Origin of the sequence: Microbacterium kyungheense (assembly GCF_006783905.1) — a bacterium.
GTDB classification, from domain to species: domain Bacteria; phylum Actinomycetota; class Actinomycetes; order Actinomycetales; family Microbacteriaceae; genus Microbacterium; species Microbacterium kyungheense.
This window is the reverse complement of sequence record NZ_VFPE01000005.1, coordinates 1-57,671: the sequence shown is the minus strand read 5'-3', so window position 1 is coordinate 57,671 and position 57,671 is coordinate 1. Positions and strand designations below refer to the sequence as shown.

Sequence of the window (57,671 nt, the reverse complement as noted above, 5' to 3'; positions counted from 1 at the left end):
CGCCCGCGTGACGGCAGCCGCGACGACATGGGGTGCGCTGCCCGCCGCCGACCGCTCCGGCATCCTGATAGCCGCCGCCCGTGCGCTGGAGGCCCGCCGCGGCGAACTCATCGAGGTCGCCGCGTCCGAGACCGGCAAGGTCTTCGCAGAGGCGGACGTCGAGGTCAGCGAGGCCGTCGACTTCGCGAACTACTACGCCGCGACCGCTCGGGAGCTCGACCGCGTGAGCGGTGCGGTCTTCGAGCCGGCGAAGCTCACCGTCGTGACGCCGCCGTGGAACTTCCCGATCGCGATCCCCGCGGGCGGCGTGCTGGCCGCGCTCGCCGCGGGCTCGGGCGTCGTCTTCAAGCCGGCCCCGCAGGCACGGCGCTGCGCGGCCGTCGTCGCCGAGGCGCTGTGGGAGGCCGGGGTTCCGCGCGACGTGCTCGCGCTGGTCGACATCGACGAGGGCGGGCTCGGCCAGACCCTCGTGTCGCATCCGGCGGTCGACCGGGTGATCCTCACGGGATCGTGGGAGACCGCGGCCCTGTTCCGCTCGTGGCGGCCCGACCTGCCGCTCCTCGCCGAGACCAGCGGCAAGAACGCCATGATCGTCATGCCGACCGCCGATCTCGACCTGGCGGCATCCGATCTCGTCAAGAGCGCCTTCGGCCATGCCGGGCAGAAGTGCTCGGCGGCGTCGCTGGCGATCCTCGTGGGTCCGGTCGGGCACTCCCGCCGGTTCGCCCGGCAGCTGGTGGATGCCGCCGGGTCCCTGCGGGTCGGCCCGCCGTCCGACCCGCTCAGCGAAGTCGGGCCGGTCGTCGAGGTGCCGCGCGGCAAGCTCGAGTGGGCGCTCACCACGCTGGAAGAGGGGGAGCAGTGGCTCGTCGAGCCGCGGCGCGTGGACGGCGCTCCGGAGTACCGCGGGCGCCTGTGGACGCCGGGCATCCGTGTGGGCGTGCAGCCGGGTTCGCGGTTCCACCACGAGGAGTTCTTCGGCCCGGTGCTCGGCGTCATGCACGCCTCGTCGCTGTCGCACGCGATCGAGCTGCAGAACGCCGTCGCGTACGGCCTCACGGCCGGGCTGTACACGCAGAACCCGCACGACCTCGCACAGTGGCTCGACCGCGTCGAGGCCGGCAACCTCTACGTCAACCGCGGCATCACCGGCGCCATCGTGCAGCGGCAGCCGTTCGGCGGGTGGAAGCGCTCGTCGGTCGGTGCCGGCGCCAAGGCCGGCGGGCCGAACTACCTCGTCGGTCTCGGCCGGTGGCGGGCGACGTCCGGCTCTCCGGCATCCGCCACCCTCCATCTGCGTGGCCTGGACACGCGCATCGCGGCACTCATCGAGGCCGCACAGCCCTCGCTGGACTACGCGGCGTTCGAATGGCTGCGCCGCGGCGCCCTGTCGGACGCGATCGCGTGGGACCGCGAGTTCGGCCAGGTGCGCGACGTGTCGGGGCTCGGCGTCGAGCGCAACCTCTTCCGGTACCGCCCGATCGGCTCGGTGGCGCTGCGCGCGACGGCCGACGCCTCGTGGCAGGCCGTGCTGCGCGTCGTCGTGGCCGGACTGCGCGCCGGATCGAGGCTGACGCTCAGCGCCCCGGTCGGGCTGCCCGCGGCGGTGCGCCGTGTGCTGGCCGACGAAGACGTCGCCGTCTACGTGGAGTCCGATGAGCAGTGGCTGCAGCGCATCACGGCGCCCGACGACCTGCTCGACGCCGTCGCCGACGAGGCGCCCGCTCCGCGCCCGGATCGCGTCCGTCTCATCGGCCAGGATGACGCGGTGGCCGCCCTCCACACGCTCGTCTCGCAGGCCGTCGGCGGCGACCCCGACCTCGCCGTGTACGACAACGAGGTCACGACGGCCGGCCGCCTCGAGCTGCTGCCCTTCCTCCACGAGCAGTCCGTGACCATCACCGCGCACCGCTTCGGCAACCCCGACCCGTGGAGCGAATCGGTGATCTGACCCCGAGCGAGGGGATCCGGGATGCCGCGGGCCGTGGCATCCCGGATCCGTCAGTCCAGCGGGTCGGACTGCAGATCACGCACGTGGTAGAACTCCTGGTCCCACAGGAGATACACGAGCCAGGCCGGCAGGTGGTAGGCCTCTTGGAGGTAGTTCTCCTGTGAGGCGTGGATCTTCCAGCCCTCCATCTTCTTGCCGGTCTCGGCCGACATCGCGTACTCGGGGTCGGGCTGGTTCGCGACCACGAATGCGCCCGCCTCGCCGCCGAACATCTCCAGCGCCGTGGTGGGGCTGATCGTGTAGACGATGTAGTCGGGCCCGGTGTACGAGCCGTCCTCGTCTTCGAGTTGCGCGATCGCCTTCTCGGCGACCACGCCCATGCGCATGTGGTCCTTGTGGCCGGTCGCGCCCGACTCGGGCCAGAAGGCGACCACGACGTCCGGCTTGACGCGCTTCATGGTGTCGGCCAGGCGGTCGACGAGCTCCTGCTCGTCCGCCTCCGGGACGCCGCCGTCTGGGTAGTCCCACACCTCGTGCTCGTCGACGCCGAGGTTGAAGCTGTTCTTGAGCGCCTCGGCCTTGCGGATGTCTCCGAGGTCGTCCTGCCGTGCGACGACCGGCACCTGGTGGCCGGCCTCGCCCTGCGTCGCGGTGATCATGGCCGTGTACGCGCCGTCCTGCGTCTTCGCCCGCCAGAACAGCCCGTTCACGGTCTGCTCGTCGTCGGGGTGGGCGAACACGCCCAGCACGCGCGTGCCCCCGAGTTCGCCGACGACCGAGTCGACGCCCCTCGCGGTCGGCATGTGGAAGATGCTGCGGCCTGCCCAGTACGCGCCGGCGAGGGCGACGACGAGGACGGCGAGGGCGACGATGAGCGCGATCCAGCGCTTGCGCATGAGAACTCCGGGGTGCTGTGTGCGCCCGTCCTCGATGACGGGCTGACGCATCATAAACCGAACGGCGCTCGGTGGAAGAATGCGCCGAACGGTTTCGGGTGGATGCCCCGGCGTCCGGCATCCACCGTTCACAGGCTTCGCAGAATCGCGCGTTCTTCGCAGACTTTCGCCCCGAGCCTGCGAAGCTCGTGCGCTTCTGCGAAGAACGGGGGCGTGGATCGCGTCGGTCACACTTCTACAACGTTGGAACTTTTTGCTCCGAACAGCTTGACAGCGCCTTCGCTCGCGTCGCACACTGTTTTCCACCCAACAATTCCAACGTTGTAAATCAACGGGTCACCACCACGGTCAGCGGCGATCGATCCTCGGATCGCGCGCACTGACCGCACAGCAACACGAGAGGAAACGTGATGACGAAGTCACGGAAGCCGGTCATCGCCGCGGCGGCGATGCTGGCGGTCGGCGGGCTGATGCTGTCGGGCTGCGCCGGCGGCTCGAGCGACAGCGGCACCGAGCAGCTGACCTTCATGTTCCGCGGCAGCGACGCCGAGAAGGCGGCCTACACCGCGGCCATCGAGCAGTTCGAGAAGGACAACGACGTCGACGTCAAGATCATCATGACGACGGCCGATGAGTACAGCACCAAGCTCAAGGCCGCCATCACCGGCAAGCAGATCCCCGATGTCTTCTACGTCGACCCGGGCAGCGTCCAGGCCTACGTGAAGACCGGCATCATCAAGGACATCACGGAGTATGTCGAGGGCGACGAGGACCTCGACCTCGACAACGTGTGGCAGTACGGCGTCGACAGCTACCGCTTCGACGGCAAGCTCATGGGCCAGGGCGCGATCTACGCGATGCCCAAGGACGTCGGCCCGTTCTCGTTCGGCTACAACAAGACGATGTTCGAGAAGGCCGGCATCCCCCTGCCCGACAAGGACAAGCCCTACACGTGGGACGAGTTCACGGCCGTCACGAAGCAGCTCACCCAGGACACCAACGGCGACGGCACCCTCGACCAGTGGGGCACCGGCCTGAACGTGGTGTGGAACCTGCAGGCGTTCGTGTGGTCCAACGGCGGCGACTGGCTGAACAAGGACCGCACCGAGGTCACCGTCGACACCCCCGAGTTCGCCGAGGCGCTGCAGTACTTCGCCGACCTCACCAACGTCGAGGGCGTGACCCCGTCGGCCACCGACGCGCAGACGCTCGACACGTACCAGCGCTGGATGCAGGGCCAGATCGGGTTCTTCCCGGTGGGACCGTGGGACGTGCCCACGTACGAGAAGCTCGACTTCGACTGGGACCTCATCCCTTGGCCGGTCGGCTCGACCGGTGAGACCGCGACCTGGACGGGCACCCTCGGCATCGCCGTGAGCGAGACCACCAAGGACCCCGACATGGCGGCGAAACTGTCGATCTACCTGTCGACCGACCCGACCGCCCAGCAGTCGCTGGTCGACGCCGGCGTGCAGATCCCCAACCTCATCGACATGGCCCAGGAATGGGTCACCTCCTCGACGCTCCCGCCCGAGAACAAGCAGGAGTTCCTGGACGTCGTGCAGGACTACGGCCGTGCGCTCCCCGCCAACACGACCTACAGCCCCGAGTGGTACGACGAGCTCTACAAGAACATCCAGACCGTCCTCGACGGCAAAGAGACGGCGGCGGACTACCTGAAGGAAGTCCAGCCCCGCATGCAGGAGATGCTCGACAAGGCGAACGCCGAAGCCGGCATCGGCTGAGCCTCGGCACCAGCCCTGACGAGTGGATGCCGCGGCCCGACCCGCCCGAAGCCGCGGGCCGCGGCATCCCCCTCCTGACTCCTTCGAAACGAGGTCCTCCATGTCGACGACGACCCCCGTCCGCCGCTCACGGCTGCACCGCCGCGAGCACCGGGCCGCGCTCGCGCTGGTCGCGATCCCCATCGTCGGGTTCCTGGTGTTCACCGGGTACCCGCTGGTGTTCTCGGTGTACGCGTCGTTCACGAAGTGGAACGGCCTGAGCGAGCCGGTGTTCAACGGCATCGCCAACTTCGTCGAGATGGCGAACGACCGCTACTTCTGGCAGGCCATGGGCAACACGATCTTCTACATGATCGGCATCCCGATCGGCCTGGTCCTGTCGCTGCTGCTGGCGCTCGCCCTCAACCGCAGGATGCGCGGCACGACGTTCTTCCGCACGGTCTACTACGTGCCGGTGATCTCGTCGCTCGCGGCGGTCGCGATCCTGTGGCAGTGGGCCTACAACGGCGACTTCGGCCTCGTGAACCAGGTGCTCGCGCTGTTCGGCATCGACGGCCCCAACTGGCTGCAGAACCCCGACACGGTCAAGCCCGCGATCATCATCATGGCGGTCTGGAAGGGCCTCGGCTACTCGATGCTGCTGTACCTCGCGGCGCTGCAGTCGGTGCCCCGCCACCTCTATGAAGCCGCCGCACTGGACGGCGCCGGAGCGTTCCAGCAGTTCCGTCACATCACCGTGCCGATGCTCAACCCGGTGACGTTCTTCCTCGTCGTCACGAGCATCATCGGCGGCGCCCAGATCTTCATCGAGATCAACATCATGACCCCGACCGGCGGTCCCGAGTTCAGCTCGGCCTCGATCGTCTGGTACATCTGGCAGAAGGCGTTCAACTACCTCCAGATGGGCTACGCGACGGCGATGTCGGTGGTCCTCGGACTGCTCGTCTTCGTCGTGACCGCGATCCAGTTCCGGCTCAACCGCCGCTTCCAGTTCTCGATCGACTGAGGCACCATCATGACGCTCACCACTCCCGGGGCCGTTGCAGCCCTGAACTCCGACCTCGACGGCGCCCCCGCGCGCAAGCTGCCGAAGCGGCGCATCGGCCGCCCCACCGGCAATTCGGCCGGACGCCGTCGCTGGTTCGGCGCCTACGGCGTCGTCAACATCGTCCTCACCGCCGTGCTGTCCATCGGCGGCATCGTGATGATCGCGCCGCTGCTGTGGACCTTCTCGACGTCGCTCAAGACCCGCGAGGCCGTCTTCGCCCTCCCGCCGCAGTGGATCCCCGACCCTGTCATGTGGGAGAACTACGTGCGGGTCTGGTCGGCGGGCCCGCTGCTGTCGGGCATCGTGAACTCGATCATCGTGTCGGCCACCGTCACGATCATCGGGACGGTGACCTCGATGCTCGCCGCCTTCGCGTTCGCGAAGCTGCGGCTGCCGGGCAAGAACGTGCTGTTCCTCGTGCTGCTGGCGGCCATCATGATCCCGTTCCCGACGATCATGATCCCGCAGTTCAAGCTGTTCGCCGACCTCGGCATGGTCGACACCCTCTGGCCGCTGATCCTCCCCGGCGTCTTCGGCAACATCGTGATGATCTTCTTCATTCGCCAGTACCTCGACTCGGTGCCGGACTCGATCATCGAGGCGGCCAAGATCGACGGCGCCGGCTACCTCCGCATCTTCTTCACGCTCATCTTCCCTGCGATCCGCCCCGCGATCGCGGCGCAGTTCATCCTGTGGTTCATGGCGGTGTGGAACGACTACCTCGCGCCGATCATCTACCTGAACTCGCCCGAGAAGCAGACGCTGCAGCTCGTCATCGCGAGCTTCAACGCGACCTACGCCAGCCAGACCGACTATCCGCTGATCATGGCGGCGTCGTTCATCGCGCTGATCCCCGTGCTCGCAGTCTTCGTCATCTTCCAGCGCCAGATCATCGAGTCGGTCGCCCTCACGGGAGCCAAGGGCTGATCATGACGCGCCTGACGACCGACCCCACGACCTGGGGAGCGCTGAACGCGCACGACCCCACCGTCGTCCGCGGCGACGACGGCAGCTGGTACATGTTCTCGACCGATGCCGCCGTCGGCATCGACGAGATCCCCGCCGGCGTCCATGTGCGCACCTCGCCCGACCTCGTCGAGTGGACGTTCGTCGGCACCGCTCTGGACGGCGTGCCCGGGCCGGCCGCCGCGCTCACCGGCGCCCGGGGGCTGTGGGCGCCCGAGGTGGTGCGCTGGCCCACGTCCGGCGGGGCGCGCTGGCACATGTACTACTCGGCCTCGACGTTCGGTTCGCGCACGTCGGTGATCGGGCTCGCGACGGCCGCCTCGCCGGCGGGGCCGTGGACGGATGCCGGACCCGTCGTGACCACGACGCACGCCGTCGACGGGCACAACGCCATCGACGCCGCCGTGGTCTTCGACCGGGCGGGGCGGCCGTGGCTCACGTACGGCTCGTTCTTCGGCGGCATCCACATCCTCCCGCTGGACGCGCGGACCGGGTTCGCCGAGAAGCCGGGCGAGGTCGGCACGCTCATCGCGCGCCGCCCGGCGAGCGTCGACGGCGCGGTCGAGGGGGCGTACATCGTGTACCGCCCCGAAGAGGACCGCTTCGTGCTGTTCGTGTCGTACGACTCGCTGTTCGACACCTACAGCGTGCGCGTCGCGGCGGCGGCCCAGGTCACCGGTCCCTACGTCGACGCGCAGGGGCGCGCGCTCACCGACGTGACGGATGAGGATCCGGATGCCGTCGGCACGAAGATCCTCGGCGGTCATCGCTTCGCGGGCGGCGCGGCGTGGATCGCGCCCGGTCACAACTCGGTGTTCCGCGACGCGGGCCGGCTGTTCGTCGTGCACCACGTGCGTCGCGCCGACGATCCGGCACGGCACGAGGCGCAGATCCGCCGCGTGCACGTCACGGCGTCGGGATGGCCCCTCGTCTCGCCGCACCCGTTCGCCGGTTACGACGCCGAGCGGCTGGACGCGTCCGAGCCGGTGTCGGGGGACTGGCACGTCATACGCTTCGACCCCGCCGAGCGCGGGGTGGTGGAATCCGTCCGGCTTCCGATCGTCGCCGCCGCCCACACCGACGGGCAGGCGCTCACCACGCCGCTCATCGTCGGCACGCCGGATGGCGATGTCGTCCTGGATGCCGTCGTCTTCGGCGCGTTCGATCCGGTGGCGCAGCGCGCGGTGCCGGCCTTCTCGGGCCTGGACGCCGAGGGCGTCGTGTGGACCGGCTCGAAGGCGGTGGCGGCATGATCGAGGAGTACGGCTGGGCCGGCCGCGTGATGTCGTGGCTGCGCGTCGTGGCATCGCTGATCGTCGTGAACCTGCTGTTCGTGGCGGGTGCCCTCGTCGGCCTCGTCGTGCTGGGACTCGCGCCCGCCGCCCTCGCGGCCACCGCATGCCTCACGCTGCTGCGCGACGGCGCGTTCGCCCCCGGCGGCGGTGCCGAGCAGGGCCTCGCGCGCACGTTCGTGCGGACCTACCGCGCCCGGTTCTGGCGCGCCAACCTGCTCGCCCTGCCGTTCGGCGTCGTCGCCGTGCTGCTCGTCCTCGACACCGCCGTGCTGCCGGCCCTGGACGGGCCGATCGCGGCCGCGCTCGCGGTCTTCACCTGGGTCGTGGGCGCCGCGGCGCTGCTCGCGTTCGTCGCCGCCCTGACCGTCGCGGTGCGCTACGACGAGGCGCCGGGCGCCGTGCTGCGGTACGCCGCCGTGCTGCCGTTCACCTCGCCCGTCACGAGCCTCGTGCTGCTGGCCACGCTCGCCGTCATCGGCGTCGCGCTGAGCCTGCTGCCCATGCTCATCCCGCTCGTCGGATTCGCCGTCGTGCTGTTCGTCGCGGGCTGGTTCGTCGACCACCGCCTGGCCGTGCTCGATCCCGACCACCCGCGCGCGGCGGATCGCCGGGCGGCCGCGATGCCCGCGCCGACGGCATCCACCCACTGAGACCACCCCGAACTCGCGGGATCGCCCCGCACCGTCCTGCCGTGCTGCCTGCAGCCGGCCCGTCCCTGGAGGAGAAACGTGACCACGTCACCCGCCACCGCCCGCATCTCGGTCGACCGCGAGGCGGTCGTCGCCCCGATCGACCGCCGCATCTTCGGCTCGTTCGTCGAGCACCTCGGCCGCTGCGTCTACGACGGCATCTACGAGCCCGGGCACCCCACCGCGAACGAGGACGGCTTCCGCCTCGACGTCGTGGACCTGGTGCGCGAGCTCGGCTCGACCACCATCCGCTATCCCGGCGGCAACTTCGTGTCGGGCTTCCGGTGGGAGGACTCGGTCGGCCCGCGCGACCAGCGTCCCGTGCGCCGCGACCTCGCGTGGCACTCGCTGGAGACCAACCAGGTCGGCGTCGACGAGTTCTCGCGGTGGCTGAAGCTCACCGGGTCGGAGCTCATGATGGCCGTCAACCTCGGCACCCGCGGGATCGAGGCCGCGCTCGATCTGCTGGAGTACTGCAACCACCCGTCGGGCACCGCGCTCAGCGACCAGCGCATCGCCAACGGCAGCCCCGAGCCGCACGACATCAGGATGTGGTGCCTGGGCAACGAGATGGACGGCCCGTGGCAGACGGGCTACATGACCGCGGAGGACTACGGCAAGCTCGCCGCCCGCACCGCGCAGGCGATGAAGGCCGCCGACCGCTCGCTCGAGCTCGTCGTGTGCGGCTCGTCGGGCTCGTCGATGCCGACCTTCGGCGACTGGGAGCGCACCGTGCTCGAGCACGCGTACGACCACGTCGACTTCATCTCATGCCATGCGTACTACCAGGAGCGCGGGGGCGACCTCGGCTCGTACCTCGCGTCGTCGATCGACATGCAGTACTTCATCGAGACGGTCGTCTCGACCGCCGACCACGTGGGCAACAAGCTCAAGTCGAAGAAGAAGATCAAGCTCTCGTTCGACGAGTGGAACATCTGGTACCTCGACGAGCACCGCGAGTCCGACGAGGTCAACGACGAGTGGCGGTACGCCCCGCGTCAGCTGGAGGACGTCTATTCGGTGGCGGATGCCGTCGTGCTGGGCAACCTCATGATCACGCTGCTGCGCAACCACGACCGCGTGGCCTCGGCCTCGCTCGCGCAGCTGGTGAACGTCATCGCGCCGATCATGACGGAGCCGGGCGGCGCCGCGTGGCGCCAGACCACGTTCTTTCCGTTCTCGGTGACCTCGCGCCTCGCGCGCGGCGAGGTGCTGAAGCCCCGCATCGACGCCGGCACCTACGCGACGGCCGTGTACGGCGACGCTCCGCTCGTCGACTCGGTGGTGACGGTCGACGACGGCGCCGCGGCGGTGTTCCTCGTGAACCGCAGCCTGACCGACCCGATCACGGTCACCGTCGACGTGTCGGAGCTCGGCGTCGACACGGTCGCCGAGGCCGTCACGATGTGGGACGACGACGTGTACGCGAAGAACACGCTCGCAGACCAGGAGCGCGTGGGTCTGAAGACCCTCGACGGCGCCGTGCTCGACGGCGGGATGCTCACCGTCACGCTGCCCCCGGTGTCGTGGTCGGCGATCTCGCTCGCGTGAGGTCACGGCTCGCGGCGGCGGCATCCCTGCTCGCCGTCGCCGCGGCGCTGACGGGCTGCGCGGTCGCGCCCCCCGCGCCCGAGCTGACGGGAGACACGTTCGTGCACGACCCGGCGTTCGTGGCGGGCGAGGACGGCGAGCCGTCGTTCGTGTACTCGACCGGGGACGGGCGCGTGGGCGACGGCAACATCCGCATCCGCCGCTCGGACGACGGCGCCGACTGGGAAGAGGTCGGCACGGTGTGGGACGAGAAGCCGCGGTGGCTCGCCGACGCCGTCCCCGGCGTCGACAACCTCTGGGCTCCGGAGCTGTACGAGCACGATGGCACCTGGTACCTGTACTACTCGGCCTCGACGTTCGGTCAGAACACGTCGCTCATCGCACTCGCGACCAACACCACGCTCGACCCCGGCGACCCCGACTACGAGTGGGTCGACCAGGGGGTCGTGATCGAGTCCGCCGGCACCGACTTCAACGCGATCGACCCGGGCGTCGTCGAAGACGCGTCCGGTGCGCCGTACCTGGCGCTCGGCTCCTTCTGGAGCGGCATCCGCATGGTGCCGCTCGAATGGCCGAGCGGCCTGAGGGCGGCCGGCACCGAGGATGACGAGCCGCTGCGCCTGGCCGACAGGCAGTCACCGCCCAACGCGATCGAGGCGCCGTACATCGTGCCCCACGACGGGTACTACTACCTGTTCGTGTCGAAGGACTTCTGCTGCAAGGGCGTCGACAGCACGTACCGCATCGCCGTCGGGCGGTCTTCGTCGGTCACCGGCCCGTACGTCGACGCCGACGGCGTGCCGCTGCTCGAAGACGGGGGCACGCCGGTGCTCGAGACCTCGGGCACGCGCATCGGACCCGGCGGGCAGTCGGCCTCGGGCGGTCTGCTGGCCTTCCACTGGTACGACGCCGACCTCGACGGTCAGTTCCGCCTGGGTCTGCTGCCGCTGCAGTGGCGCGACGGCTGGCCGCACGTGGAGTGGCCCGCCGCGGACTGAGAGTGTGGATGCCGTCGTCCCGGGCGCTGCGGACGCCCGGGACGGCATCCCTCGCAGACCCGGAGGTGGGAGGGTCAGCGGGCGACGGCGGGGGCCGACTCGCGCTGGACGATGTCGAAGTCGGCCAGCAGCAGCCGCGGGGGAGCGTCGAGGCCCTCGATGCGCTCGATGACGGTCGCGACCGCGGTGCGGGCGATCCAGGCGCGGCCGGGGTCGACGGTCGTGAGCGACGGGATGGAGTACTGCGCCTCGTCGATGTCGTCGAAGCCCATGACGGCCACGTCGTCGGGGACGCGCAGCCCCGCCTCCTGCAGCGCGCGCATGGCGCCGAAGGCCAGGGTGTCGTTCAGTGCGAACACCGCATCGAACTCCGCGCCGCGCTCGATGATCTCGCGCATCGACCGGGCGCCGTTCGCGCGGTGCCACTCGATCGACGGGCCGATGAGGCGTCCGTCGAACGGGATGCCGCGCGCCTCGAGCGCCTCGCGGTAGCCCTGCAGACGCAGCGCGGCCGAGCCGATCAGCTCGCCCTCGTGCGCGCCGACGATCGCGATGCGGCTCCGCCCCGAGTCGATGAGGTACTCGGTCGCGGCGCGCGCGGCTTCGACGTTGCGCATCGTGAGGTGATCCGTGGGCCCCTCGAAGATGCGCTCGCCCAGGAGCACGAGCGGGTAGTCGACGTTCAGATGCGCGACGTCGTCCTGGCTCATCTCGAGGGGGCTGAAGATGAGGCCGTCGCTCATCTTGCGGCGGGGGCTGGTGAGCAGGTCGAGCTCGCGCTGGCGTCCGCCGCTGCCGGTCTGCTCGATCGTGACGACGAGGCCCGAGGCCTCGGCTGCGGCGATGACGGATGCCGCCAGCTCGGCGAAGTAGGCGAGCGCGAGGTCGGGGACGGCCAGGGCGATGGAGCCGGTGCGACCGGACCGCAGGCTGCGGGCCGTGAGATTGGGCGTGTAGCCGAGCTCGGCGATCGCGGCCTCGACCCGCTCCTTCGTGGTGGGGCGGATGTGCGGGTAGTCGTTGATGACGTTCGAGACCGTCTTGATCGAGACGCCCGCCAGGCGCGCGACATCATGCAGCGTCGCCGCCATGGCCCACCCCCGATCGCCCGGATGCCGTCGGCTCCCCGATCGACGTGCTCCGAGCCTACAACGTTGTAAGAGCCTGTCGGCCCCTCGTGGACCATTGTGGCCGAGGCGCGGCATCCACGGCAATGTAAAGAATCCTTGACATCCGGCTGAGCGTCGGCGTAACGTGCAGCTGTCAAAGATTCTTTACACGGGGAGGTGGGGTCATGGTCTACGAGGAGCGCAACGCCTGGGCTGGTCTCGTCGTCAGCATCATCGCGATCACGGTGTACGTCGTGGTCGTGCTGCAGCAGGCGGCTGGTGGACCGCTCGCGGAGGTCGACTGGGTGCCGATCATGCTGTGGATCATCGGCGGCGGCATCGTGGTCACCATCCTGGTCAGCATCCTGTGGGGGATCGTCGCCGGGGCGAGCGACCCCGACGGCGTCGGCAAGAGCGACCAGCGCGACCGCGACATCGCCCACATGTCGACGCGGGTCGGGCAGGCGTTCCTCGTCATCGCGGGACTCGGCGTGATCGTGCTGTGCGCGTTCGAGGCCGACTGGTTCTGGATCGCCAACACGATGTTCTTCGGCTTCGCGCTCTCGTCGATCGTCGGCGGTGTCGCGAGCGTCATCGCCTATCGCCGTGGGCTCGCCTGATGGTCAAGCCCACCAAGGTCACCAACTCGATCCGCGCGACGCGCGAAGCTGCCGGCATGACCCAGGCCGATCTCGCCCGCACCGTGGGCGTGACGCGGCAGACCCTCATCGCGATCGAGCAGGGGCGCTACTCGCCCAGCCTCGAACTCGCCTTCCAGCTCGCCCGCGCGTTCGGCGTCGGGCTCGACGACCTCTTCGACTACCCGGGCCTTGACGACCAACCAGGAGAGTGACATGCCCGTCCAGACGTCCACGCAGACCATGCCGGCGTGGCGCCAGCACCGCTACGGCGAAGCCGACGCGCTCGTCCTCGAGGATGCCGCGGTGCCGGCGCCGGCCCGCGGCCAGGTGCTGGTGCGGCTGCGCGCCACCGGCCTCAACAACGGCGACATCCGCGTCATGCGCGGCGAACCGCAGCTCGTGCGCCTCGCCTTCGGCCTCCGACGCCCTCGGCAGCCGGTGCGGGGGATGGATGCCGCCGCCACCGTGGTCGCCGTCGGGGAAGGCGTGACCGGGGTGGCGGTGGGCGACGAGGTCGTGGGGGCGCTGCCGGGCGGCGGGCTGGCGCGGTACGCGCTCGCGCTGGCGGAGCGCCTTGTGCCGCGTCCCGCCGAGCTCGACCCGGTCCTCGCGGCGGCCCTGCCCGTCGCCGGCGGGACGGCCTGGCAGGCGCTCGACAAGGCCGGGATCGGGGTCGCGGCCGGCGGGGGTGCCGTGGGCGGGGGTCCCGCGGGCGGATCCGCCCGCGCGTGCTCGTGATCGGCGCGTCAGGCGGCGTCGGCACCTTCGCGGTCCAGCTCGCCGTGCTGCGCGGCGCCGAGGTGTGGGCGCTGTGCGGCGAGCGCAACCGCGCCCGCGTCGAGGGGCTCGGCGCCACGAAGGTCTTCGACTACCGCACGGTGCCGCCCGGCTCCGGCGAGCTCGGCGCCGGCGGGTTCGACGCCGTGCTCGACATCGCGGGCACGTCACCCCTGTGCGTGCTGCGAGGCCTCGTGCGCGACGGCGGCCGGGTCGTCCTGGTGTCGGGCGAGGGCGGTCGCGTGCTCGGGCCGATCGGGCGCCTGCTGCGCGCCGTCCTGCTGTCGATCGGCTCGAGGCGCCCGCTGGTGCCGCTCGCCGCCACGCCGAAGGCCGACGTGCTCGCCGGCCTCGTGGCGCTCGCGGCGACGGAGCGGCTGCGTCCGGCCATCCAGCGCACGTTCCCGTTCTCGGGAGCGGGCGGCGCGCTGGCCGAGGTAGCGGACGGCCATGTCACCGGCAAGATCGTGGTGCTCGCGGACTGAGGGGAGCGGCATCCGCTCCGGTTCCCAGGCCGCGTCCAGGGGGCATGCGACAATGGATGCGGCGTGCCCGGGACTGCTCTTCGTCAAGCTCTGGACCGAGTGAGGCGGAGCCGCCGGGCCTGTGGACAGCGTCCGCCGTACTTCGCAAGGAGACACATGTCCCACGACATCGCGCCCGCACCCGCCTCGACCGCCTCAGGGACTGAGGGCCGGATCCAACAGCACCGCAGCTACCTGATGTGCCGACCCGAGCACTTCACGGTGAGCTACACGATCAACCCGTGGATGGAGCCGGCGAACCCGACCGACACCGCCCTCGCGGTGCGGCAGTGGCAGGCGCTGTACGATACGTATCTCGCGCTCGGGCACGACGTGCAGCTGATCGACCCGATCCCGGGGCTGCCCGACATGGTCTACACCGCAAACGGCGGGTTCGTCATCGGCGGCATCGCGTACGGCGCCAAGTTCCGCTACCAGGAGCGGGTGCCCGAGGGGCCGGCGTTCATGGACTGGTTCCGCGACAACGGCTTCGAGGTCGCCGAGCCGGTCGAGGTCAACGAGGGCGAGGGCGACTTCCTGCTCGTCGGCGACACGATCCTCGCCGGCACCGGATTCCGCTCCACCGGCGACAGTCACCGCGAGCTCGCCGACGTGTTCGGCAAAGAGGTGGTGAGCCTCACGCTCGTCGACCCGCGCTTCTACCACCTCGACACCGCCATCTCGGTCCTGGACCCCGTGCAGGGCCCCGGCGGCGTCGACAAGGCCAACATCGCGTACCTCGAGCACGCGTTCGACGCGCGCAGCCAGGCGGTCCTCGCCGAGCGCTACCCCGACGCCATCAAGGTCGCCGACGCCGACGGCGCGGTGTTCGGGCTCAACTCGGCCAGCGACGGCCGCAACGTCATCATCTCGCCGCGCGCGACCGGCTTCGAGGCGCAGCTGCGCGAGCGCGGCTACAACCCGGTGCTCGTCGACCTGTCGGAGCTGCTGCTCGGCGGCGGCGGCATCAAGTGCTGCACGCTCGAGCTGCGGCGCTGAGCGGAGAAGGAGACATGACTCCCGAGACCTTCACCGACACCGCGATGATCCGGATCATCGCGGGCGAAGAGGAGCACCTCGCCCAGAACTACCACCCGCTGCCCGTCGTCGTCTCGCGAGGCGAGGGTGCGTGGGTGACGGACGTCGAGGGCAAGCGCTACCTCGACCTGCTGTCGGCATACTCGGCGCTGAACTTCGGCCACGGGCATCCCGCGATCCTCGCCGCCGCGCAGGAGCAGCTGGGCCGGCTCACGCTCACCAGCCGGGCGTACCACAACGACCGACTCGGTCCCTTCGCGGAGGCACTGGCCGCACTGTGCGGCAAAGACCTCGTGCTGCCCATGAACACGGGCGCCGAAGCTGTCGAGACCGGCATCAAGGTCGCCCGCGCCTGGGGGTACCGTGTCAAGGGCGTGCCGGCGGATGCGGCGCAGATCGTCGTCGCGCACGGCAACTTCCACGGCCGCACGACGACGATCGTCGGGTTCAGCGACGACGCGTCCGCCCGTGACGGGTTCGGGCCGTTCACCCCCGGCTTCGTCGGCGTCCCGTTCGGCGACGCCGCCGCGATCGCCGCGGCGATCACGCCCGAGACCGTCGCCGTGCTCATCGAGCCGATCCAGGGCGAGGCCGGCGTCGTCATCCCGCCCGAGGGCTACCTGCGCGCCGTCCGCGACCTCTGCACCGAGCGCGGCGTGCTGTTCATCGCCGACGAGATCCAGTCGGGCCTCGGCCGCGTCGGCGAGACGTTCGCGTGCGATCGCGAGGGCGTGGTGCCCGACGTGTATCTGCTCGGCAAGGCGCTGGGCGGCGGCATCCTTCCCGTCTCGGCCGTCGTCGCGAATCGCGACGTTCTCGGGGTCATCCGCCCCGGCGAGCACGGCTCGACGTTCGGCGGCAATCCGCTGGCGTCGGCCGTGGGGCTCCGCGTGGTGGAGCTGCTGCAGACCGGCGAGTTCCAGAACCGCGCGAAGCTGCTCGGCGAGCACCTCGATGCCAAGCTGCAGGAGCTCGTCGGCCACGGCGTCACGGCCGTGCGCGTCGCGGGCCTGTGGGCGGGCGTCGACATCGACCCCGCGGTCGGCACGGGCCGCGAGATCGCCGAGCGGCTCATCGCCCGCGGTGTGCTCGCGAAGGACACCCACGGCCAGACGATCCGCGTCGCGCCGCCGCTCGTCATCCGCGCGACCGAGCTGGACTGGGCGGTCGAGCAGCTGCGGACGGTGCTCGCCGCCTGACCGCCGCGGACTGACCCTGCTCGCCGCCTGACCCTCCTCGCGTTCCGGGGCGGGTCAGGCGGAGCGGGTGCCCGGCGCGAGGCCGCCGAAGTGACGGCGCATCGCCGAGCGTGCGCCGGCCGGGTCGCCGGCTGCGATCGCGTCGACGATGTCGTAGTGGACGCTGTCGGTGCGGGCACTCTCGCGTGCCTCGGCAACGGCGAGACGGCGTGCCGCGATGTCGTCGCGCAGCACGTGGCTGAGCCCCTCGTGGAGGAATTGCAGCACGGAGTTGTCGACGACGGTCTGCAGCCGGCGGTGGAAGGCGACGTCGGCCTCGTGCGCGTCGTCGGGGTCCCCCGCGGCCTGCGAGGCGACCATGCGGTCGACCTCGGCGCGCAGCTGCGCCACCTCGGCGGGCGTCGCGCGCCGCGCCGCGGCTTCTGCGAGCGCCTCTTCCAACAGCAGGCGAGATTCCGAGAACTCGTCGTCGGTGAGGTGCCCCAGCTCGCGGGCGATCGCGAAGAAGGTGCGGACGAAGTCGAAGGACGGGGTGCCGAGGTAGGTGCCGCGACCCTGCGTGCGGGTCACGAACCCGAGCCGCTCGAGGACGGCGAGCTGCTCGCGCAGCGTGCCGCGGCTCATCCCGAGCGCGTCGCACAGCTCGCGTTCGGGAGGCAGTCGGCGCGTGCCCGTGGCCTCATCGACGGTCGCAAGCTCGATGAGGCGCGCGACAAGCAGCTCCAAAGGATCAGGCACCACTACCTCCCCGGTGCCGGCGCTCCCCAGCAGCCGGCCCTCAGGGCATGCTAGCGGGCGATCCGGTCATGTGCGTCCGGTCGCCCGAAACCTGTGGACACCTGGACATCTCTCCTCCGACCGGTCGGGCCGCCGCTCGCGTCAGAACACCGAGACCGTGCGCCAGTGCCAGCCCGTCGCGCCGTCCGGAGCCGGCGGAGCGGTGACCTCGGTCTGGGTCTCGCCGGTCTTGCTCGTCGCGCGGCACTGGATGACGTGGTCGCCCTTCTCTGCCTGCCACGGAAGGCTCCACTGCACCCAGGTGTCGTCCGAGATGGCGGTCGCGAGTGTCGCGTCCTGCCACTCGCCCTCGTCGATGCGCACCTGAACGCTGCGGATGCCCACGTGCTGCTGCCACGCGACGCCCGCGATCATCACCTCGCCCGCTTTGAGGCCCTGGGCGCGGCGCGGCACGTCGATGCGCGACTCGAGCTTGATGGGCCCGCGCTCAGACCAGCCGCGGTCGGTCCAGTAGGCCCGCGCCCGGTCGAAGCGCGTCACTTCGAGGTCGGTGACCCACTTCGTGGCCGACACGTATCCGTACAGTCCCGGAACGACCATGCGCACCGGGAAGCCGTGCTCCAGCGGCAGCGGCTGCCCGTTCATCCCGACGGCGAGGATCGCGTCGCGCCCATCGGTGAGCGCTTCGAGAGGAGTGGATGCCGTGAACCCGTCGATCGACCGTGACAGCACCATGTCGGCGTCGGCGCTCGGCTGCGCGCGGGCGAGCAGCTCCCGCACCGGATACCCGAGCCAGAGTGCGTTGCCGATCAGCGAGCCGCCCACCTCGTTCGATACGCAGGCGAGGGTGGTCCACGACTCCTGCAGCGGCAGGGCCGTGAGCTCGTCCCACGTCAGCTCGACCTCGTGCGCGACCATGCCGTGGATCCGCAGGCGCCATACGGCCGGGTCGATCTCCGGCACGATCAGGGCGGTGTCGATGCGGTAGAACCCGTCGTTCGGGGTGACCACGTCGGCGAGACCGGGCAGGTCGAGTTCGGCTCCTGCGGGGACCGGGGATGCCGTCGTCGCGGGCGGGGGCAGGCGCAGTGCGCGCCGCGCCGCCGCCACCCCCGTTGACGCCGTCGTGCGCAGCGTCCCGACGGCGACCGCGATGACGCCCACGGCCGTCGCGGCCCCGGCCCAGGCGAAGAAGGTGCGCCGGCTCGGGGCATCCATCCGCTCACGCGGATCCGCATCCATCCCCTCACGCGGATCCGCATCGGCGGAGACGTCAGGCGACACGCCGGGCTCGGAGGCGACAGGGCGGCGTGTCGCGTCGTCGGTCCGCTCACGCGGATCCGATTCTGCGGCCACGGGCGCCGGGGCTCCAAGGTGCGCGGGAGCCGTGCGGCGCAGCAGCCGCGCGAGCAGGTGCAGCGTGAGCGCCCCCGCGGCGCCCGCCACCACCGCGGGCAGCCACGCCAGGGCGCCGGCGCCGGGCCGGGTCGCGGCGACGATCGCGCCGCCCGCCCCGAACGCGGCGACCAGGACGACGCCCCAGGGCGGGAACCGCACCTGGAGCCATCCCGCGAGCGCGGCGAGCACCAGCAGCAGGATCGCGATGCCGGTCAGGAGCGCGATCTTGTCGCCCGTGCCGAAGAGGGCGATCGCGGTGTCCTTCGCCCACGGCGGCGCCACGTCGATGAGCGCCGAACCCACCGCGGCGACCGGGCTCGAGGGCGGTGCCACGATCGCGGCCGCGAGCTCGCCGAGCCCGATTCCGAGGACGACCGCGGCGATGCCCGCCACCCACGCCGGCGGCGCCGGGATGCGGTCCTGCCGGCGCGCACGAGCCATGTCAGAAGGGTACGTCCAGGGCGAGGCATCCGTCCCACCGGCTACGGAACAGCCGGCGAAACATGTCAGCAATCCGGGCCGCATTAGGCTCGTGGCATGGGTGATCTCTTCGACGGCTACGGCTCGACGCTCGCGCCGCGCAAGACGCCCTCGGGGGTCCCCGCGTTCGACGAGATGTTCGGGAGCCCGGCGCACCCCGGCGAACCCGCCGAGTCGCGCGAGGCCTATCGAGAGCTGTATCAGGCGCTGGCGCAGATGACGCAGGAGGAGCTGCGCGGACGCACCGACTCGCTCGCGAGCTCGTACCTCGCGCAGGGCGTCACGTTCGACTTCGCGGGCGAGGAGCGGCCGTTCCCGCTCGACGCCGTGCCGCGCATCATCGCGTTCGACGAGTGGTCGCGCATCGAGGCGGGCGTCAAGCAGCGCGTGCGCGCGCTCGAGGCGTTCCTCGCCGACGCGTACGGCCATCAGCACTGCGTGCGCGACGAGGTGCTCCCCGCCCGGCTGATCTCCAGTTCGCAGTACTTCTACCGCCAGGCCGCCGGCATCCATCCCGCCAACGGCGTGCGCATCCAGGTGTCGGGCATCGATCTCATCCGCGACGAGCACGGCGAGATGCGCGTGCTCGAAGACAACGTGCGCGTGCCGTCCGGTGTGAGCTACGTCATATCGAACCGCCGCGTGATGGCCCAGACCCTGCCCGAGCTGTTCGTGTCGATGCGCGTGCGGCCCGTCGGCGACTACCCCAACAAGCTGCTCGCCGCCCTGCGCGCGTCGGCCCCCGCCGGCATCGAGGACCCCAACGTCGTGGTGCTGACGCCCGGCGTCTACAACTCCGCGTACTTCGAGCACACGCTGCTGGCACGCCTCATGGGCGTCGAGCTCGTCGAGGGGCGCGACCTGCTGTGCGTCGGAGGCAAGGTCTTCATGCGCACGACGCGCGGACCCCAGCGCGTCGACGTCATCTACCGCCGCGTCGACGACGACTTCCTCGACCCGCTGCAGTTCCGCGCCGACTCGATGCTCGGAGCCCCGGGCCTGATGCTCGCGGCGCGGCTGGGCAACGTCACCATCGCCAACGCCGTCGGCAACGGCGTCGCCGACGACAAGCTCCTCTACACGTACGTGCCCGACCTCATCCGGTACTACCTGGCCGAGGAGCCGATCCTCAAGAACGTCGACACCTGGCGCCTGGAAGACCCGGGCGCGCTCGAGGAGGTGCTCGACCGGCTCGACGAGCTCGTCGTCAAGCCCGTCGACGGCTCGGGCGGCAAGGGGCTCGTCGTGGGTCCGGACGCATCGCCCGCGGAGCTCGAGAAGCTCCGCAAGAACCTGCTCGCCGACCCCCGCGGGTGGATCGCGCAGCCGGTCGTGATGCTCTCGACCATCCCCACGCTCGTCGAAGACGGGATGCGGCCGCGCCACGCCGACCTGCGGCCGTTCGCCGTCAACGACGGCGAGGACGTCTGGGTGCTGCCCGGTGGCCTCACCCGGGTGGCACTGCCCGAGGGGCAGCTCGTGGTGAACTCCAGCCAGGGCGGCGGGTCGAAGGACACCTGGATCGTCGGCGGGTCCGCGCCCGGCACGGTCGAGTACGGCCAAGGACGCGGCGTCCCAGAGCTCGTCGCCGACCAGGCGGCCAACGTGACCGCCGCGATCCCGATCATCTACGACGCGCAGACCGAGCCCACGCACTCGCCGCAGGACCCGGGGCGGGGCACCCACAAGCAGCACGAGCAGCAGCAGCAGACCCAGGACGGGGGCATCCGGTCCGCGAGAGGTCGCCTGGCGGACGAGGGTGCGCCTCTCACCCGCCCCCTGGGCGACCAGGTGACCCCTCGCCGATCCGCCCGGCGCGACACAGAGAGCGCAGAAGCGCGGGAAGCAGGCGACGCATGCTGAGTCGCATCGCCGAGAGCCTCTTCTGGATCGGCCGCTACATCGAGCGCAGCGACGGCACCGCGCGCATCCTCGACGTCCATCTGCAGCTCCTGCTCGAAGACCCGTGGATCGACGAGGACACCGCGTGCCGGTCGCTGCTGAGCGTGATGGGCTCGCTCCCGCCCGAGGGCGTCGAGCACGTCCGCCGCGAGGATGTGCTGTCGCGCCTGGCGGTCGACCGCATGAACCCGTCGAGCATCGCGTACGCGCTCACGGCCGCGCGCGAGAACGCTCGCCGAGCCCGCGAGATCGTCTCGACCGAGCTGTGGGAGATCCTCAACACGACGAACGCGCGCATGCCGCGGCGCCTGCAGAACGACCGCGTGCACGAGTTCTTCCAGTGGGTGCGGGAACGGGCGGCGCTGGCCGTCGGCATCCACGACTCCTCCACCAGCCGCGACGAGGCCTGGCAGTTCTTCACCCTCGGCCGCAGCATCGAGCGCACCGACATGACGGCGCGGCTGCTGGCCACGAGATCGCTCACCGAGGCGTCGGGGCCGTCGTGGACCACGATCCTGCGCTCGTGCGGCGCGTACGAGGCGTATCTGCGCACGTACCGGGGCATGCCGAGCGCACGCAACGCGGCGGAGTTCCTGCTGCTGGACCGTCTCTTCCCGCGCTCGATCATCTACTCGATCCAGCGCGCCGAGGAGTGCATGAGCGCGATCGATCCGCGCGCCGACCGCGTCGGGCACTCCAACACCGTGCTGCGGGCCCTCGGGCAGATCCGCAACGACCTGGAGTACCGGCCGATCTCCGAGATCCTCGGCGAGCTGCCCACCCATATGGACCGCGTGCAGCAGGTCACGCGCGAGGCGTCGGAGGCGATCCGCGGCAGGTTCTTCCCGACGCAGGCCGAGCCGAGCTGGATCGGAGAGATCACATGAAGCGGCTGAGGATCGAGCACCAGACGGGGTTCAGCTACGGCGGCGACGTCACGGCGTCGTACAACGAGGCGCGCATGCTGCCCGGATCGACCGACAGCCAGTTCGTGCTGAACTCGTCGCTCGACATCGAGCCGTCGACGTCGGTCAACCAGTACGTCGACTACTTCGGCACGCGCGTGGCCGCGTTCGACGTGCTCTCGCCGCACTCGGCGCTGTCGATCACGGCGCGCTCGCTCGTCGAGGTGCGCCCGCGCCCGCTGGAGCACATCGACGTCACGTGGGACGGTCTCGCGCGTGAGGCGAACCGCTCCATCGAGACCGTCGAGCAGCTGTCGCTCACGAACCGCACACGGCCGCATGACGAGGTCGCCGAGCTCGCCCGCTCGATCGCCGCGCAGCACGACCACCCGGGTCGCGCGGCGCACGCCATCTCGGTGGCGGTGGGGGATGCCGTCGAGTACATGCACGGCGTGACCGGCGTGCACTCGACCGCGGCCGAAGCGTGGGTGGCCCGCAAGGGGGTGTGCCAGGACATCGCGCACATCACCCTCGGCGCCCTGCGCGTCGTCGGGATCCCGGCGCGTTACGTCTCGGGCTACCTGCACCCGCGGCCGTCGGCCGAGGTCGGCGTCGCCGTCACCGGCGAGTCCCACGCGTGGATCGAGTGGTTCGCAGGGGAGTGGCAGGGCTTCGACCCCACCAACAACATCGAGATCGGCGACCGCCACGTGCTCGTGGGCCGCGGCCGCGACTACAACGACGTGCCGCCGCTGCGCGGCGTCTACGCCGGTCCGTTCAAGAGCAGCCTCCACGTCAAGGTGACGATCACCCGCGAGGCCTAGAGCTCCCTCCCGCCGGAGCGCCACGCGAATCGTCGGCGATCCCCTTGACGCGCTCCGCTGAATCGTGTCAATGTGTACCGGTCTACATGGCGTAGAGCGATCTACGGATCGCGCCTCGACGGAGAGGAACGACAATGACGTTGTCCGCACAGGATCGACACCCGCACACGCGACGCCGGCGGCGCCTGACAGCGCTGCTCCTGGGTGGCGCACTGGCCGCATCGGGGGCGGTGGTGGCCGTCGGTGCGCCGGCCGCAGCGGTGGACTGCTCCACCGTGCCGTGGATGGATGCCTCGAAATCGGCCGACGAGCGCGCTCAGGCACTCCTCGACGCCAGCTCGCAGCACCAGAAGTACCGCTGGCTCGTCGAGCAGCCCGCGACCCAGCCGACGCAGACCACGTGGCAGCCGGGCATCGCCGGCGAGGCCCCCGTCGTCTACCCGGCGCAGGTGGACTGCACGCCGACGATCGTGTACACGGACGGGCCGGAAGGCGTGCGCACCTCGGGCGTCACCGACTTCCCGTCACAGATCGCCCTGGCATCGACGTGGAACCTCGACCTCGCGTACGAGAAGGGCGTGGCCGAGGCCGACGAGGCGTTCGCGAAGCGCCGCAACGTCGTCCTCGGACCCGGTATCGGCAACGGCCGCACCCCGCTCGCGGGACGCACGCCCGAGTACTTCGGCGAGGACCCGCTCGTCAACGGGCTGTTCGCGGCGTCACAGGCCGAGGGTCTCGAGGCCGACGGCCGGGTGGTGTCCGACCTCAAGCACTTCCTCGCGAACGAGCAGGAGCTCGACCGGCAGACCAGCTCGTCCAACGTCGGCGAGCGGGCGCTTCACGAGCTCTACGGCCTGCCGTACGAGATCGCGCTCGACCACAGCGATCCCGAGAGCGTCATGTGCGCGTTCAACCAGGTGAACAGCGTGTACATCTGCGAGAGCCCGCTCATGAAGGACCTGCTCAAGGGCGATGCCGGGTTCGACGGCTTCATCATGTCGGACTTCGGCTCTGTGCACTCCACAGCCGCCTCGCTCATGAACGGCCTCGACCAGGAGCTCAACCGGCCGATCTGGTTCACGCCCACCAAGCTCGACGCCGCGCTCGCGGCCGGCCAGATCACGCAGGCGCGCATCGACGAGGCGGCCTTCCGGGTCGTGCGGTCGTACATCCGCGGCGGGCTGTTCGACAATCCGCTGCCGGCGACGGCGGCGGTGGAGGCATCCACGCCGCAGCACGAGGCCGTCGCGCGCGAGATCTCGGAGGCCGGCAGCGTGCTGCTGAAGAACGATGGTGTGCTGCCGCTCGCGCCCGCGGCGGGGCAGACGATCGCGCTGTTCGGTCCGACGGCGTCGAGCACGGTCACGACCGTGGGCGGCGTCGCGACGAGCGCGGTCTCGGTGTGCAGCCTCACGCTGCAGTTCCGGCCGACCTTCCCGCCGTCCAACACGCTCCCGTGCGAGGACGTCGTCTCGGCCGAGACGGCACTCACCGCACGCGCCGCCCAGGCCGGTGCGACCGTGACGTGGAACAACGGACAGGATGTCGCGGCGGCGGCCGCCCAGGCGGCAGCCGCGGATGTGGCCGTCGTCTTCGGCTACCAGCGCATGGGCGAGTTCAACGACCTGACGAACCTGCATCTGCAGGGGAACGGCGACGCGCTGATCTCGGCCGTCGAGCAGGTGAACCCGAACACCGTCGTGGTGCTGCAGACCGGCAGCGCCGTCGAGATGCCGTGGGTCGACGGCGTGCAGGCGGTGCTCGAGAACTGGTACGGCGGCGAGCAGCAGGGCCCCGCGATCGCCTCGCTGCTGTTCGGCGACGTGGCGCCGTCGGGCAAGCTGCCGATGACCTTCCCGGTCTCGCTCGCCGACACCCCGACCAGCACCGCCGCGCAGTACCCCGGGGTGTTCTCGGACGGCTCGACGACGCGTCCGGCCGGTTCGAGCGAGATCCGCCAGGTGGACTACAGCGAGGACCTCGCGGTCGGCTACAAGTGGTACCAGTCGCAGGGCATCGCACCGCTGTTCGCGTTCGGCCACGGGCTGACCTACACGACCTTCTCGTACGACAAGGTCAAGGTGACCCCGCAGTCGACGAACGGCGCGAAGGAGGTCCGCATCTCGTTCCGGCTCACCAACACGGGGGATCGGACGGCGACCGAGACCGCGCAGGCGTACGTCATGCTGCCCGCGTCGACGGGGACGCCGGGCTCCCGGCTCGTGGGGTGGAAGGCGGTGACGCTCGCTCCGGGCGAGCACGCCAACGTGACGATCGCGCTGTCGGCGGACGACCTCGCCGGGATGCACCTGCTGCAGCACTGGGATGCGACCGGCGACGCGTGGGTGACCACACGCGGGACGTACGGCGTCGCGGTGGGCGGATCGTCCGAGGCACCCGTCACGGCGCAGTTCACCGTCAAGTGACCGGCGACGGGGGTCGCGGAGGCGCCGGACAGCGCCGCCGCGGCCCCCGTGTCGTCGGCGGCCGGAAGCGCTCCGGTACGGTGGGGATGCGGGCCCGCAGCCCTGTCGTCCAGCGATCTCGGGGAGGAGAAGCATGACGGATGCCACCCCCCGGCGTCGCGCGACGATCGAGGACGTCGCGGCCAGGGCCGGCGTCTCTCGAGCGGCCGTCTCGAAGGTGCTGCGCGATGCCTACGGCGTGAGCGACGCGATGCGCGAACGCGTCACCGCGGCGATGGCGGAGCTCAACTACCGGCCGAGCATCGCCGCCCGCGGGATGCGGGGCCGCACCTACACGATCGGGATCGAGCTGCCCGATCTCGCGAACCACTTCTTCGACCGCATCGTGCGCGGGGCCATGGGCGCGCTGGCGGGCACGCCGTATCAGTTGATCATCGCGCCGGCCGAGACGGGCACGCGCCGCGGCTTCCGCGCGCTGGAGGCGCTGGTCGACCGGCAGGTGGACGGGCTGATCGCTGTGTCGCCGCGCGTCGACGAGGACGCGCTGGACCGGATCGCGGCATCCGTCCCGCTGGTCATGTTCGGCCGGCTCGACACGTCCAACCAGTACGACGTCGTCGCCGGCGACGATCTCGGCGGCGCGCGCCTCGCGCTGGAGCACCTCTTCGGCCTCGGACACACCCGGATCGCGCATCTGACGCTGCCTGACGAGGATCCGAACGCCCCCTTCCCCCACAGTGGCCGCCTGCGGGAGTACCTGGCGGGGATGGCGGCGGCCGGACTGGAGCCCGAGGTCTGGCACTCGGATGACGGCACCGACTTCGCCTACCGCGCGACGCGCGAGGCGATCGCTGCGGGCACGCAGGCGACGGCGCTGTTCGCCGCGCACGACGAGCTCGCGATCGGCGCCATGCGGGCGATCGCCGAGGCCGACGTCGAGATGGCCGTCGTGGGATACGACGACGTGCCGCTCGCCTCGCATCCCGCGTTCGGGCTCACCAGCATCGACCAGCCGGGAGAGCGGATGGGGGCCCGCGCGGTCGAGCTGCTGCTGGAGCGGTTCGCCGGCCGGACGACCGCCGTGCGCGAGGTCTTCGACGTCGAACTCAAGGCGCGCGCGTCGACGCGCCCGTCGGCGGGCTGACGCGCACGAGCGGACGTCAGGCCGGCGGGTTGTCGGGGTCGAGGGTCTCGAGCGTGTCCTCTTCGACGGGGTTGTCGGCCTCGAGCTGTTCCTCGGTGGTCTCGTCGCCGCCGGTGGGGCTGTCGTCGTCCACGGGGCTCTCGTCGCTGCGTCGCTGATCCATGACACCAGCGTGGCCGTGAGGGATGCCGCAGCCCAGGGTCTTGACGATGATCCCGAGGCGTGCGCGGCCGGCCGGTGCTCCGGTCGTGACACCGGGGAGCGTCAGACGGCTTCGGCCTCCACCGGATGCTCCTCCGCTTCGCGCCGTGCCCCGCTGCCGAGGGACAGCGTCGCGAGCAGGCCGACGGCCAGGAAACCCGCGGCGGTGAAGCTCGCATACTTGGTGCCGTCCGAGAACGCGGCCTTCGCGTCGTCGGCGATCGCGGCGGTCTGTGGCGACTCGGCGAGCCCTGCGATCGCGCCGCCCGCGCTGTCGACGACTGCCGAGACGACCTGATCCCGCTGCTCGGCCGGCACGCCGCCGTCGTCGAGCTTCGCCGTCAGCACCGCCGAGGTCGTCGAGAAGAGGACGGTGCCGAGGATGGCGATGCCGAGGGCGGCACCCAGCTGGCGGGCGGTGGACTGCGTGCCGGATGCCTGTCCGCTCTCGGTCGCCGGCACGTCGGCGAGCACGACGCCGGTCAGCTGCGCGGTCGCCAGCCCCACGCCGAAGCCGTACACGAAGAGCGCCGGCACGAGCGGCACCCAGGAGGCATCCGGAGCGATGACGAAGCCGACCGCGGCGACGCCGATGATCTCGGCGAGGATGCCGGCCCGCACGATCCACACCGGCGCGATCCGGCCGCTGAGCGCGCCGGCCAGGCCGCTGGCCGCGAAGGATCCGATCGCGAGGGCGAGGAGGATCAGGCCGGTCTCGACGGCCTCGAAGCCCAGCACGAACTGGAGCCAGAGCGGGAGCGCCAGGATGAGTCCGAACTCGCCGAGGGACACGACCATCGCGGCGACGTTGCCGTTGCGGAACGACGGGATGCGGAACAGGCCGAGCGCGATGACGGTGGACTTGCTCGTGCGGCGGCGGTGCAGGCCCCAGGCGACGAAGGCGACCAGCCCCAGCGCGGCGACGACGAAGGCCACGGCGACGGGCGAGATGTCCCACGGCCACGTCCAATCGCCGACGGTGAGGTCCTTCTCGGTCGTGAGCCAGCCGTAGGTCCGACCCTCGATGAGGCCGAAGACGAGGGCCCCCACCGTGAGCACCGACAGCACCGCTCCGAGCACGTCGATCGCGACGGCGTCACCGCGCGACTCGTCCACGGTCAGCAGGACGCCGACCACGATCGCGATGCCGAGCGGCACGTTGATGAGGAACGCCCAGTGCCACGAGAACTCGGTCGTGAGCCATCCGCCGAGGAGGGGGCCGACCGCGGCCATGCCGCCGATCGTCGAACCCCACACCGCGAAGGCGATCGCGCGCTCGCGGCCGCGGAAGGTCGCGTTCAGGAGCGAGAGCGTGGTCGGCAGCATCATCGCGCCGCCGATGCCCTGCACGAGCCGGGCCGCGATCAGCAGCTCGCCCGACGTGGCGAGGGCGGCCCCGACCGAGGCGAGCGTGAAGATGACGACGCCGATGATGAGGAGCCGCCGTCGGCCCCATCGGTCGGCGAGGCTGCCGAAGACCAGCAGCAGCGACGCGAAGACCAGGGTGTACGCCTCCTGCACCCACTGGACCTCACTGGAGGTGATGCCGAGGTCGTCCACGATCGCCGGGATCGCCACGTTCACGATCGTCGAATCGACGATGATCAGGGCGACGGCGACGCTGATGAAGACGAGACCCGCCCAGCGGCGGCGAGAGACCTGAGCCATGTCGCTAGCTTATCTAGCGAAATACCGATCTGTGCACTCAGACAGACGAGACCACGGCGTTGTCGAGCTGGTCTGCGTCCACTCCCGGACGCTCGGCCTGATTGGTCAGCAGCACCCACGCGACGCCCGCAGACGGATGCACCCAGAACTCCGTGCCCGCCCAGCCCGCGTGGCCGTAGACGTCGCGGTCGATGAGCCCGGGGGCTCGACGGCGCAGGTTGAAGGTGAAGCCCCAGTCCTGACCGGCCCCTGCGGGGTACGGGTCGAGGCGCGGGATGTCGCCGGTGAGCGGCCGCCGCATCATGGCGAGGGTCGCTGGGTGCACGATCGACCCGGTCTCTCCGCCCCCGATGCGCAGGAGCGCCGAGCCGAGTGCGAGCAGGTCCGACGCGGTGCCGATCATGCCGGCGCCGGGATTGCGGTGGCTCGCGAAGCCCCGCATGTCGAGGCCCAGTCGTTCGGCGTCGACGACGGTGTGCGGATCGGCGTCGGGGTCGAGCGTGAAGCCGCCGGCGCCGATGGATGCCGACCACGCCGCGATGTCGGCATCCCATTCCCAGCCCGCCCCGTGGCGGACGAGCTCGACGATGCCGTCGAAGGCCACCGTCGAATACCGCGACGCCGAGCCGGCGGCGAAGTCCCGGCCGGGTGCGAGCAGCGCCGCCCGCAGCCCCTCAGCGGGGTCGAGCGTCGGCTCGCGGATGCCGGAGGTGTGGCTGACCAGGTGCCGCAGGCGCACGACGTCGTCGGGGTCGCGACCCGTCCCGAAGGCGGGGAGGGCGTCGGTCAGCGGCGTCTCGGTCGTGAGCAGCCCGCGCTCGACCGCCCGTGCCGCGGTCAGGCCGGTCAGCACCTTCGTGATCGAGAACAGCCAGTACGGGTCGTCGACGCGGGCGGGGCGGCCGGACGTCGCACCGAACGCGTCGAGTGCGACGACCCCCTCGGCGGTGGCGATGCCCAGCACCGCGGTGGGCAGCCGGCCCGCACCGACGTGCCGGGCCACCCAGTCGAACGCGGCGCCGTACCCGGTCACGATCGCGGTTCGTAGCGCTCGGGAGAAGTGGATGCCGCCACCGCGCGCCGCAGATCCTCCAGGGTGGCGTCCGGCCCGAACCAGCCGTGCGCGCGCGCCTGGACGAGCACGTTGCCGAGGGCGGTCGCCTCGACCGGGCCGGCGAGCACCGGGAGCCCCGAACGGTCCGCCGTCGCCTGGCACAGCAGGCGGTTCAGGGCACCGCCGCCCACGATGTGGATCACGTCGACGTCGCGCCCGGTGAGCTGCGCCGCCGTGGCCACGGCATCGGCGAAGGCCTGCGCGATGCTCTCGACGATGGTGCGGGCGAACGCGGGACGCGTCGCGGGGACGGCCGAACCCGACTCGGCGATCACCGAGGCGATGCGCGCCGGCATGTCGCCGGGCGCCGACAGACGTGCGTCGTTCGCGTCGAACAGCGGGACGCCGCCCGTCACCGCGGCGGCCTCGGCCAGCAGCGCCGGCAGGTCGATCGCGGCGCCGTCCTCGGCCTCCCACGTGCGCACGGCCTCGCTCAGCAGCCACAGTCCGGTGACATTGTGGAGGAAGCGCACACGCCCGTCGACGCCGCCCTCGTTGGTGAAGTTCGCGGCGCGGGCTTCGTCGCTGACGACGGGCTCGTCGAGCTCCACGCCCACGAGTCCCCACGTGCCGCACGAGATGTAGGCGGCGTCGGGGGTGCTCAGGGGCACCGCGACCACCGCCGAGGCCGTGTCGTGCGACCCGACGGCGACGACCTCGATCGCGGCGCCGATGCGCTCGCGCGCCTCGCCGGCGAGGGAGCCCACCGCGTCACCCGGGTCGATCAGAGGCGGCAGCGCCGACGCCGGGATCCCCAGGCGCGCCGCCAAGTCGAGGTCCCACCCGCCGGTCCGGACGTCGACGAGGCCCGTGGTCGACGCGTTCGTGCGCTCGGCCGCTCGAGCGCCCGTCAGCAGGAACGCCACGAGATCGGGGATGAGCAGCGACACCTCTGCGTCGGTCAGCCGGTCGTCCGCGACGTACTGGTACAGCGTGTTGAACGGCAGGAACTGCAGGCCGTTGCGGCGGTACAGCTCGGCGAACGGGACGCTCCGGTGGACGGCATCCACTCCCCGCGCCGTGCGCTCGTCACGGTAGTGGAACGGCTCGGCGAGCAGCTCGTCGCCGTGGACCAGGCCGTAGTCGACCGCCCAGGAGTCGATGCCGATGCTGGCGATGCCCGGTTCGCGGCGGACCGCCTCGGCGAGGCCGTCGACGATGTGCCGGTACAGGGCTGTGAAGTCCCAGTGCAGCCCGTCCGGCCGCTCGACCGGGCCGTTCGGGAAGCGTGCGACCTGCTCCAGGCGCAGCGTGCCGTCGTCGACGTAGCCGAGCATGACGCGCCCGCTGGTGGCGCCGAGGTCCACCGCCGCGACGACGCCCCCCGTCATCGTGCGCTCCCGTCGCCCACCGAACCCGTCGCGATCATGTGCTCTCGCCGAGACCACACGCTGCGCGCGCAAACAACATGTGCGTTCGGCGAGAGCACATGATGCGGGAGGGATGTGGGCCCCGGGCGGAAGCGCCGCGTCATCGCAGGAAGGCGGCGGCGACGCCGGAGTCGACGGGGATGTGCAGGCCGGTGGTGCGGGAGAGCTCGGGGCCGGTCAGCACGTAGACCGCGTCGGCGACGTTCTCGGGGACGACCTCGCGCTTGAGGATCGTGCGGTTGGCGTAGAACTGTCCGAGGTCCTCTTCCTTGACGCCGTAGGTGGCGGCGCGGTTGGCGCCCCAGCCCGAGGCGAAGATGCCCGAGCCGCGCACGACGCCGTCGGGGTTGATGCCGTTGACGCGCACGCCGTGCTCGCCGAGCTCGACCGCGAGCAGGCGCACCTGGTGGGCCTGATCGGCCTTGGTGGCCGAGTACGCGATGTTGTTCGGGCCGGCGAAGACGGAGTTCTTCGACGAGATGTAGATCACGTCGCCGCCGAGCTTCTGCTCGATGAGGATCTTCGCTGCGGCCTTGGAGACGAGGAACGAGCCCTTGGCCATGACGTCGTGCTGCAGGTCCCAGTCCTTCTCGGTGGTCTCCAGCAGCGGCTTGGACAGCGACAGGCCGGCGTTGTTGACGACGAGGTCGACGCCGCCGAACGCCAGGACGGCGGCATCCATCGCGGCCTGGATCGCGTCGGCGTCCGCGACGTTCGCCGCCACGCCGATCGCGACGTCGGTGCCGCCGAGCTCGGCTGCGGCGGCCTGCGCCTTCTCGAGGTCGAGGTCGGCGACGACGACGCAGGCGCCCTCGGCGGCCAGGCGCGTGGCGATGGCCTTGCCGATGCCCGACGCGGCGCCGGTGACGAACGCGACGCGGCCCTGGTGGGACTTGGGCTTGGGCATCCGCTGCAGCTTGGCCTCTTCGAGCGCCCAGTACTCGATGCGGAACTTCTCGGCGTCCGAGATCGGCGTGTAGGTCGACAGCGCCTCGGCGCCGCGCATGACGTTGATCGCGTTGACGTAGAACTCGCCCGCCACGCGCGCGGTCTGCTTGTTCGCGCCGTACGAGAACATGCCCACGCCCGGGATCAGCACGATGAGCGGGTCCGCGCCGCGGATCGCGGGCGACTCGGCGGTCGCGTGCGCGTCGTAGTACGCCTGGTAGTCGGCCCGGTACGCCTCGTGCAGCTGCTTCAGACGGTCGATGGATGCCTCGACCGACGCCGACGCGGGCAGGTCGAGGATCAGCGGCTTGACCTTGGTGCGCAGGAAGTGGTCGGGGCAGCTGGTGCCGAGCGCCGCCAGCGCCGGCGCCTTCTCGGACGCGAGGAAGTCGGTGACCACGGCCGCGTCGGTGAAGTGGCCGACCATCGGCTTGTCGGTGGACGCGAGGCCGCGGATCGTCGGTGCGAGGGCGGCGGCCTTCGCTCGGCGCTCGGCCTCGGGCAGGGCCTCGAACCCGCCGCGCACGCCGCCGAACGGGTCGGCCTTGCCGTTCGCGTCGATGTACGCCTGCGCGGTCTCGATGATCCACAGCGAGTTCGCCTCGGCCTCGTCGGACGTGTCGCCCCACGCGGTGATGCCGTGTCCGCCGAGGATCGTGCCGATCGCCTGCGGGTTCTGTGTCTTGATGGCCGCGATGTCCAGGCCCAGCTGGAAGCCGGGGCGCCGCCAGGGGACCCACACGACCTTGTCGCCGAAGATCTTGGCGGTGAGCTCTTCGCCGTCGGCGGCGGTCGCGATCGCGATGCCGGCGTCGGGGTGCAGGTGGTCCACGTGCGCGGCATCCACCAGTCCGTGCATGGCGGTGTCGATCGACGGGGTGGCTCCGCCCTTGCCGTGCAGGCAGTAGTCGAACGCGGCGACCATCTCGTCCTCGCGCTCCACGCCCGGGTAGACGTCGACGAGCGCGCGCATGCGGTCCAGGCGCAGCACCGCGAGGCCCTCGGGCTTGAGCGTGCCGAGGTCGCCGCCCGAGCCCTTGACCCACAGCAGCTCGACCGGCTCACCGGTGACCGGGTCGGTCTCGGTGCCCTTGGCGGAGGTGTTGCCGCCGGCGTAGTTCGTGTTCTTCGGGTCGGCGCCGAGACGGTTCGACCGGGTGATCAGGTCGGTGACGGCCGGGTTGGTCATGGTGTGTCCTTCGTTCTGGGTGTTCCCCTGTCACGGTCTGCGGCTGCGGGGCGTCGTTCGTGACAGGGGAGCGGAAGTGTTCGGGGTCGCCTGTCAGGATCTGCCGCCGGTGGCGACAGACGGCGACAGGGGAGTGGTGGTGGCCGCGGACAGCGCGGCGAGGCGGGTCGCGAAACGGTGGAGGGTGAGGGATGCCGCCGGCTCTTCGGGGCGGTTCAGATGGCCGTGCTCGGTGCCCGGCTCGGCGATGACCTCCACCGGGCGTCCGGCGGCGCGCAGCGCCGCGGCGAAGGCCTCGCCCGACACCCGCAGCTCGTCGACCTCGCCGTTGACCATGAGCGTCGGCGGGAACTGCACCAGGTCGACGGGCCGCGCGCGGCCAGGGACGGCACCGAGCGGGGCGCGGTCGACGGGGCCGCCGAGATAGTTCTCGTACATCGCGAGCACCATCTCGGGCCCGAACCGGTCGGCCTCGGGCTGGGCGTCCAGCGCCGCGCGCAGCGCCGCACCGGGGTCGGGCTGCACGGCGAGCAGGGTCGGGTAGGCGAGCAGCGCGAGGGCGGGGCGCACGTCGGCGCGACGTTCGATGAGCCGCAGCGCGGCACCGGCGGCGAGGTTTCCGCCCGCGCTCGTGCCGCCGATCGCGAGGCGGTTGCGGTCCACGCGCAGGCGGTCCGCGTTGTCGACGGCCCACGACCACGCCGTCAGCATGTCGTCGGATGCCGCGGGGTAGTGGTGCCCGCCGGGGCCGCGGCCGGCGGCATCCCACCCGTCGGGAACAGGCGCGAGGCGGTAGTCCACCGACACGACCGTCGTGCCGCGGGCCGCCAGCTGCGAGGCGACCCAGTCGGACTCGGGCATGTCGAGGTCGCCGAAGGCGAACGCGCCGCCGTGCGCCCAGACCAGGCCGGTGCCGTTCGGCTCGCGTGCGGGATAGACGCGCACGAGGCCGTCGGCGGCGGAGTAGGGCTCGCTCATGGTGTCCTTCGGATTCGGTGGTGCACCCGGGGCGCGGGGATCGGCAGCCCGCGCCCCGGGTGTGTCTGAGAGGGGCTTACGCGCCCCAGCCGGCCTGGGTGCCGCCGACGCGGTCGGCTGCGATCTTCGACTGGTAGCCGGATGCCGCGTACGCGGCCATCGGGTCGGCAGCGAGTCCGCGCTCCTCGCGCCACGATGCCAGCGCCGGACGCACGTCGGTGTAGAACGCGTCCATGAAGACGGCGTTGGCCGCCAGCACGTCGTTCGCCTGCTGGGCTGCCGCGAGCGCGTCGCGGTCCACGAGCAGGGCGCGGGCCGTCATCTCCTGGACGTTGAGCACCGAGCGGATCTGGCCGGGGATCTTGTCTTCGATGTTGTGGCACTGGTCGAGCATGAACGCGACATCGGGGTTGTTGAGCCCGCCGCCGCGGACGACCTCGAAGATGATGCGGAACAGCTGGAACGGGTCGGCGGCGCCCACGATGAGGTCGTCGTCGGCGTAGAAGCGCGAGTTGAAGTCGAACGAGCCGAGCTTTCCGAGGCGCAGCAGCTGCATGACGATGAACTCGATGTTCGTGCCCGGCGCGTGGTGGCCGGTGTCGAGGCACACCATCGCCTTGTCGCCGAGCGCGGCGACCTGCGCGTACGAGGTGCCCCAGTCGGGAACGTCGGTGTGATAGAACGCCGGCTCGAAGAACTTGTACTCGAGCACGAGGCGCTGCTCGTCGCCGAGGCGCGCGTAGATCTGCTGCAGCGAGTCCTGCAGGCGGTCCTGGCGGGCCCGCATGTCGCCCTGGCCCGGGTAGTTCGAGCCCTCGGCGAGCCAGATCTTCAGGTCGCGCGAGCCGGTCGCGTGCATGATGTCGATGCACTCGAAGTGGTGGTCGATGGCCTTCTGACGGATGCGGTCGTCGTGGTGCGTGAGCGCCCCGAACTTGTAGTCCTCGTCCTGGAAGGTGTTCGAGTTGATGGTGCCGAGGGTGACGCCCAGGTCCTCGGCGTGACGGCGCAGGTCGGAGTAGTCGTCGACCTTGTCCCACGGGATGTGCAGCGCGACGCTCGGTGCGAGCTTCGTGAAGGCGTTGACCTGCGCCGCGTCGGCGATCTTCTCGTACGGGTCGCGGGGCGTGCCGGGCGTGGTGAACACGCGGAAGCGGGTGCCGGAGTTGCCGAACGCCCAGCTGGGCAGCTCGATGCCCTGGCCTTCGAGCGTGGACAGGATGTCGGGTGACAGCGTCGTCATGATGCGGTGCTCTCGTTCTCGGATGCGGTGACCGGAGCCTGCGCGGCGGTCAATTGGTCGTGGAGGTTGAAGATCTCGGTGAGGGGAGTGGCCGCCTGGTCGGGCCGGCCGTCGAGGCCGACGAAGAAGCGGCCCATCTCGGCCTCCCAGCGGGCGGCGACCTCGGAGTTCGCGAGGTAGGCCTGCGCGGCCTCGTCGTCGTCGGTCTCGTAGTAGCCGATGAGCCGGCCGCCGTCGCCCAGGAAGAGCGAGTAGTTGCGGCGTCCGGCCGCGGCGATCTCGGCCAGCATCTCGGGCCACACCGGGGTGTGCCGGGCGATGTACTCGTCGAGCAGCTCGGGGCGGACCACGAGCTGGAAGCACACACGCTTCGTCGCGGTGGGGCTCGTCATCGGGACTCCTGTGGATCGTGGATGCCTCGTGGCGGGGCATCCGTTCATGAATCGTTTCAACGATAGATGTTCGCTCGCCGCTCCGCAAGTGGGAAAGCGCTCACCAGAACTCGGCGGGGACACCGCCTCGCAGCCAGTGCAGCTCGTTGTCGCGGATGAACACCGACAGCGTGTCGTCGGCCGGGAGATCCGCGCCCAGCCAGGCGTCGAGGGCGCGCAGCAGATCGGCGCCCGACGCCGTGTCGGGATCGTCGACCACGCGCTCCCACGCGCTGAGAAAGCCTTCGGGAGTGGATGCCGCATGCACGAGCTTCGAGACGTACTTCGGGCCGGGCAGCATGACCCGGTTCGCCGCAAGTGCCGCGCGCGCGGCCGCGAGCGCGAGGTGCAGTCCCGCGTGGCGCCGCAGGAACTCGTCACCGCGCTCGACCGCCTGCCGCAGGAAGTACCCGCCGTACAGCCGCGCCTGCGCGACGTGTGAGCGGATGCGCTCGTCCCAGACGCCGTCGGGGAGCGTGGCGATGCGGGCCACGGTGTCGTCGAGCCCCGGCAGAGCGCTCCACGCGACGCGGGCCCCGAGGAACGAGGCCCGCGTGGGGTCGTCGGCCCGCTCGACCGCGGCCGCCAGATACGTCGGGCTCGCGAGCTTGACGTCGAGGTACGAGCCCGGGTAGTCGGCATCCTGACGCTCGACCCACGCGAAGCGGCCCCGCGCCGTCTCGGCGGCGAAGCGGTCGTCGTCCACCACGAAGTAGACGTCGACGTCCGAGTCCGCGCGCTCGTGGCCCTGCGCGACCGAGCCGACGAGCACGACCCCGAGGGCGCCGGGCTCGCCGCGCACCGAATCCACGTACGCGGCGAGCGCCCGCTCGTGCTGCTCCATCAGCCCTTGATCGCTCCGCTTGTCATGCCGGCGACGATCTGGCGGTTGAAGAAGATGTACATGATCAGCGGCGGGATCGTCGTGAGCAGGATGTACATGAAGAGCAGGTTGAACTGGCTCACGGTCTGGCTCTGGAAGTTGTACAGGCCGAGCTGGACCGTCGGGTAGTCGTTGCCGGGGAGGAAGTACAGCGGGTTCTGGAAGTCGCCGTAGACGAACACCGCCTGCACGACGATGACGGTGACGATGACGGGCTTCAGCAGCGGCAGGACGACCGCGAAGAACAGGCGCATGGGCCCGGCTCCGTCGATGATCGCCGCCTCGTCCAGCTCTCGGGGGATCGTGGCGACGAAGGCCCGGAACAGCAGGATGCAGAACGCGAGCCCGAACGTGGCCTCGATCAGCACCATCCCCGGGATGGTCTTGAACAGCCCGACGGTCTGCAGCACCCAGATGGTGGGAACGACCGCCGGTGGGACGATGAGCGCCGCCAGCACGAAGAAGTTGATGATCGGGTTGAGGCGCGACCGCTTGCGCTGGAGCACGTAGCCCACCATGGCGGCGAAGACCACCATGATCGCGCAGCTGAAGACGGTGATGATCGTCGTCCACAGGAACGCCCAGAGCACCTGGTAGTCGTTCTTCTGGACGGTGTCGAGGAAGTTCGGCCAGAACTGCCACTCCGTGGGAAGGCTGAACTGGACCAGGCCCGCCTCTCTGGAGTCCTTCGAGGCCTGCAGGAACACGAAGATGAACGGCACGAGGAAGACCACGACCGACACGATGATCGCGATGATGCCGACGAGGTACGTGCGCAGCCAGCGGCGCAGCGTCATCGGGCGGCGGTCCTCCTTGGGGCGACGGCCGCGCAGCCTGCGGGCATCGGCGGTGGTGAGGGTCCGGGTCTCGGTGACGGTCACAGCTCCGCCTCCCTTCTGTTGAGGAACCACGACACCGGCACCATGATCGCCGTGACGACGATGAACAGGATGACGTTGCCCGCGGTGGACAGACCGAAGAAACCGGCCTGGTACTGCTTGTAGATGACGGACGCGATGACGTCGCTGCTGAAGCCGGGGCCGCCCTTGGTCATCGCCCAGATCATGGCGAACTCCCGAAGGCCGCCGATCAGCGACAGGATGATCACCGTCGCCGTGGCGGGGCGCACCAGCGGCAGCGTGATGTTGCGGAACACCGACCACGCCCCGGCGCCGTCCATGCGGGCGGCTTCGAAGTACTCGGCGGGGATCGCGACGATGCCCGCCATGAAGATCAGCGTCGCGATGCCGACGCCCTTCCAGATGTCGACTCCGGCGACGGTCAGCAGAGCGAGGTTCGGATCGGTGTACCAGCCGGGCTCGGGCAGATTGAAGAACCCGAGCACGCCGTTCACGACACCGTGGAACGGGTCCAGCAAGGCCTTGAAGGTGAGACCGACGCCGATCGTCGAGACGAGCACCGGGAAGAACACCACGGCGCGGAGGTAGCCGCGCCCGAGGGTCGGGCCGGTCAGCAGCAGCGCGAGCGCCAGGCCGAGGACGACCTTCGCCGCCGACGTGACGAACCCGTAGATGAAGGTGTTCACGAAGCCCTGCACGAGCTGGGGCTCCTGGAAGAACTGCACGAAGTTGTCGAAGCCGATGAACTGGACGTCGAAGAGCGTCCACCGGGTCAACGAGAAGTAGAAGGACGCGAAGGTCGGCACCGCGAAGAACACGATGAACAGCACGGCGGCCGGGATGTAGAACCAGCTCGGGTACGGGCTGCGGATGCCTTTGCGCTTCTTCGGCGCCGGGCCGGGCGTCGGGGCGGGCGGTGCCGCGGCGGTGGGCGCGACTGCGGTCGTCATGTTCACTCCTTCGTGAAACGGGGCCGGCGGCGTGGCCGCCGGCCCCGGGTCTTACCTGATCTCAGCGGATCGAGTACCTGATCACCAGCCCTCGAGGCCCAGCTGCTGTGCCTGCTTCTTCACATCGTCGTCGTACTGCGCCGCGCCCTCTTCGGCGGGCGTGATGCCCGAGCCGACCGCGACGGTGATGTTCTCGAGGTTCGGTCCCTTGATGGGCGAGAGGAACTCGAGCGCAGACCCCGTGGCGCCGGAGTCGAAGTACGCCTGGATGTCGTTGACCAGACCGGGCACGTCGTCGGGCAGGGTGCACGCGCTGGTCACGTACGGGCCGGCGATGGAGCCGCCCTCGTTCTGCACCTGGCAGCCTTCTTCGGAGTTGGCGAAGGCCACGAACTTCTTGGCCGCCTCGAGCTTGTCGCCCTCGGTGCTCTTGGCGATGTAGATCGCGTTCGGCTGCCACATCGTGATCGCGGTGTCGGCGGCGTCGGCGGCCGGGAGGGCGAACACGCCGATGTCGTCGACGAGGTCCGGGTTGTCCTGCTGGACCTGCGAGATCGTCGCCGACAGCATCGGGTACTGCGCGCCGGTGCCCTCGGCGAGGGCGTTCATGGCCTGCGCGTTGGTCATCGACGCGAAGTCCTCGTTGAGCAGGCCCTTCTCGAACACCTCCGCGCCGTGCGCGAAGCCTGCGAACGCGGGCTCCTCGACGTACTTGGCCTTCGGGTCGTTGGCCGTGTACTCCTCAGCCCAGTCGGGGTTGACCTTCGAGACGTTGGCGAAGTCGCCGAGCACGAACAGCTGGCTGGTCCACGTGTCGCCGAACGACTGCAGGATCGGCGCGACGCCGCCCCCTTCGGCCTTGATCTTCTCGCTGTTGGCGATGAACTCGTCCCAGGTGGTCGGCACCTCGAGGCCGAGCTTCTCGTAGACCTTCTTGTTGTAGAGCACGGCGCCGGCGAACGACGTCCCCCACGGGGCCCCGTACAGGCCGTTGTCGGTCGAGACGACGGCCTTGAAGTCGTCGGTCAGATCCTTGACCCAGTCCTCATCGCTCAGGTCGACCATCGTCTGGTCGGGGTTGAGCGCCTGCATGAGCGAGCCCGAGTTGTAGTGGAAGACGTCGTTCATCGAGTCGGTCGACAGCTTGGTCTTCATCAGGTTGTCGCCCTCGGTGCCACCGGGCTGCGTCTCGAGCTTGACCGAGATGTCGGGATTGGCCTTCTCGAACGCGGCGATCAGCGCCTTCGCCTGATTGGTGTTCGGGTCGTCGCTCTGGGTGAGATAGCTGATCTCGACCTTTCCGTCGCTGGATCCGCCGCCACCGCTGCATGCGGCCAGTGGCAGGGCCAGTGCCACGATGCCCGCACCCGCGAGGAGCACTCTCCTGGTCGGGGAGCTCTTCATCTTTACCTCCTTGTAAAGCTGGACGGATGGTCCGTCCACGCTGCCGGATTCCTTGGTGCCTGAGTCGAGCGGCGACCGATGCCTCAGGGCATTTGAAACCATTCAACTCCTGGTACGGTACGACGCTTCCGACGGTGGGGTCAACAGTCGATGTAGATCGGTCCATTACGATCGTGTAACGGTCTACACTTCAGTTGACATCGCACCCTGAATCGTTTCACGATGGTGACGCGGGCGGCGAAGCGGCCGTTCCGCCGAAAGGACTCGGCCATGACGGCATCCCTCCCCGCCCCCACGTCCTCCGACACGGCGACGCGCGTCGTCGGGCTGCGCACCCAGCACGGTCCCGGCCTTCTCGGCGTGCCCCGCACCGGACTGCGCCTGAGCTGGCACGCCGAGAGCGACGACGCCGACGCCCGCCTGCTCGGGTATCAGCTCGCCTCGGGCGACGAGCGCGGCGAGCTGACCGCATCCGACCCGGTTGCAGCCGTCCGCACCACGGGTATCGAGGTCGCCGCCGACCTCGCTCCGCGCGAGCGTCGCGCGTTCGCCGTGCGCGTGGCCACCACCGCCGGCTGGAGCGCATGGAGCGACCCGCTCGTCGTCGAGGCCGGCGTCGACGGTCCGGACCTGGTCGCAGCCGTGATCGGCCTCGATACGCCGGCCGACGGCCCGGTGCCGCTCCTGCGCACCGAGTTCACACTGGACCGCGTGCCGCAGAGCGCCCGGCTGCGCCTGAGCGCACTCGGGCTCGTGGATGCCTGGATCAACGGCGCGCGCGCCACCGACGCGCTGCTCACGCCGGGCTGGACGTCGTACCAGCAGCGCATCCTCGTCGACACCCTCGACGTGACGGCACTGCTCCACGAGGGCGTCAACGTGATCGTCCTCGCCGTCGCCGACGGCTGGTACCGCGGCAGCTTCGGCTTCGCGCGCCGACAGGCGATCTACGGCGGACGCAGCGGTGCGCTCGCGCAGGTCGAGGCGGACGGCGAGGTCCTCGCGAAGACCGATGCCTCGTGGCAGGCCGGACTCGGCGCGATCCGCAGCGCCAGCATCTACGACGGGACGGTGATCGATCTGCGCCTCGACGATCCCGCCGTGCATCGGCCGGGGTTCACGGGCGCGGACTGGGGTGCGGCCTCCGTCGTCGAGGTCGACCGTGCGCGCTTCGCGCCGCGCTCGGCCCCGCCGGTGCGGATCGTCGCCGAACGGCCGATGACGACCACGCCGCACGCCGGGCGCACGCGCCTGGACAGCGGGCAGAACCTGTCGGGATGGGTGCGCCTGGTGGTGCGCGGCCGCGCCGGCGACGTCGTCACGGTGCGGCACGCCGAGGTGCTCGAGCCCTCCGGCGATCTGCACGTGAAGGCGCTGCGCTCGGCGAAGGCGACGGACGTGTACACGCTCGACCGCGACGGCGAGCACACGCTCGAGCCCGCGTTCACCTTCCACGGCTTCCGGTACGCCGATGTCGAGGGGGCCGAGGTCGTCTCGGCGACCGCCGTCGCGATCTCGAGCGATCTTGCGCCGCGCAGCACGTTCGACTCGTCGCACGAGGCGCTGAACCGCTTCCACTCGAACGTGTTCTGGTCGCAGCGCGACAACTTCGTCTCGGTGCCGACGGACTGCCCGCAGCGCGACGAGCGGCTCGGCTGGACCGGTGACGCGCAGGCGTTCGCGGCGACGGCCAACACGCTCATGGACACCGAGGCGTTCTGGATGTCGTGGCTGCGCGACCTCGAGATCGACCAGACCGACGAGGGCGGCGTGCCGGCCGTCGTGCCCGACATCATCCGGCCGCAGGACATGCTGATGGGCGGCGTGCCCACCGAGAACATGGGCCGTGCCGGATGGGCGGATGCCGCCACGATCGTGCCCCTGGCCGTGTACGAGTCGTACGGCTCGGACGAGGTGCTGGCGCGCCAGCGCAGCAGCATGCGGCGCTGGGTCGAGCACCTGCGGCGCCGTGCCGGCGACAGCGTCGTGTTGCCGGGCGGCGACTTCCAGTTCAGCGACTGGCTCGACCCCGACGCCCCCGGCGAGCGGCCGTGGGAGGCGAAGGTGTCGGCCGACTTCGTGGCCAACGCGTTCTACGCGCAGTCGGCGCGGCTGCTCGCCCGCGCCGAGCGCGCCCTCGGCGACGACACGACGGCGGACGAGTACGAGGCCCTCGCCGATCGTGTGGGGGCGGCGACCTTCGAGCGCTGGGGCGAGGAGGCGGTCCTCACCCAGTCCGGCGCCGCCATCGCGCTGGAGTTCGGCCTGGCCCCGGCCGCACGCCGCGAAGAGATCGCGGCCGGACTGGCCGCGAACGTGCGGCGCGAGAACGGCCGCATCGCGACCGGGTTCCTCGGAACGCCCCTCGTCCTGTTCGCCCTGTCGCACGCGGGGCACCTCGACGAGGCGTACCTCATGCTGCTGCGCCGCGAGGCGCCGTCGTGGCTCTACCAGGTCGACCGCGGGGCGACGACCGTGTGGGAGCGCTGGGACGCGATCCTCCCCGACGGCAGCATCCACTCCGGCGCGATGGACGCGCTGCCGACCGAGGACGCCTCCGAGGACGAGACGGGCATGCTCTCGTTCAACCACTACGCCTACGGCGCGATGATCGACTGGGTGTACCGCACGGTGGCGGGTCTGGCTCCGGATGCCGCCGACCCGGGGTACCGGACCGTCCATGTCGCGCCGCGCCCGGCCGCCGGGCTGGACCGCGCGTCGGCGTCGATCCAGACTCCGCAGGGCCGGCTCGCGATCGACTGGCGGCTCGTCGACGGCGTCTTCGAGGCGACGCTGGAGGTGCCGTTCGGCTCGCGGGCGCTGCTGGAGCTGCCGGTCACCTCCGGATCCGCCGCGACGGTGGACGGCGCCGCCGCGCCCGCCGAGCTCCGCCACGGCACCCACCGCATCGTCGTCACCGCACCCGCGATCGCCGCAGCTGAGGCGGTCGTCCCGGCCTGATCGCGGCATCCTCCCACCACACGCACGCAGATCGCACGAAGGAGTGCCCATGACCACCGTTCCGCACATCACCACGGACGCCCCGCACGGCAGCGACGTCGTCGCGTCGCCGGCGCCCGAGATCGGCTGGCGCACGGCGACGGATGCCGCCGACTGGCTGCAGGCGTCGGCCGAGGTGGAGCTCACCCGCGCCGGCGAGATCTGGACCCATCGCGTCGAAGGCCGTGCCTCGACGCGCATCGCCTGGCCGTTCCCGCCGCTGGCGCCGCGAGAGGAGGTGTCGCTGCGCGTGCGGGTGACCGGCCAGGACGGCGCCACCGGCGAGTGGAGCGCGCCCCGCCGTGTCGTCGCCGGCTTCCTCGGTGACGGGGAGTGGCGCGCCGCGGCCATCGGGCTCCCGTCGCCCGTCGGGACCGCGCAGCCGGCGTACCTGCGCAGCGAGTTCGACGTCACCGGGGCGGTGGCCCGGGCGACGCTGTACGCGACGGCGGTGGGCGTGTACCAGGCCGCGCTCGGCGGTGTGGACGTCGACGACCAGGTGATGAAGCCGGGCTGGACCCCGTACCCGCGGCGTCTCATCCACGAGACGACCGATGTCACCGCGCTCCTGGCGCCGGGGCGCAACGCCATCGGCGTCCGGCTGGCGGGGGCGTGGGCGACTGAGAGCTACGGCTTCCGCGACAACGCCCGCCCGCTCTACGCCGCCCAGCCGCGGTTCGCCGCCCAGCTGCTGATCGAGTACGACGACGGCACGAGCGAGTGGGTCCTGACGGATGCGTCGTGGCAGGCGTCCACCGGTCCGATCACCGCCAGCGGGCTGTATGCCGGCGAGGACCACGACGCACGCCTCGCACTCGTCGACGCGGACGGCCGTGGCTTCTCGGAGGCCGGGTACGACGCCTCGGATTGGATGCCGGCGGCCGAGCAGGAGCCCGTCCACACCCCCGAGGCCCGTGTGTCGCCGTTCGTGCGGCGGCTCGACGAGCTGACCGTGCGCGAGGTGATCGAGACGCCGTCCGGACACACGGTGCTGGACTTCGGCCAGAACCTCGTCGGACGCCTGCGGGTGCGCGTGGCGGGACCGGCCGGCACGGTGCTGACGCTCCGTCACGCCGAGGTGCTGGAGCACGGCGAACTGGGCACGCGTCCGCTGCGCGCGGCCGCTGCCACGGACCGGTACACCCTGTCGGGCGACGGTGTGGAGGAGTGGGAGCCCGAGTTCACCTTCCACGGCTTCCGCTACGCCCAGATCGACGGCTGGCCCGGCGAGCTCGACCCGGCCGCCGTGACGGCGGTGGTGATCCACAGCGACATGGAGCGCACCGGCTGGTTCGAGGCATCCGACCCGGTCGTGAACCAGCTGCACGAGAACATCGTGTGGGGCCTTCGCGGCAACTTCCTGTATCTGCCGACGGACTGCCCGCAGCGCGACGAGCGCCTCGGCTGGACCGGTGACATCCAGGTGTTCGCGCCGACGGCGTCCTTCCTCTACGACGTCCGCGGATTCCTCGACTCGTGGCTGCGAGACCTCGCGCTCGAGCAGGTCGACGGCGTCGTGCCGTTCGTGGTGCCCAACGTGCTCGGCGCCGCGCGCCCGGCGGCCGCGTGGGGCGACGCGGCCACCATCGTCCCCTGGGTGCTGCACGAGCGCTACGCCGATGTGTCGACCGTGGCGCGTCAGTACGACAGCATGAAGGCGTGGGCCGATGCGCTCATCGACCTCGCCGGCCCGCGGCGGCTGTGGGAGGGCATGTTCCAGTTCGGCGACTGGCTCGACCCCGACGCCCCGCCGGAGCAGGCGGCCAAGGCCAAGACCGATGCCGACATCGTCGCGTCCGCGTACCTGTTCCGCTCGGTCGAGGCGGTGGCGCGCGCGGCGGCCCTGCTCGGGAGGGACGCCGCGGCCGAGGAGTACGCGGTGATCGCCGAGGAGGTGCGCCAGGCGTTCCTCGCCGAGTATGTGACGCCCGCGGGCCGCATGATGTCGGACGCGCAGACGGCCTACGCCCTCGCGATCATGTTCGACGTCGCCCCGGAGTCCCAGCACGACGCCCTGGGGGCACGGCTCGCCGAGCTGACGCGCCTGTCGGGCTACCGCATCGGGACCGGCTTCGTCGGCACGCCGATCATCCAGGACGCCCTCACGCGGACGGGCCACCTCGAGACGGCACGGCGCCTGCTGGTGCAGACCGAGAACCCGTCCTGGCTGTACCCGGTGACGATGGGTGCGACCACGATCTGGGAGCGCTGGGACTCGATGCTGCCCGACGGCACCATCAACCCCGGCGAGATGACGTCGTTCAACCACTACGCGCTGGGTGCGATCGGCGACTGGCTGCACCGGGTGGTCGCGGGCCTCGCGCCCGACGCGCCGGGGTACGCGCGCCTGCGCATCGAGCCTCGCCCGCTCGCCGGTTTCGACTCGGCGTCGGCGGAGCACCTCACCCCGTACGGACCGGCCCGGTCCGGCTGGTCCCGCGCCGGCGAGGCGTTGCGCGTCACCGCGACGGTGCCGCCCAACACGACGGCCGTCGTCGTGCTGCCCGACGGGCGGTCGTTCGAGGTCGGCTCGGGTTCGCACGAGTGGGAGACGGTGGATGCCGCACCGCCGGCATCCACGTCCGCCATCGGCCTGGACTCCACCCTGGCCGCCGTCATCGACGACCTCGAGGCCTACCAGGCGATCGCCACCGTGCTGGAGGCGGCGGATCCCGACGCCGCGCACGCGTTCCGCACCACCACGCGCTGGTCGGACGGTCGTGAGCTCGGCGAGGCGCTGTTCATGTTCGCGGGCCCCGACGTGCAGCAGGCGATCGCCGAGCGGCTGGCGGATCTGTCGAGCGGCAGGGAGTCGGATGCGACGGTGGCGGCGGATGCCTGAGCGCCGCCCGGGCAGGCGGGACACCGCTTGCCCGGGCGGCCCGGTGCCCTACACTCGCGGACAGCGGAAACAAACCCTGGGGGTGTCATGGTGGTGAGCGTGCGGGATGTCGCGGCGGCGGCATCCGTGTCGGTCGGGACGGTGTCGAACGTGCTCAACCGGCCCGAGAAGGTGTCGCCGGCGACGGTCGAGCGCGTCACGCAGGCGATCGAGGAGCTCGGGTTCGTGCGCAACGACGCCGCCCGCCAGCTGCGGGCGGGCCGCAGCCGCAGCATCGCCCTCATCGTGCTCGACTCGGGCAACCCGTTCTTCGCCGAGGTCGCGCGCGGCGCCGAGGATCGCGCGGCCGAGTCGGGCATGAGCGTGCTGCTGGGCAACAGCGACGAACGCTCCGATCGTGAGGACGCGTATCTCGAGCTGTTCCGCGAGCAGCGGGTCAACGGGGTGCTGGTGACGCCCGTCGACGGCGATCTCGCCGCCCTCGCCCGGCTGCAGAACGCCGGAGTCCCGGTGATCCTCGTCGATCACGAGGACGCCGCCACCGCGCTCGCCTCGGTGTCGGTCGACGACGTCGAGGGCGGGTACCTCGCCGTGTCGCACCTGCTTTCGACGGGGCGGCGGCGCATCGCGTACATCGGCGGGCCCCGCTCGATCCGTCAGGTCGCCGACCGCCTCGAGGGGGCGCGACGCGCCGTGGCCGAGGTCGAGGGCGCCACGCTCGAAATGATCGAGATGGCGGCGCTGTCGGTGCTGCAGGGCCGCGAGGCGGGGGAGCGGCTGCGGGTGCGTGCTCCCGGAGAGCGGCCGGATGCCGTCTTCGCGGCGAACGACCTGCTCGCGGTGGGTGCGCTCCAGGCGTTCTCGCTCATGTCGGACGTGCAGGTGCCGCGCGACATCGCGCTCATCGGCTACGACGACATCGACTTCGCATCGGCGACCGTCGTGCCGCTCAGCTCCATCCGCCAGCCGGCGCACCTGATCGGCTACACGGCCGTGGACCTGCTGCTCAAGGAGCTCGAAGAGCCCGAGGGGCAGCACGAGCGCACCGTGCGCTTCCAGCCTGAGCTGGTGGTGCGCGAGTCGACGGCACCGGTCGGCTAGGCCGGGCGGGTCGCCTCCTCCAGCAGCTCGAGCACATGACGGTAGTCCGCGCCCGTCGCGCGGGTCATGCCGAGCTCGCACGTGCGGTTGCACGATGCGTGCGCGTCGGCGCCGAGTGACCGCACCTCCGCCGCCTCGGGCGCCGTCGCCGCCGCGGTGAGCTCGGGATGCAGCATCCCGCGGTCGCCGGCGAAGCCGCAGCAGCCCCATGCGTCGGGCACGACGACGTCCTGGGCGACCACGGAGGCGACGCGCTGCAGCGCCGGGTCGAGCCCGAGCTGCGTGGATGAGCACGTCGGATGCAGCGCGAGCGTTCCCGCGACGGGCGCGATCGCGCCGAGCCGCGGCAGCAGCACGCGCTCGGCGAAGGCGACCGCGTCCTCGACGGGCGTGGTCACGCCGGCGTCGGCCAGCAGATGCGCGAAGCCCTCGGTGCACGACGACGCATCGCTCACGACGGCGAGCTCCCCACCCCGCGAGGCCTCGGCCAGCGCCGCGACCACGCGCTGCGACATCGCCGCGCGTCCGCCCGCGTACCCCTTCGAGGTCCACGGTGTGCTGCAGCACAGCGCGTCGACCCCGTCGGGCACGATGAGCCGCACGCCGGCGCGCTCGGCGAGGCGGCGGAAGGCCTCGGTGACGCCGATCCCCGGTCGCCCGCTCGCGTCGGCGGCCGGGCCGAACATGGTCCCCACGCACGCCGGCAGGAAGACGGCCACGGGCGTGGCATCGCCCGCTCCGACCTCGGCGCCGAGCCGGGACCGCGAGCGACCGCCGCGCGGCAGGTCGCCGCTGTACCTGGGCACGGCGTCCGCGCCGAGGACCGCCCGGCCGACGTCGGTCGCCGCGGTGACCACGGCCGCCGGCATCCGGTCCGCCACCGTCAGCCCCAGGCTCGCGACGCGGGTCGCCGCACCCCACGCGCCCGCAGCGCCCTTCCAGGCGGCGCTCGCGGCGGCGCCCGCCTCTTCGCGGCGCAGGCGCTTGACGAGCGTGCCCGTGTTGATCAGCACGGGGCACGCGGTGACGCACATGCCGTCGACGGCGCACGTGTCGATGCCCGCGTAGTCGTAGTCGCGTTCCAGCTCGCCGACGAGCTCTCGATCGCCGGATGCCTCGGCCCGCGCGATCGCCCGGCGCGTGACGATCCGCTGACGCGGCGTGAGGGTCAGGTCGCGGCTCGGGCACACCGGCTCGCAATAGCCGCACTCGACGCAGCGGTCGGCCTCGACCTCGATCGGGTCGGCGAGCTTGATGTTCTTGAGGTGTGCGTCCGCATCGTCGTCGACGATCACGCCGGGGTTGAGGATGCCGTGCGGGTCGCACAGCCCCTTGAGCTCGCGCATGACGTCGGCGAGCTCGTCCCCGTACTGGCGGGCGACGTAGGGGGCCATGACGCGACCGGTGCCGTGCTCGGCCTTGAGGTTGCCGCCCGCGCTCAGCACGAGGTCGACCATGTCCTCGGTGAACGCCGAGTACCGCGCGAGCTGGGCGGTGGACTCGAACCGGTCCGTCAGCATGAAGTGGATGTTGCCGTCCTTGGCATGCCCGAAGATGACGCTGTCGCCGTAGCCGTGACGCTCGAACAGCGTCTGCAGGCTCGCGCAGGTCGCGGCCAGGCGTTCGACCGGCACGACGACGTCCTCCAGGAGCGCGGTGGTGCCGCTCGGGCGGGCGCCGGCGACCGACGCGTAGAGGCCCTTGCGCAGCTTCCACGCGACGGCACGCTCCGCGGCGTCGGCGCTGAACAGCGGCGGTGCCTCGAGAGACCGGGTGGCGAGGGTGTGCGCCCCGCGCGCGACGAGGTCTGCGAGCTCCTCGTCGGTGTGCGCGTGATACTCCACGAGCAGGGCCGCCTGGTCGCGCACCTGAAGCCCCTGGATCTGCCGGGGTGCGCCGGCCAGCGACTGCCCGACGCGCAGGGAGGCGGCATCCATCAGCTCCAGCGTCGCCGCACCCGTCGCGACCAGCTCGGGGAGCGCACGGGTGGCGGCCTCGAGGTCGGGGAGCACGGCGAGCGCCGTCGAGATGCGCGGGAGGACCGGCACCGTGCGATAGGTCGCCTCGGCGACGAACGCCAAGGTGCCTTCGCTGCCGACGATGAGGTGCGCGAGCAGCTGCGCCGGAGTGTCGAAGTCCAGGAACGCGTTGACGGCGTAGCCCATCGTGTTCTTCATCGCGAACTGCCGGCGGATGATCTCGACCGATCGCGGATTCGACACGACGCGCTCCCGCAGACGCATCAGCCGCGCGACCAGTCCGGGCTCGGCCGCCTGCAGCGCGGCGTCCGCGTCGGGTGCGCCCGAGTCCACGACGGTGCCCGACGGCAGCACGAAGACGAGCGACTCGAGCGTCCGGTAGGTGTTCTCGGTGATGCCGCAGGCCATGCCGCTGGAGTTGTTGTTGACGACCCCGCCGATCGTGCAGGCGATCTCACTGGCCGGATCGGGGCCGAGGCGATGGCCGTGGCGGGCCAGGCGCGCGTTGACCTGCCGGACGGTCGCACCGGGCTGGACGCGCACGCGCCTGCCCTCGTCCTCGACGTCGATGCGGCGGAACCGCTGCCGGACGTCGACGAGGATGCCGTCGGTGGACGCCTGACCCGACAGGCTCGTGCCGCCTGAGCGGAAGGTCAGCCGCGTCCCGCTGTCGCCGGCGGCGCGCATGAGGGCGCCGACCTCCGCCGCGTCGGCGGCGACGATCACGGCCTGCGGGGTGAGCAGGAAGTGCGAGGCGTCGCTCGCATACGCGACGCGGTCGATCGCCCGCGTCCTGACGCGCGACCGGTCGCGGACCGTGCCGGCGACGGCCTCGGGGACGACGGCCGGTGCCAGGGTGCTTGTCACGGGGACTCCTCGCTGAGCTAGACTGCCATCGCATTCAATCAAGAATGGATATGCACACTGCTATGGATATGCAGACTAGCCGAGTTTCGCAGGCGCCGACGCCGTCCGAGTCCGATGACCCGTACTGGGAGAGCACGGCACCGGGCGCCGGCCGACGCCGGCCCCGTGCGGACGCGCTGACCGATGCACGGGTGCAGAGCCTCAACGGCGTGTGGCGCTTCCGCCTGTCTGCGACCGCGGCCGGCACCGGACCGGCGTTCCTCGCCGACGACTTCGACGACACCGGCTGGGATCCGATGCCCGTGCCGTCGCACTGGGTGCTGGAGCCCTTCACGCCGCTGGACGGAGGCCCCGCGCGGCGCATGCTCGGCACGGCCGAGGGACCGCTGTACACGAACACGGCCTACCCGATCCCGCTCGACGCGCCCCGCGTGTCGACGGAGAATCCCACCGGCGACTACCGGCTGGTGTTCGAGGTGCCCGACGGCTTCGGTCCCGCGGTGCTGCGGTTCCAGGGCGTCGACTCGTGCGCCAGGGTGTGGCTCAACGGCGAGGAGCTCGGCTGGTCGACGGGCAGCCGACTGCCGGTCGAGTTCGACGCCCCCGTGCGCACGGGGCGGAACGTGCTGTGCGTGCGCGTGCACCGCTGGTCGGCAGGGACGTACCTCGAAGACCAGGACATGTGGTGGCTCCCCGGCATCTTCCGCGACGTCGAGCTCCTGGCGCGTCCGGAGGGCGGCATCGACGACCACTTCGTCCACGCGGACTATGACTCCGTGACAGGCCTCGGCACCCTCCGGGTGGACGTCACACTGTCGGGACGGGATGCCGCGGCCGCCGGCATCCACGAGACCGTCGTCGAGCTGCCCGAGCTCGGCATCCGCGTGGCGCCCGGCGAGGCGGTCACCGTGGCCGTCGAGCCGTGGAGCGCCGACAGCCCCCGGCTGTACCGGGGGACGGTGCGGACGCCGGCCGAGACCGTGGAGCTGGCCGTCGGGTTCCGCCGCGTCGAGATCGTCGACGGGGTGTTCACCGTCAACGGCCGCGCGGTCACCTTCCGGGGCGTCAACCGGCACGAGCATCATCCCGACACCGGCCGCACGCTCGATCGCGAGACGATGGTCCGCGACATCGTGATGATGAAGCGTGCGAACATCGACGCCGTCCGCACGAGCCACTACCCGCCGCATCCCGACTTCCTGCGGCTGTGCGACGAGTACGGCCTCTGGGTGGTGGTCGAGGTCGACCTCGAGACCCACGGGTTCATCTACGAGGGCTGGCAGCACAATCCGCCGGCGCTGCCGGAGTGGCGCGACGCCATCATGGACCGCCTGCGACGCACCGTCGAGCCCCACAAGAACCGGCCGAGCGTCGTGGTGTGGTCGCTCGCGAACGAGAGCATGACCGGCGACGGCTTCACCGACATGCGGCGCTGGCTCGACGACCGCGACCCGTCGCGCGCCGTGCTGTACGAGCGCGATCCGCGGTACCGCGACTCGGACTTCTACTCGCTGATGTACCCGTCGCTGGAGCTGCTGGAGCAGATCGGCCGCCGCGAGGAGCCGCGCGGCGGGCGGCTGAGCATGCACGGCATGGTCTTCGACGGCGATGCGGACGCGCCCGACGGCATTTCGGACGCCGACGACCGCCGCCGCCGCGGACTGCCGTTCCTGCTCGTCGAGTACGCGCACGCCATGGGCAACGGCCCCGGGTCGCTGCAGGACTACTGGCGCATCATCCGCGCGCACGACCGGCTGTGCGGCGCGTTCGTGTGGGAGTGGATCGACCACGGGTTCCACGCCGAGACGGCCGACGGCGTGCGCGTCGTGATGCACGGCGACGACGTGGACGATGAGCCGCGCGGCGGCCGCTTCAGCCTGCACGGGCTCGTGTTCAGCGACCGCACGCCCACCCCGGGCCTCGTCGAGCTGACCAAGGCGCACGAGCCGGTGCTGATCACGGTGGACGACACGTCGGTGCGCATCGCCAACGACCGGCACGCGATCGACACGTCCGACCTCGTGTTCGGCTGGTCGGTCGAGGCCGACGGCCTTCCGGTGGCGGCGGGCGAGCTGGTGGTGCCCGCCGTGCCCGCGGGGGAGTCGGCCGACATCGCGATCCCGGATGCCGCGGTCCGGGCACTCGCGACGGCAGGGGCCGACGAGGATGCCGGGGCTGCGGCATCCGGCCGCTCCGAGGTCGTGCTGACGGTCGAGGCCGCGCTCGCGGCGGATGCCGCGTGGGCACCGGCCGGGCACGTCGTGGCCTGGGCGCAGCGGGTGGACCGTGCGGACCGGCCGCTGCCCGATGCGGCGGAGGCCGCGGGCGTCGCCGCGCCGCGGTTCGCCTTCTCAGCCGCGGTCGCACGCGAGGTGGTGCTGCTCGGAGCGGGCACATTCGACGCCGCCACGGGACGCCTCGTGCGGCTCGGCGACCTCGAGCTCGACGGGCCGACCCTGGACCTGTACCGCGCGCCCACCGAGAACGACCATGGCCAGGGCTCGCTCAACGATCTCGCCTCGGTGTGGCACAAGACCATGCTCGATCGCCTGCTGCATCGCGTGGACGAGGTGTCCGCCGGTCCGGGCCGGCTGACGGTGCGGGGCCGCACCGCGCCGCGCACCCACCCGCACGGCGTCGCCTGGACCATGTCGTGGATCGCCGACGGCGACGGGCTCGTGCTCGAGGCGGATGCGGACTTCGTGGGTCCCTGGCGCGACACCCCCTATCTGCAGCGCGACATCCTCGTGCCACGGCTCGGACTGCTGTTCGCTCTGCCGGGCGCGGCCGAGCGCGTGACGTGGTTCGGGCGAGGACCGGGCGAGACCTATGTCGATTCGTTCGAGGGCTCGCGGGTCGGCCGGTTCGCGGCGTCCATCGACGACCTGCAGGTGCCCTATCCGGTGCCGCAGGAGAACGGCAACCACGTGCAGACGCGGTGGCTCGAGATCACGGGCGCGGGGATGCCGTCGCTGCGGGTCGACGGGCGTCCCGAGTTCGACTTCACGGCGCGCCGGTGGACGTCGCACGACCTCGCGCGTGCGGCCAAGCCGCACGAGCTCGCGGACTCGGGTCGCGTGTGGCTGAACCTCGACCACGCCCAGCAGGGGCTGGGCTCGGCGTCGGTGGGTCCTGCGCTGCCCGAGCAGTACCGCATCCCGCGCGTGCGCACCTCGTGGAGCGTGCGGCTCGAGGCACGCTGACGGAGGGCGCGCGGTGTCGCGCGCCCTCCGGTTCAGCCCCGCTCCACCGGCAGCCACAGCTCGCAGGTCGCGGTCGTGAAGTCGGCGGACCGATCCAGGACGGCCACGATCGACGGGCCGGGGCGCAGCCGCCACGGGTTCGAGGGGAACCAGTCGGTGGCGGTGGCCGCCCACGTCTGCTGCAGCGCGGACGGGTAGTCCCCGCTGGTGCGGAAGACCGCCCAGGTGCCGGCAGCGACCTCGATCACGTCGAGGTCGTCGGGCACCGGGGTGCCCTCGGCGACGGCCACGCCGTGCAGGTAGGTCAGCAGCGAGCCCTCGGCGTAGTCGGGGTCGACGTCGGCCGACACCTGCAGCAGGCCGGCGGGCTCGGTGCTGCTCAGCTGCTTGAGCCGGGCGTGCTCCTCGGGCGGCAGCGACGCGATGTGCGCCTGGATGTGCGGGTTGACGCCCTCGTGGATGAGGGGGACGCGCGTGGAGTGGCCGATGAGGCGGAACGCGGGTCGCTCGGTGATGCGGGTGTCCATGGTGTGGCTTCCTTCGACGGTCAGGCGGAACCTGAGCTGGGGTTGGGTGCGAAGGGAGCCGCCGTCACGGCGCACGTCGCCCGGACCGGCGCCGTGGACCGCGCGGAACGCCCGGGCGAACGCCTCTGTCGAGCCGTACCCGTAGCGCACCGCGATGCTCAGCAGGTCGTCGTCGCCGAGGACGTCCGCCGCGGCGACGGTCATGCGCCGCCGGCGGAGGTACTCCGACAGCGGCATCCCCGCCAGCGACGAGAACATCCGGCGGAGGTGGTACTCCGTGGTGCCTGCGCGGCGGGCGAACCCGGCGAGGTCGAGGTCGTCGTCCAGATGGGCCTCGACCTCGTCGACCAGTTGGTTGAGCGTCGCGATCACGTGTCTCCCTTCGCCCTCAAGGCTCGTCGTTCCCGGCCGGCCTCACCCGACTATCCGTGCCCGATCCGATCGTGCGACCGTCAGAAGCCCACGTCCAGCAGTGTGGCCGAACCCCCTGCGCGCAGGGCCTGCAGGGCGGTGCGCTCGTACTCCGGCATCCGCTCGGGGAGGGCGTCGAGGTCGAACCAGGCGAGCTCCGCGCACTTGCGGGGCTCGAGGATCCGCGGGTTGCCGTCCCATGCGTCGCACGCGAAGAACCAGTCGACCCGCTGCTCGATCGGGTCGTCGGTGCCGTCGGTGCGCTGCATCACGGCGATCGCCGACAGCGCGGCGGGGTCGAGCGTGAGGCCGAGCTCCTCCCGGGCCTCGCGTGCCGCGGCCGCCGCGGCGGTCTCGCCGAGCTCGACGTGGCCGGCGGCGCCGGCCGCCCAGCATCCGTCCATGTACCCGGTGTTCTGCCGCAGCTGCAGCAGCACGGCCGACCCGCGGCGGAGATACACGTACGACGAGGGGACGACGGAGAAGCGGCTCACCCCACGAGACCCTACCCGGAGCTGCGGGTCTCAACAGGTCAACCGCGCTTGCGCAGGACGTCTCGCGCGCATTCCTCCTGCGCAGGCGCGGTTGACCTGTCGGGGGGCCGGCGGGCAGGGAGAGCGAGCGGCGGAGCTGCCTCAGCGGCCGAGGGCGGCGACGTCGGTGAACAGCGAGTCGGCGCCGACCTGCCCGCCCTTGAGCAGCAGCTCGATGCCGTCGATCGCGGGATCGGCGGCATGCGCGCGCAGGAGCACCACGTTGCCCCACGGGTTGGCGGCGATCGACAGTGCCTCGACGCCGAGCAGTCGCGTGACGCGGCTGGACGTGTCGCCGCCGCACACGATGACCCGTCGCGCGGCGCCGTCGCGGGCGACGGTCGAGACGAGGGATGCCGCGGCCTCTGCGATCGCCGGCAGCAGCGGACGTCCGCCTGCGGCGCCGACATCGGCGTCGTCGGACGTCAGCGCCACGCTGTGCCCGGACCTCAGCGCGCCGAGCACCTCGTTCGCCGTCGCCTCGCGGGCGCCGGCCTCGAGCGGAAGGGCCCGGACGAACCAGCCGGCGGCGGCCGCGGCATCCACCTGTCTTCTGGTCTGGGCCGAGCGGCTGCCCGACACGGCGAGCACCGGACCCGGGACGGACGACGTGGTGGGGAGCGCGGGCGCATCGCCGGGGGAGGCCGCCGCGACGCCGTGCGAGAGACCGCCGGAGCCGATCGCGAAGACGGGCGACGGCAGTGCGCCGAGGGCGTGGCCGACGGCGACGAGATGCTCATCGGTCAGCGCGTCGAGCACGACCGCGGCGTCGGGCGACGACCGCAGCAGCTCGGCGAGTCCGTCGTAGGACAGCAGCGGGATCGCGCCGATCGGAAGCGCCGTCTGCCGCCCGACGTGACGTGCGAGGTCGGCCTCGGTCATCGGCGTCGAGGGATGCCGCGACATCGTGGGCTGCCGGTCGAGGCGATACACCACGCCCTGCTCGGCGGCGAAGTGCTGGCCGAACACGGTGTAGCGGCCGAAGTCCGGCTGCGCGAACAGCATCGGCACCGGGCGCTCGCCGAACGCCTCGCGGGCGAGCTCGACGACGCGTCCGAGGCTTCCGACGTGCGCAGCGGAGTCGGCCGTCGAGCACGCCTTGTACTGCACGAGCGCCGGGTCGAGGGCGGCGAAGGCGGCGAAGACCGGGCGCAGCTCGGTGTCCATGTCGTCCGGTGCGAGCGAGCGCGAGATCCCGGCCACCCCGACCACGTCGACCTCGGCGGCCGCGCGGGACAGCGCATCCGGGGAGCCCGGGCCGCCGGCATCCGGAAGCCCCGTGAACAGGCGGCCCGTCCACCCGCGGCGGGCGAACTGCAGCAGCGCGTCGACGCTGCCGGTGAAGTCGTCGCCGTAGAACAGGACGGGCCGGCGGGTGTCAGACACGGACCGGCCCGAACAGCTCCGCGGCACGGCGCAGCGCGGGCGAGGTCGCGAACGCGTCGTCGGCGCTCTCACCGCGCGCCGCGGACGCCCACGCGTCGCGCATGCTCGCGACGCCGGCTGCGGCGCCGTCCGGATGACCGTGGATGCCGCCCCCCGCGAGCACCAGCAGGTCCGTCGTGCCCACCGCGGCATAGGTCGCGTGCGCGAGGCCGCCCCACTGGCCCGACGACAGCACCGGCACCGTGGGGGTGAGGCCCAGCAGCGGCTCGCGGACCGCGGCGATGGAGTCGAGCACCTGATCGTCCGTCTCGTAGAACTTGTTGCTGATGCCGTTCGTGTGCAGGTGGTCGGCACCGGCCAGGCGCGCGAGCTTCTGCCACGCCCGGAACCCTATCCCGACCTGCTCGGAGCGGCCGAACGAGCCGAACATCGCCCGGTGCCCGTGGATCGGCACGGTGCTGTGACGGCGCAGGAACTCCAGCCCCGGCAGGCCGATGAGGTTCACGCAGGCCATGACGCACGTGCCGCCGGCCGCGACGACGAGATCGTGGTTGGCCTCCAGCCGGCCGATGTCGTCGGTGATGTTGAACGCGTACATCGGCTTGCGGCCGTGGCGGTCGGCGTAGCGCTCGAGCACCGGCATGACAGCGGCGACGCGCTCGGCGAGCGGGGCGGACGGGCCGTTGCCCTGCAGCTCGTCGTCCTTGATGAAGTCGATGCCCGCCTCGGCGAGCTGCGAGACCACCTCGGCGAGGTCAGCGGGCGACAGGCCGATGCTCGGCTTGACGATCGTGCCGATCATGGCGCCGTCCGGGCGGCCGACGAGGCGGCGGGTGCCCTCGACGCCGAAGCCGGGGCCCGGGTAGCGCTCCGCGAACGCGGGCGGCAGCTCCAGATCCACCAGGCGGATCGCCGCGAGCTCCTTGATCTCGAACAGGTTGCCCGCGACGGCCGCGAGCAGGTTCGGCAGCGACGGCCCGAAGTTGTCGAGCGGAAAGCGCAGGCGCAGGCGGGCCCGGCGACGCAGCGCGGGATCCCCGACCGAGCCCGGAAGCGGCGACGCCCCCGTGAGCGGGATCTCGTCGATCGACTCCACCTGGGCGGCGAAGCGTGCGCGCAGGTCGTCGGACTCGCGCTCGACCCGCACGAACGTGCCGGTCGACTGCTCACCCGCGAGCACCTCGGCGGCGCGCTGCAGCGGCAGCGAGGTCTCGATGATGTACGTGGCGATGACGTGCTGATCAGACATGCGCGTCACCAGACCAGGGGGAGCCACACCGACATCTCGCCCGCCCCGCGGTTGCCCCACGCGAAGTACGGGATGAGACGGATGGATGCCGCCGCCAGCGGCGCGTCGTCCACGTCGTCGTACAGCTCGTCCTCGTCGGACCCCGGCAGCACGACCGCGTCGGTCTCGAGCGCGACGACGCGGTGCCCGGCGACCTCCGTATCGGCCGGCGTGAACACCGCGCCGCGTCGCAGGGCCACCTGCTCCAGAGCGACGCCCTCGGGAAGGTCCGCGCTCTCGACGCAGTACACGACGGGGCCCCGGCGGACCGCGACCTGGTTCGTCGCCTCTTCGGCCAGGCGGTGGGCACGCAGCACGCGCACGGGCATCGGCAGCGTCAGCTCGACCACATCGCCCTGCTGCCACTCGCGGTCGATGACCGCGTACGTCCCCGGCTCCGACGCGGGCACGGCCTCGCCGTTCACCGTGAGTGCCGCCCCCGAGGACCAGCCGGGGATGCGCAGGTGGAGGGGGATGCCTCCGGCCGCGGCATCCGTCACCGTCCAGGCGACCGTCTCGCCCCACGGATACCCGCCGTCCTCGCGCAGGGCGAGGCGACGGCCGGCGTCGTCGGTCACGTCGATGCTGCTGCCGCCGTACAGGTGGACGTACAGACCGTCGTCGCCGAGCGAGGCGGCGCGCTCGTGGAACCGCGCGAGAGTGCGCGCGATGTTGGGTGGGCAGCAGAAGCAGCTGAGGTACGGCTCGCGCAGACGCTCATCCGAGGGCGGCGGCGCGGGCACGGGGTGCAGCGCGGTGTCGCCCGGGCGGCGGAGCGCGTAGGGGAGGTCGCGCACCTGGCGCAGCGGGTTCGTGTAGAAGTACTCCGAACCGGCGAGGCTGATGCTCGACAGCAGGCTGTTGAAGGCGACCTGCTCGATGACGTCGGCGTAGGCGGCGTCTGCGGTGAGCGCCAGCATCCGCTCACCCCACAGGATCAGGCCGATGTTCGCGCACGACTCGTTGTGCGCCGTCGTGTGCGGCAGCTGGAAGGCGCGGCCGTACGCCTGGTGCACGCGGCTGATGCCGCCCTGCCACGGCGACCCGTCGG

45 protein-coding genes (1 of these 45 running past the window's edge) are annotated in these 57,671 nt (G+C 71.3%); 23 read left to right on the top strand and 22 right to left on the bottom strand.

Annotated features, from left to right (window positions below; all coding sequences use genetic code 11):
* Positions 1 to 1,951 carry the 3' portion of a proline dehydrogenase family protein gene (locus FB391_RS15175; RefSeq protein ID WP_246093550.1) on the top strand. Its footprint begins 1,940 nt before the window's first position, so the window shows 1,951 of its 3,891 coding nt (coding positions 1,941-3,891); its start codon lies beyond the left edge, outside the window; its stop codon occupies positions 1,949 to 1,951.
* A 50-nt stretch (positions 1,952 to 2,001) separates the two neighbouring features.
* Here FB391_RS15175 and FB391_RS15170 read toward each other — a convergent pair whose 3' ends face one another.
* Entirely contained in the window at positions 2,002 to 2,901 is a 900-nt protein-coding gene (locus FB391_RS15170) for a PIG-L deacetylase family protein (protein ID WP_141895757.1), read from the bottom strand.
* Between the two features lie 356 nt (positions 2,902 to 3,257).
* On the opposite strand from FB391_RS15170, the gene FB391_RS15165 reads away from it, so the two are divergent.
* The 7 genes from FB391_RS15165 to FB391_RS15135 all read left to right on the top strand — a co-directional run bounded on the left by FB391_RS15165 (position 3,258) and on the right by FB391_RS15135 (position 11,139).
* Positions 3,258 to 4,592 (top strand): ABC transporter substrate-binding protein, encoded by a 1,335-nt coding sequence (locus FB391_RS15165; RefSeq protein ID WP_141895755.1) that lies wholly within the window; start codon positions 3,258 to 3,260, stop codon positions 4,590 to 4,592.
* A 100-nt stretch (positions 4,593 to 4,692) separates the two neighbouring features.
* Positions 4,693 to 5,598, top strand: a complete 906-nt coding sequence (locus FB391_RS15160; RefSeq protein ID WP_141895753.1) for a carbohydrate ABC transporter permease — start codon at positions 4,693 to 4,695, stop codon at positions 5,596 to 5,598.
* A 9-nt stretch (positions 5,599 to 5,607) separates the two neighbouring features.
* Positions 5,608 to 6,567, top strand: a complete 960-nt coding sequence (locus FB391_RS15155) for a carbohydrate ABC transporter permease (RefSeq protein ID WP_141895751.1) — start codon at positions 5,608 to 5,610, stop codon at positions 6,565 to 6,567.
* Positions 6,568 to 6,569: 2 nt separating this feature from the next.
* The gene (locus FB391_RS15150) at positions 6,570 to 7,859 is read left to right on the top strand and encodes an arabinan endo-1,5-alpha-L-arabinosidase (RefSeq protein ID WP_141895749.1); all 1,290 of its coding nucleotides are present in this window, start codon (positions 6,570 to 6,572) and stop codon (positions 7,857 to 7,859) included.
* Positions 7,829 to 8,551 (top strand): YesL family protein, encoded by a 723-nt coding sequence (locus FB391_RS15145; protein ID WP_141895748.1) that lies wholly within the window; start codon positions 7,829 to 7,831, stop codon positions 8,549 to 8,551. The genes FB391_RS15150 and FB391_RS15145 overlap by 31 nt, the downstream gene beginning before the upstream one ends.
* 78 nt (positions 8,552 to 8,629) lie before the next feature.
* Positions 8,630 to 10,141, top strand: coding sequence for an arabinosylfuranosidase ArfA (arfA, locus tag FB391_RS15140; protein ID WP_141895746.1), 1,512 nt, complete (start codon positions 8,630 to 8,632; stop codon positions 10,139 to 10,141).
* Positions 10,138 to 11,139: an arabinan endo-1,5-alpha-L-arabinosidase gene (locus FB391_RS15135; RefSeq protein ID WP_141895744.1), complete on the top strand. Its 1,002-nt coding sequence runs from the start codon at positions 10,138 to 10,140 to the stop codon at positions 11,137 to 11,139. Before arfA ends, FB391_RS15135 begins: the two co-directional genes overlap by 4 nt.
* A 74-nt stretch (positions 11,140 to 11,213) precedes the next feature.
* Here FB391_RS15135 and FB391_RS15130 read toward each other — a convergent pair whose 3' ends face one another.
* Positions 11,214 to 12,230, bottom strand: coding sequence for a LacI family DNA-binding transcriptional regulator (locus FB391_RS15130; RefSeq protein WP_141895742.1), 1,017 nt, complete (start codon positions 12,228 to 12,230; stop codon positions 11,214 to 11,216).
* A 203-nt stretch (positions 12,231 to 12,433) separates the two neighbouring features.
* Between FB391_RS15130 and FB391_RS15125 the strand changes: the two genes are divergently transcribed.
* The 6 genes from FB391_RS15125 (at position 12,434) to rocD (ending at position 16,427) form a co-directional block, all read left to right on the top strand.
* Positions 12,434 to 12,868 carry a hypothetical protein gene (locus FB391_RS15125; RefSeq protein WP_141895740.1) on the top strand — a complete coding sequence of 145 codons (435 nt, stop codon included), beginning with the start codon at positions 12,434 to 12,436 and terminating at the stop codon, positions 12,866 to 12,868.
* A complete protein-coding gene (locus FB391_RS15120) occupies positions 12,868 to 13,101 on the top strand; it encodes a helix-turn-helix transcriptional regulator (protein WP_141895739.1) in 234 nt (77 codons plus the stop codon). Before FB391_RS15125 ends, FB391_RS15120 begins: the two co-directional genes overlap by 1 nt.
* Before the next feature lies 1 nt (position 13,102).
* Complete coding sequence (locus FB391_RS19990) at positions 13,103 to 13,627, top strand: quinone oxidoreductase family protein (RefSeq protein ID WP_246093549.1); 525 nt, start codon at positions 13,103 to 13,105, stop codon at positions 13,625 to 13,627.
* The gene (locus FB391_RS19985) at positions 13,618 to 14,151 is read left to right on the top strand and encodes a zinc-binding dehydrogenase (protein ID WP_246093548.1); all 534 of its coding nucleotides are present in this window, start codon (positions 13,618 to 13,620) and stop codon (positions 14,149 to 14,151) included. Before FB391_RS19990 ends, FB391_RS19985 begins: the two co-directional genes overlap by 10 nt.
* A 156-nt stretch (positions 14,152 to 14,307) precedes the next feature.
* On the top strand, positions 14,308 to 15,189 hold the full coding sequence (gene ddaH, locus FB391_RS15110) for a dimethylargininase (protein ID WP_141895737.1): 882 nt from the start codon (positions 14,308 to 14,310) through the stop codon (positions 15,187 to 15,189).
* A gap of 14 nt (positions 15,190 to 15,203) precedes the next feature.
* Positions 15,204 to 16,427 (top strand): ornithine--oxo-acid transaminase, encoded by a 1,224-nt coding sequence (gene rocD / locus FB391_RS15105; protein WP_281286442.1) that lies wholly within the window; start codon positions 15,204 to 15,206, stop codon positions 16,425 to 16,427.
* A gap of 54 nt (positions 16,428 to 16,481) precedes the next feature.
* On the opposite strand, the gene FB391_RS15100 is transcribed toward rocD, so the two are convergent.
* Positions 16,482 to 17,165, bottom strand: a complete 684-nt coding sequence (locus FB391_RS15100) for a FadR/GntR family transcriptional regulator (protein ID WP_246093547.1) — start codon at positions 17,163 to 17,165, stop codon at positions 16,482 to 16,484.
* Positions 17,166 to 17,306: 141 nt separating this feature from the next.
* Positions 17,307 to 19,004, bottom strand: coding sequence for a molybdopterin-dependent oxidoreductase (locus FB391_RS15095; RefSeq protein ID WP_141895735.1), 1,698 nt, complete (start codon positions 19,002 to 19,004; stop codon positions 17,307 to 17,309).
* Between the two features lie 96 nt (positions 19,005 to 19,100).
* On the opposite strand from FB391_RS15095, the gene FB391_RS15090 reads away from it, so the two are divergent.
* The 5 genes from FB391_RS15090 to FB391_RS15070 all read left to right on the top strand — a co-directional run bounded on the left by FB391_RS15090 (position 19,101) and on the right by FB391_RS15070 (position 26,244).
* Positions 19,101 to 20,906, top strand: a complete 1,806-nt coding sequence (locus FB391_RS15090) for a circularly permuted type 2 ATP-grasp protein (RefSeq protein ID WP_246093545.1) — start codon at positions 19,101 to 19,103, stop codon at positions 20,904 to 20,906.
* Positions 20,900 to 21,832 (top strand): alpha-E domain-containing protein, encoded by a 933-nt coding sequence (locus tag FB391_RS15085; RefSeq protein ID WP_141895733.1) that lies wholly within the window; start codon positions 20,900 to 20,902, stop codon positions 21,830 to 21,832. Before FB391_RS15090 ends, FB391_RS15085 begins: the two co-directional genes overlap by 7 nt.
* Positions 21,829 to 22,674 carry a transglutaminase family protein gene (locus FB391_RS15080; protein ID WP_141895731.1) on the top strand — a complete coding sequence of 282 codons (846 nt, stop codon included), beginning with the start codon at positions 21,829 to 21,831 and terminating at the stop codon, positions 22,672 to 22,674. Before FB391_RS15085 ends, FB391_RS15080 begins: the two co-directional genes overlap by 4 nt.
* 134 nt (positions 22,675 to 22,808) lie before the next feature.
* Positions 22,809 to 25,100 (top strand): beta-glucosidase family protein, encoded by a 2,292-nt coding sequence (locus FB391_RS15075; protein ID WP_141895729.1) that lies wholly within the window; start codon positions 22,809 to 22,811, stop codon positions 25,098 to 25,100.
* Between the two features lie 133 nt (positions 25,101 to 25,233).
* The gene (locus tag FB391_RS15070) at positions 25,234 to 26,244 is read left to right on the top strand and encodes a LacI family DNA-binding transcriptional regulator (RefSeq protein ID WP_141895727.1); all 1,011 of its coding nucleotides are present in this window, start codon (positions 25,234 to 25,236) and stop codon (positions 26,242 to 26,244) included.
* Between the two features lie 16 nt (positions 26,245 to 26,260).
* Here the strand turns inward: FB391_RS15070 and FB391_RS19755 are convergent, their stop codons facing one another.
* The 12 genes from FB391_RS19755 to FB391_RS15015 all read right to left on the bottom strand — a co-directional run bounded on the left by FB391_RS19755 (position 26,261) and on the right by FB391_RS15015 (position 39,483).
* On the bottom strand, positions 26,261 to 26,407 hold the full coding sequence (locus FB391_RS19755; RefSeq protein WP_185843126.1) for a hypothetical protein: 147 nt from the start codon (positions 26,405 to 26,407) through the stop codon (positions 26,261 to 26,263).
* A 101-nt stretch (positions 26,408 to 26,508) separates the two neighbouring features.
* A complete protein-coding gene (locus FB391_RS15065) occupies positions 26,509 to 28,113 on the bottom strand; it encodes a DHA2 family efflux MFS transporter permease subunit (RefSeq protein ID WP_141895725.1) in 1,605 nt (534 codons plus the stop codon).
* 37 nt (positions 28,114 to 28,150) lie between these two features.
* Positions 28,151 to 29,146: a serine hydrolase domain-containing protein gene (locus FB391_RS15060; RefSeq protein WP_141895722.1), complete on the bottom strand. Its 996-nt coding sequence runs from the start codon at positions 29,144 to 29,146 to the stop codon at positions 28,151 to 28,153.
* Positions 29,143 to 30,558, bottom strand: coding sequence for a rhamnulokinase (locus FB391_RS15055; RefSeq protein ID WP_141895720.1), 1,416 nt, complete (start codon positions 30,556 to 30,558; stop codon positions 29,143 to 29,145). The genes FB391_RS15060 and FB391_RS15055 overlap by 4 nt, the downstream gene beginning before the upstream one ends.
* 139 nt (positions 30,559 to 30,697) lie before the next feature.
* Positions 30,698 to 32,734: a bifunctional aldolase/short-chain dehydrogenase gene (locus FB391_RS15050; protein WP_141895718.1), complete on the bottom strand. Its 2,037-nt coding sequence runs from the start codon at positions 32,732 to 32,734 to the stop codon at positions 30,698 to 30,700.
* 93 nt (positions 32,735 to 32,827) lie between these two features.
* Positions 32,828 to 33,712, bottom strand: coding sequence for an alpha/beta hydrolase fold domain-containing protein (locus FB391_RS15045; protein ID WP_141895715.1), 885 nt, complete (start codon positions 33,710 to 33,712; stop codon positions 32,828 to 32,830).
* Between the two features lie 76 nt (positions 33,713 to 33,788).
* Positions 33,789 to 34,955, bottom strand: coding sequence for an L-rhamnose isomerase (gene rhaI, locus FB391_RS15040; protein ID WP_141895713.1), 1,167 nt, complete (start codon positions 34,953 to 34,955; stop codon positions 33,789 to 33,791).
* Positions 34,952 to 35,347: an L-rhamnose mutarotase gene (locus FB391_RS15035; protein ID WP_141895711.1), complete on the bottom strand. Its 396-nt coding sequence runs from the start codon at positions 35,345 to 35,347 to the stop codon at positions 34,952 to 34,954. Before FB391_RS15035 ends, rhaI begins: the two co-directional genes overlap by 4 nt.
* Before the next feature lie 100 nt (positions 35,348 to 35,447).
* Positions 35,448 to 36,230 (bottom strand): nucleotidyltransferase domain-containing protein, encoded by a 783-nt coding sequence (locus tag FB391_RS15030; protein WP_141895709.1) that lies wholly within the window; start codon positions 36,228 to 36,230, stop codon positions 35,448 to 35,450.
* Positions 36,230 to 37,066 (bottom strand): carbohydrate ABC transporter permease, encoded by an 837-nt coding sequence (locus tag FB391_RS15025; RefSeq protein ID WP_141896035.1) that lies wholly within the window; start codon positions 37,064 to 37,066, stop codon positions 36,230 to 36,232. Before FB391_RS15025 ends, FB391_RS15030 begins: the two co-directional genes overlap by 1 nt.
* A gap of 80 nt (positions 37,067 to 37,146) precedes the next feature.
* Complete coding sequence (locus FB391_RS15020) at positions 37,147 to 38,079, bottom strand: carbohydrate ABC transporter permease (RefSeq protein WP_141895707.1); 933 nt, start codon at positions 38,077 to 38,079, stop codon at positions 37,147 to 37,149.
* A gap of 81 nt (positions 38,080 to 38,160) precedes the next feature.
* Entirely contained in the window at positions 38,161 to 39,483 is a 1,323-nt protein-coding gene (locus tag FB391_RS15015; protein ID WP_141895705.1) for an ABC transporter substrate-binding protein, read from the bottom strand.
* 270 nt (positions 39,484 to 39,753) lie between these two features.
* On the opposite strand from FB391_RS15015, the gene FB391_RS15010 reads away from it, so the two are divergent.
* From FB391_RS15010 to FB391_RS15000, 3 genes are all read left to right on the top strand, one after another.
* The gene (locus tag FB391_RS15010; protein WP_141895703.1) at positions 39,754 to 42,444 is read left to right on the top strand and encodes an alpha-L-rhamnosidase; all 2,691 of its coding nucleotides are present in this window, start codon (positions 39,754 to 39,756) and stop codon (positions 42,442 to 42,444) included.
* 49 nt (positions 42,445 to 42,493) lie between these two features.
* Entirely contained in the window at positions 42,494 to 45,325 is a 2,832-nt protein-coding gene (locus FB391_RS15005; protein ID WP_141895701.1) for an alpha-L-rhamnosidase, read from the top strand.
* Positions 45,326 to 45,412: 87 nt separating this feature from the next.
* Positions 45,413 to 46,426, top strand: coding sequence for a LacI family DNA-binding transcriptional regulator (locus tag FB391_RS15000; protein WP_141895700.1), 1,014 nt, complete (start codon positions 45,413 to 45,415; stop codon positions 46,424 to 46,426).
* Here FB391_RS15000 and FB391_RS14995 read toward each other — a convergent pair.
* Positions 46,423 to 49,272: an FAD-binding and (Fe-S)-binding domain-containing protein gene (locus tag FB391_RS14995; RefSeq protein WP_141895698.1), complete on the bottom strand. Its 2,850-nt coding sequence runs from the start codon at positions 49,270 to 49,272 to the stop codon at positions 46,423 to 46,425. The two genes, FB391_RS15000 and FB391_RS14995, sit on opposite strands and share 4 nt — an antisense overlap.
* Before the next feature lie 62 nt (positions 49,273 to 49,334).
* Between FB391_RS14995 and FB391_RS14990 the strand changes: the two genes are divergently transcribed.
* A complete protein-coding gene (locus FB391_RS14990) occupies positions 49,335 to 52,475 on the top strand; it encodes a glycoside hydrolase family 2 TIM barrel-domain containing protein (protein WP_141895696.1) in 3,141 nt (1,046 codons plus the stop codon).
* Between the two features lie 32 nt (positions 52,476 to 52,507).
* Here the strand turns inward: FB391_RS14990 and FB391_RS14985 are convergent, their stop codons facing one another.
* From FB391_RS14985 to FB391_RS14965, 5 genes are all read right to left on the bottom strand, one after another.
* A complete protein-coding gene (locus tag FB391_RS14985) occupies positions 52,508 to 53,374 on the bottom strand; it encodes an AraC family transcriptional regulator (protein ID WP_141895694.1) in 867 nt (288 codons plus the stop codon).
* Between the two features lie 80 nt (positions 53,375 to 53,454).
* The gene (locus tag FB391_RS14980) at positions 53,455 to 53,907 is read right to left on the bottom strand and encodes an NUDIX domain-containing protein (RefSeq protein ID WP_141895692.1); all 453 of its coding nucleotides are present in this window, start codon (positions 53,905 to 53,907) and stop codon (positions 53,455 to 53,457) included.
* Between the two features lie 141 nt (positions 53,908 to 54,048).
* On the bottom strand, positions 54,049 to 55,332 hold the full coding sequence (locus FB391_RS14975) for a four-carbon acid sugar kinase family protein (protein WP_141895691.1): 1,284 nt from the start codon (positions 55,330 to 55,332) through the stop codon (positions 54,049 to 54,051).
* Complete coding sequence (locus FB391_RS14970) at positions 55,325 to 56,581, bottom strand: RuBisCO large subunit C-terminal-like domain-containing protein (RefSeq protein ID WP_141895689.1); 1,257 nt, start codon at positions 56,579 to 56,581, stop codon at positions 55,325 to 55,327. The genes FB391_RS14975 and FB391_RS14970 overlap by 8 nt, the downstream gene beginning before the upstream one ends.
* A gap of 5 nt (positions 56,582 to 56,586) precedes the next feature.
* A partial coding sequence (locus FB391_RS14965; RefSeq protein WP_185843125.1) for a glycoside hydrolase family 127 protein occupies positions 56,587 to 57,671 on the bottom strand: 1,085 nt, incomplete at its 5' end.

What these genes read in the sequence shown, in the direction of transcription:
- FB391_RS15045 (WP_141895715.1), bottom strand. Translation starts at nt 33,712, where the DNA reads ATGAGCGAGCCCTACTCCGCCGCCGACGGCCTCGTGCGCGTCTATCCC.
- FB391_RS15130 (WP_141895742.1), bottom strand. Translation starts at nt 12,230, where the DNA reads ATGGCGGCGACGCTGCATGATGTCGCGCGCCTGGCGGGCGTCTCGATC.
- FB391_RS15095 (WP_141895735.1), bottom strand. Translation starts at nt 19,004, where the DNA reads ATGGCTCGTGCGCGCCGGCAGGACCGCATCCCGGCGCCGCCGGCGTGG.
- FB391_RS15165 (WP_141895755.1), top strand. Translation starts at nt 3,258, where the DNA reads ATGACGAAGTCACGGAAGCCGGTCATCGCCGCGGCGGCGATGCTGGCG.
- FB391_RS15035 (WP_141895711.1), bottom strand. Translation starts at nt 35,347, where the DNA reads ATGACGAGCCCCACCGCGACGAAGCGTGTGTGCTTCCAGCTCGTGGTC.
- FB391_RS15010 (WP_141895703.1), top strand. Translation starts at nt 39,754, where the DNA reads ATGACGGCATCCCTCCCCGCCCCCACGTCCTCCGACACGGCGACGCGC.
- FB391_RS15030 (WP_141895709.1), bottom strand. Translation starts at nt 36,230, where the DNA reads ATGGAGCAGCACGAGCGGGCGCTCGCCGCGTACGTGGATTCGGTGCGC.
- FB391_RS15070 (WP_141895727.1), top strand. Translation starts at nt 25,234, where the DNA reads ATGACGGATGCCACCCCCCGGCGTCGCGCGACGATCGAGGACGTCGCG.
- FB391_RS15050 (WP_141895718.1), bottom strand. Translation starts at nt 32,734, where the DNA reads ATGACCAACCCGGCCGTCACCGACCTGATCACCCGGTCGAACCGTCTC.
- FB391_RS14990 (WP_141895696.1), top strand. Translation starts at nt 49,335, where the DNA reads ATGGATATGCAGACTAGCCGAGTTTCGCAGGCGCCGACGCCGTCCGAG.
- FB391_RS15155 (WP_141895751.1), top strand. Translation starts at nt 5,608, where the DNA reads ATGACGCTCACCACTCCCGGGGCCGTTGCAGCCCTGAACTCCGACCTC.
- FB391_RS15080 (WP_141895731.1), top strand. Translation starts at nt 21,829, where the DNA reads ATGAAGCGGCTGAGGATCGAGCACCAGACGGGGTTCAGCTACGGCGGC.
- FB391_RS15075 (WP_141895729.1), top strand. Translation starts at nt 22,809, where the DNA reads ATGACGTTGTCCGCACAGGATCGACACCCGCACACGCGACGCCGGCGG.
- FB391_RS15160 (WP_141895753.1), top strand. Translation starts at nt 4,693, where the DNA reads ATGTCGACGACGACCCCCGTCCGCCGCTCACGGCTGCACCGCCGCGAG.
- ddaH (WP_141895737.1), top strand. Translation starts at nt 14,308, where the DNA reads ATGTCCCACGACATCGCGCCCGCACCCGCCTCGACCGCCTCAGGGACT.
- FB391_RS15125 (WP_141895740.1), top strand. Translation starts at nt 12,434, where the DNA reads ATGGTCTACGAGGAGCGCAACGCCTGGGCTGGTCTCGTCGTCAGCATC.
- rhaI (WP_141895713.1), bottom strand. Translation starts at nt 34,955, where the DNA reads ATGACGACGCTGTCACCCGACATCCTGTCCACGCTCGAAGGCCAGGGC.
- FB391_RS15065 (WP_141895725.1), bottom strand. Translation starts at nt 28,113, where the DNA reads ATGGCTCAGGTCTCTCGCCGCCGCTGGGCGGGTCTCGTCTTCATCAGC.
- FB391_RS15055 (WP_141895720.1), bottom strand. Translation starts at nt 30,558, where the DNA reads ATGACGGGGGGCGTCGTCGCGGCGGTGGACCTCGGCGCCACCAGCGGG.
- rocD (WP_281286442.1), top strand. Translation starts at nt 15,204, where the DNA reads ATGACTCCCGAGACCTTCACCGACACCGCGATGATCCGGATCATCGCG.
- FB391_RS15005 (WP_141895701.1), top strand. Translation starts at nt 42,494, where the DNA reads ATGACCACCGTTCCGCACATCACCACGGACGCCCCGCACGGCAGCGAC.
- FB391_RS15170 (WP_141895757.1), bottom strand. Translation starts at nt 2,901, where the DNA reads ATGATGCGTCAGCCCGTCATCGAGGACGGGCGCACACAGCACCCCGGA.
- FB391_RS15085 (WP_141895733.1), top strand. Translation starts at nt 20,900, where the DNA reads ATGCTGAGTCGCATCGCCGAGAGCCTCTTCTGGATCGGCCGCTACATC.
- FB391_RS19755 (WP_185843126.1), bottom strand. Translation starts at nt 26,407, where the DNA reads ATGGATCAGCGACGCAGCGACGAGAGCCCCGTGGACGACGACAGCCCC.
- FB391_RS15120 (WP_141895739.1), top strand. Translation starts at nt 12,868, where the DNA reads ATGGTCAAGCCCACCAAGGTCACCAACTCGATCCGCGCGACGCGCGAA.
- FB391_RS15025 (WP_141896035.1), bottom strand. Translation starts at nt 37,066, where the DNA reads ATGACGCTGCGCCGCTGGCTGCGCACGTACCTCGTCGGCATCATCGCG.
- FB391_RS15150 (WP_141895749.1), top strand. Translation starts at nt 6,570, where the DNA reads ATGACGCGCCTGACGACCGACCCCACGACCTGGGGAGCGCTGAACGCG.
- FB391_RS15015 (WP_141895705.1), bottom strand. Translation starts at nt 39,483, where the DNA reads ATGAAGAGCTCCCCGACCAGGAGAGTGCTCCTCGCGGGTGCGGGCATC.
- FB391_RS15000 (WP_141895700.1), top strand. Translation starts at nt 45,413, where the DNA reads ATGGTGGTGAGCGTGCGGGATGTCGCGGCGGCGGCATCCGTGTCGGTC.
- FB391_RS19990 (WP_246093549.1), top strand. Translation starts at nt 13,103, where the DNA reads ATGCCCGTCCAGACGTCCACGCAGACCATGCCGGCGTGGCGCCAGCAC.
- FB391_RS15090 (WP_246093545.1), top strand. Translation starts at nt 19,101, where the DNA reads ATGGGTGATCTCTTCGACGGCTACGGCTCGACGCTCGCGCCGCGCAAG.
- FB391_RS15020 (WP_141895707.1), bottom strand. Translation starts at nt 38,079, where the DNA reads ATGACGACCGCAGTCGCGCCCACCGCCGCGGCACCGCCCGCCCCGACG.
- FB391_RS14970 (WP_141895689.1), bottom strand. Translation starts at nt 56,581, where the DNA reads ATGTCTGATCAGCACGTCATCGCCACGTACATCATCGAGACCTCGCTG.